We start from the raw sequence: 57,671 nt of genomic DNA, 5'->3' as shown, positions 1-57,671 counted from the left end.
TCAGCGCTACCTCTTCAGCCTGAGCCCGGACGACCAGCGCCATGCCATGAAGATGTCGGTCAGGGTGATCGACCACGAAGAGAAGCTGGACGGCGACACCAGCACCAGCCTGAGCCCGGCCGAGGCGAAGCGTTACGCCACCCGCGCCCTCAACCAGTTCTCCCTCTATTACGACCAGGAGCTCAAGGCGCGGGAGCAGCACAAGAGCAGCGATGGCATGGGCCTGCAACTGGGTCTTGACAACAACGACCTGAGCGCCTGGATTGCCGATGGCTCCTTTGATCAGGTGTGGCGTCGCCTCAACCAGATCCTGCCCGGCTACGGTTTCATCATCAAGGATACCCAGCAGTCCCTGGGCTGGATCGACGTCGAGTATGACGAACCGGGCAGCGACTTCTGGCAGAGCAAGGGGGGCGATCCCTTCAAGCTGGAGGAGGAGAAGTACCGCTTCCAGCTCGGCGAGATGGCGGGTGGCAAGACCTCCATCACCCTGTTCGACAAGGACAAGAAGCCGGTATCGTCCGGCGTCATCTCCCAGATGTACATCAGCCTGTCCGAGGCATTCGCCAAGGCCCAGGCCGATCAGGCAGCAGTACAATAACAGACAGGGGCCCGGCGCCCCTGTTTTGTTATGTGGATCCCCCGGCGTGACGCCGGGGAGGGCTACCCAGATTTGATTGCATCCATTCCCGAGCCGTGGGGGTGGCTGCTCTGTTTTATTCGTCCCACAACAGGAAGTGTTAAAAGCCATGAGTCTTGCAGATCAAGTATTGGCGGTGAATGACGATTTGCCGATCCGTACCGATAAACCTGTCCATTCAGGCAAGGTGCGCAGCGTCTACTGGTTGACCCCGGCGGACAGTGCCCGGCTCATCAGAGAGAAAGGCTATGACGTGCCGGCCGATGCGCCCCTGGCCATCATGGTGATCAGTGATCGCATCTCTGCCTTCGACTGCATCTGGCAGGGGGTGGAGGGCTTGAACGGCGTGCCGGGCAAGGGGGCTGCACTCAATGCCATCTCCAGCCACTGGTTCAAGCTGTTCAAGGAGAAGGGATTGGCGGACAGCCACATCCTGGACATTCCGCACCCCTTCGTCTGGATAGTGCAAAAAGCCCGCCCCGTGCTGATCGAGGCCATCGCCCGTCAATACATCACTGGGTCCATGTGGCGCGCCTATCAGGATGGCGAGCGGGAATTCTGCGGCATCCGTCTGCCCGAAGGCCTGCAAAAGGATCAGAAGCTGCCCGAGATCCTCATCACCCCCTCCACCAAGGGTGTGCTCAAGGGACTGGACGGCGTGCCGGAAGCGGACGACGTCAACGTCTCCCGCGCCGACATCGAGCGTCACCATCAGGCCTTTGGCTTTCGCTCCCCGGCGGACATCGACCGTTACGAGGTGCTGCTCAAGGAAGGCTTCGGCGTCATCAGCGAAGCCCTGGCCGAGCGGGATCAGCTGTTTGTCGACACCAAGTTCGAGTTTGGCTACGTCCAGGACGCCGCCGGCAACGAGAAGCTCATCTACATGGATGAAGTGGGCACCCCCGACAGCTCCCGCATCTGGGACGGCGCCGCCCTGCGCAATGGCGAGATCGTCGAGAAGTCCAAAGAGGGCTTCCGTCAGTGGCTGCTGAACCACTTCCCGGATCCGGACATACTGCTCAACAAGCGCCGCATGCCGGAACGCTTCGCCCTGGCCCGGGACAACAAGCTGCCCACCGAAGTGATGATGGACATCTCCCACACCTATGTGGGCATCGCTGAGACCATCATAGGTCAGCCGCTGGTGCGCAGCGCCCATCCCAAGCAGGAGATCATCGAGGTGTTGCGCGAGCAGTACGGGCTGATCGACTGAGACGGATCGCCTTTTTCGCCGCCAGGAAACAAACGTTTACCTGGCGGGGTTGCCTCGGGTACGAGGCGGCATACACGAGCGGGCCCCATTGCGGGGCCCGTTTTCATGTGTGTCATCTCGTCATCGGCGGATCCCGTCACACAAGTTGTTGCAGGCCTGGTCTCGCGAGCATCCCCACCATCTGGTGTAAGGGGGCAGGCGGAGCGGCAGCATACTGTTATCTGGCTGTCACAAAGGCCCGCTAAGGTAGCGGGCCATGTGTGGCACCGATAACGGATGATGAGATGAAACGAGTGTGGAGCCTGGCCCTGTTACTGGGCTGCGGGAGTGTGAGTGGCCTGGCCCTGGCCGATGTCCGAGTCTCGGTACCGGCGCCGTTCCAGCTGCTGGCGGTGCAGGAGGGCAGCTTGCTCGACGAGCATAGTGCCAGCGTCAGGGAGGGAGCAGCCCAGCTGCTGGTGCGTTACGACGGGGTGGAGGAGAGCCGCAACAGCAGCGACAACGATAGCCACCATGTTTCCGAGCCCCAGGTGGTGCGCTTCGATGCCAGCGGCGGCCCCCTGATCCTGACGCCGGCGGCGCTCCCCGCCGCCCTGCGCAGTGGTGAGCAGATGGCCGCCTTTGCCAGGGCGCCCAAACTGAGCCTGGCTGATGAGCAGGGCCGGCCGGTCGCGTTTGCCCAGGACGAGCTGGTCAGCCGGGGGCTACAGCTGGGGATCGACTGGCCCGATCGGCTGGCGGACTACAACCGGGATGGCGGCGTGGCGGCCCTGATGGTCGCCGCCGCGCCGACCCCGCGCCCGGCCCTGGCCGTCGAGGCCAGCGGCCTGGAGGCCCAGTTGCAACAGCTGTTCCTGCAGGCGGATCCCGCCTTGCGCAAGCGCTTCATCGGCTGGGCCGTGCCCCGGCTCTGATCTCCCCTGGCCGGGTCGCCGTCACCGCTCTCCCGCTTTCCTTGCCGGGTCGCTTGCAGTAAGGTGGGCACACTGCCGTGCCCACCCTTTTTGCATGAGGTCCCCATGTTCGAACTGCATCCCCGCCTGGCCGCCGATACCCGGGTGCTTGGCGATCTGCCCCTGTGCCGCGTCCTGCTCGCCAAGGAGAGCCAGTATCCCTGGCTCATCCTGGTGCCTCGGGTGGCCGGTTTGCGCGAGATCCATCATCTGGCCCCCTCTCAGCAGCAGCAACTGATGCAGGAGTCCTGCGCCGTCGCCGCCCTGATGGAGCAGGCGCTTAACCCCGACAAGATCAATGTGGCGGCACTGGGCAACCTGGTGCCCCAGCTGCATTTGCACCATGTGGCACGTTTCGTCGGTGACAAGGCCTGGCCGGGTCCCATCTGGGGGGCTCATCCTGTCATCCCCCATGGGCCGCAAGTTTTGGCGCGGGAGGCCGATACATGGCAGACGCGCCTTGGCACTGTCCCCGGGTTCACCCCGAACGATGCCGATGAGTGACGAAAGAGCGCGCTGGCTCCCAGCCCGATGACAAGGGCCCGCCACGCCGCTCCCTTTGTGTTATAGATAAGCCCATTTTCGCCGTTCAGGAAGAGCCCATGATAGTAACGAGAGCCGATGACGATACCGTGCTGACCACGGAAGATGTACTGCTGAGCCTGTGTAACTCGGTCACCAAGGTGCTGAGCGCGGCCAGCCAGAGCCAGGTGCGCTTCTCCGGCATGGTGCAGAAGATCAGCAAGACCTGCCTCAAGCCCGACATCGGCTGCTTCGTGCTGTTCGATGGCGGCTTCTCCGGTCTGGTGGTGATCAACTTCTCCGCCGCCGCCGCCATGGAACTCTACCAGAACTACATGCTGAGCATGGGGCTCTCCAAGGAGGATCTCGCCATCTCCCACACCTCGGACGAGGTGAGCAACGTGATGGGGGAGCTGATGAACCAGATCGTCGGCAGCTTCACCCACAAGGTAGGCCGCGAGTTGCAGACCCACATCACCCAGAACCAGCCCAAGATGCTGGCCCTGAACAAGCAGGTGATGCTGAGCGTCGATACCAACCTCGACAATCCGGAGTCGCGCCGGGTCACCTTCTTCACCGCCCGCAACAACATCTTCTATCTGGAGCTGGCGATGGACAAGACGGAGTTCATCCGGCTGCACGACGAGGGGCGGGATCAGGAGGAGCTGAGCCCGGACGAGTTGATCGCCCGCACCAAGCTGGCCCAGGCCCCGCAACCGGCGGCGACCGTCGCCAGCGCGAACGAGCACGACGATCTGCTCGATTCCCTCGGCATCTGAGCGCCGTCACGGCATTAAAAAGGAGGCCACCCCTGGGGTGGCCTCCTTGTTTTCAGCCGGCGCCACGCGCCATCAGAAGGTGTAGAGCAGGCCTGTGCTCAGGGAGCTGACGCTGCTGTCGTAGAAGGCGATGTCGGAGTCGGCCTTGGCGTAACCGGCGCTCACCACGGCGGAGAGGGGGGCGACCCCGAACAGTCGATGCCAGAAGAAGGAGCCGCCGATGGCGAACTCATTGGCATCGGCCCGGCGGCCAAAGATCGGCTGGACGGCGTCATAGTCGCGCTTGCCGAGGTAGAGGTTGCTCACCAGGGACCACTGGCTCTGCTTGAAGCCATAACTCAGCTGAACCCCCGTGCTGTCATAGCTCTCCGCCCGGCCATCGAGATCGGCCTGGCGGTAGACCAGGGAGGGTTCGAGCAGATGACCCGGGGCCGGTTGCCACAGGTAGCCCAGTTCGAAGGTATATTCCCGACCGTTGCGATCGAGCTGGCGGGCAACCTCGTGGCCATAGCGCTCGCCGCTGTGCTCGTTGTCGATGTCGATGTGGCGCACGGTGGCCTTGCCGTTGAAGTTCGAGCCCCAGATCTTGTCCCAGCTCAGGCGCAGGCCGCGAGAGCTGCGTTTCGTGGTCTCCCGATCGACACCGGTGGCGAAGGGATCCTGCCACTGCTTGTTGGGCAGGGCGCTGAACACATAGGCACCGGCGATGATGCCCTTGTCGCCCACCTGCTGGCGCACCCCCAGCTGCTGGGTGAAGTCGAAACGCACCGCATCCTGGATCAGGTTGCCGAGGTAGAGCTGAGTACGGGTGTCGGCGAAGGTGTAGCGCAGATCCGCATTGACGAGGGGGGTCAGGCCATCGGATCGCTCGGCCGCGCCCAGGCTGTCGATGCGGTCATGGCTGTCGTGGCCCTTGTAGAAGTTGGACTCGTAGCTGCTGGCGGTGACGCCGCCGAGCAGGAAGCCGGAGAAGCCGGACTGTTTCGGGATCTCGATGATCTCGGCATGAAGGGGGCCCGCGGCCAGCAGACCCAGGCCGAGTAACAGACTCTTGCGCATTGCTCACTCCTCAAACGAGTAGGATTCAAACAGGTTGACGGACGGCATTATAAGGCGGTGCTCCGCCGCTGTCTGCCTCAATGGCATCCCGGTCGCCCGGGGGGCAGGCGACACCTTGTCACCCGCCCGCCACCGGCGGGGCCCACCGCGCCTTGCTCCGTGCCAGTGAGGGCCAGCTCACAAAGGGGGAGGGCCGAACGCAATAAAACCAGAGGCGAGGCAAGTGTTCCGGGGCGGCTGCTGGTATTCTGGGGGGCACTTGTGGGGAGAAAACAACGAGATGAAGCAGATTAAATCCTGGGCCCAGTATTATGTGGATCTGATGACCAAGTTGGGGCTGGTGCGTTTCAGCATGTTCCTGGCCGCGGCCATCATAGTGTTGGCTGTCTCCATCCAGATGGGGGTGACCCTGTTTCTGCGCGGCACGGTCGATGTGGTCGATCTGGTGCGCTCCGTCTTCTTCGGCCTGCTGGTGACCCCCTGGGCCGTCTACTTTCTCTCCATCGTGGTGGATCAGCTGGAGGACTCCCGTCAGCGGCTGAGCCGCATGGTGCGCAAGCTGCAGGAGATGCGCGAGCGGGACATGGAGCTCAACAGCCAGTTGCAGGAGAACATCAGCCGCCTCAACGCCCAGATCGCCGAGACCAACCGGGCCGAGACCCTGCGCCAGCAGGCGATCGAGGATCTGGAGAACGAGGTGTTCCAGCGGGAGAAGGCCCAGCTGCACCTGGGGGAGCGCACCGCCCTGCTGCGCTCCTTCATCGACTGCTCGCCGGATCTGGTCTATTACCGCAACGAGGACGAGCAGTTCTCCGGCTGCAACACCGCCATGGAGCAGCTCACCGGCCGGGTCGAGGCGGAGCTCATCGGCCTCACCCCGTTCGACGTCTACAAGCAGGACATCGCCAACAAGGTGGTGGAGACGGATCGCCAGGTGTTTGCCAGCAACGAGCCCATGACCTATGAGCAGTGGCTCGAGTACCCGGATGGGCGCAAGGCCTACTTCGAGCTGCGCAAGGTGCCCTTCTTCGACCGCTTCGGCAAGCGGCTCGGCCTGCTCGGCTTTGGCCGCGACATCACCGAGCGCAAGCAGTACCAGGACAAGCTGGAGAAGGCGAGCCGGGACAAGACCACCTTCATCTCCACCATCAGCCACGAGCTGCGCACCCCCCTGAACGGCATAGTGGGCCTGAGCCGCATGCTGATGGACACCCAGCTCACCCCGGCCCAGCACAAGCAGCTCAACACCATCCACCTGAGCGCCGTGACGCTGGGCAACATCTTCAACGACATCATCGATCTCGACAAGTTCGACCGGCGCCGGCTGGAAATCGTGCCGACCCCCATGGACCTGCCCGCCTTCCTCGACGAGCTGGAGACGCTGTCGCGCATTCAGGCGGAACAGAAGGGACTCTATCTGCACTTCGATCGGGATGGAGAGATGCCGCAATTCGTGATGGCCGACGGCACCCGGCTGCGCCAGGTGTTGTGGAACCTGGTGGGCAATGCGGTCAAGTTCACCGACGAGGGGGGGGTGACCATCCGCTGCCTCGCCCACGAGGCCGAGACCCAGGGCAGGCTGGCCCTGCACTTCGAGGTGGAAGATACCGGCATCGGCATACCACGCGCCCAGCAGGAGAAGATCTTCGCCATGTACTATCAGGTGCAGGGCAAGCAGCACGCCACCGGCACCGGGATCGGCCTTGCCGTCTCGCGCCAGCTGGTGCAGGCCATGGGCGGCCAGCTCCATGTGGACAGCGATGTCGGCGAGGGCGCCTGCTTCACCGCCGAGCTGGAGGTGGCCTGCGTCGAGGCCGCTCCCGAGCCCGAGCTGCCCGACAGCGATCTGCGCCTCGACATCCTGCTGGTGGAAGATGTGGAGCTCAACGTCACCGTCGCCTGCGCCCTGCTCGGCAAGCTGGGGCACCAGGTCAGGGTGGCGCGCACCGGTGGCGAGGCCATCGCCATGGCCAACCCGGATGATTTTGATCTCATCTTGCTCGATATCCAGCTGCCGGACATGACGGGCTTCGACGTGGCGGCCCGGCTGCTGGAACGCTATGGGGAGAGCCTGCCCCCCATGGTGGCGCTGACGGCCAACGTCACCGGCGATCGCCACTATTACCTCGAGCGCGGCATGCAGGATGTGATCAACAAGCCGCTGCGCTCCCAGGCGGTGCGCGCCGTCATCGCCCACCTGTTCGCGGACCTGGCCGATGAGGAGGCCGACGCCGCCAGCGAGCAGGCCGAACAGAACGACTGGCTGGATCTGGGCTTTTTGACCGACTACGCGGACACGGTCGGCAAGGGGGTGCTGATCTCCAGCGTGGATCTGTTCGAGCAGATGATGCCGGACTACATGGCGGTGCTCGACTCGAACATGACGGCCCGGGACCAGGCCGGGGTGGTGGAGGAGGCGCACAAGATCAAGGGCGCCGCCGGCTCCATCGGTCTGCGTCGCCTGCAGCAGCTGGCCCAGTTGATCCAGAGTCCGGATCAGCCCGCCTGGTGGGAGAACGTGGAAGACTGGATTGAGTCGCTACGCCGTGCCTACCCGGGTGACATCGCCCGCCTGCGCGCCTGGTTGCAGGCATGAACCCCAAGCCATGACGGCGCACCCAAGCGAGGGAGCCCAGAGGAGTGAGCCCATGTACCAGACCCTGATCCCGCCCCTGCGCATCGTCTCCAGGGGGGAAGAGAGCCTGCTGGCGGCGACCGAGTTCGATCGGGCCCGGATCGTCCAGGCGGCCCCGGTGCGCCGCTTGCAACAAAAGACCCAGGTGTTCCCGCTGGATGTGAAAGCCTCGGTGCGCAGCCGGCTGACCCACTCCCTGGAGGTGCAGGAGACGGGGCGCCAGATCAGCCGCCGCATCCTGGGGCACTTGCCCGCCGAGGCGGTCTGCCCCTGGTCCTTCATCAATCTGGTGGAGATGGCCTGCCTGCTCCATGACGTGGGCAACCCTCCCTTCGGCCACTTCGGGGAGCAGGTGATGGGGCAGTGGCTCGGCGAGCAGCTCGATCCCCTGTTTGCCACTGCCGTGGGGACGGCGAGCGAGCAGTGGCCGCGGCTGCGGGCCGATCTGCTCGGCTTCGATGGCAATGCCCAGAGCCTGCGGCTGGTGCACAGCCTGCACGAGCTCAACCTCACCCTGGGCCAGCTGGCGGCCCTGTGCAAGTATCCCCAGCAGCAGGATCTCGCCGCGGGCCAGGCCCAGCACCACGGCTGGGCGGCCAAGGGGGGCATCTTCTTCAGCGAACAGCCCCTCTACGCCCAACTTAGCCAGCGCCTGGGCCTGGCGCCGGGCTGCCGCCATCCACTGGTCTATATCATGGAGGCGGCGGACGACATCTCCTACTGCATCGCGGATCTCGAGGACGCGGTGGATCGGCGGATCCTGAGCCAGAGCGAGCTGATCCAGGCCCTGGCCAGTGCCGACGAGGGGGAGTACATGCAGGCCCTGCTCGGGGAATCCAGAGAGGGCAGCGAGGGATTCTTCCCCCACTTTCGCCAGCGACTGACCGAGGATCTGGTGGCGCTGGCGGCCCGGACCTATCTGGCCGAGCATGACGCCATCTTGCAGGGCCGCTATCCCCAGGCTCTGCTCAGCGGCCAGGCGCCGGCGGCCAGGGTGCTGGACACCCTCAAGCGGGTGGCGCGCGAGCAGGTGTTCATGCGTCCCGAGGTGGAGGCCCTCGAACTGGAAGGTTACGCCGCCCTGCGGGGGGTGTTGTCGACCTACGCCTGTCTGCTGGCCCTGCCCGAGAAGCGCTTCTCCCGGCTGCTGGCGGGGGCGGGGGGAGCGGATCTCTTCTTCGCCCGTCGCCTGTTTCACCGCCTCTCCGCCCGCCATCTCAAGGCATACCGGTTGGCGGTGGCCAGCCCGGATGCCCGCTTCCTGTGCCACGCCGAGCAGGAGTGGTATTACCGGGTGCGCCTGCTGCTCGACTATGTCAGCGGCATGACGGACACCTATGTGCTGGAAGAGTACCGACTGCTGTCTGGGATCTAGGATGATCCCTTGCCGCCCTCCCCAAATGGGGGGCGGGTGGTGAGGGCTGGCTTGTATTGAATTCGGTGCTTTTTTACACTTCCGACACTTGTTCCACTTTTCACCCATAAGGAGACGAATATGCAACATTCAATGGTCAACGTTGCGACTCAACACGGCGCCTGCCGTGAGTCCGTTCGTACTCTTTTGCCGCGTGGAGTGAACAGGTAACCCTGTCACCATTTATCACCCGCGGTTCTTCCGCCGGGTGAATGTCTCCGCTCTTCGGGAGGGCCGCAAGGTTCAAACGGAGAGATCTTATGTCTATCGAACTGACCCTGCTGCGCGGTGCCGCGCGCCTGATCGCCTATCGTATTACCCGCATCGAGCAGCGCCGTACCCTGCTCAATCTGTCCCCGGCCCTGCTCAAGGATATCGGACTGGAAGGGCAGGCGGTGCAGGTCTCCCACCTGCGGGAGCGGGAATATCAGACCGGCTTTCGGCTTGGGACGCGAATAACCTGATGGGTGGGGGCCTGGCCCCCATACCATCACCCATTGCTTACTCTGGGCGGGCCGTTGGCCCGCCTTGCCGTTTCTTTTCCCGCAGCAACTTTCTCTCATGACGTTGTTTCGTCGTCCGACAAGTGAAAAGCGTGCCGTGTCGTGGTGGTCACACCGCCTTGTCGTTTGGCCCTTTGCAGTGATTTTCCCTCATGACGCGTCCCCGTCGTCCGATAAGTGAAATAAGTGAAAAAGCGCGCCGTTTCATGGCGGTCACACCGCAGCGCCAGTGTGATACGCTCGCATGCCGACACGGCCGGGAGGGCATGAAGCCTTCCCCCCACTCGCACCCGGGCGTGTGGTGACCGGCCCTCTCAATTCGGAGCCAAGAGGTTCCCTGCGGAACAAGGATGTTTATGAAAATTGCCGTCAAACTGTTGCTGGCCTTCGGCTTCGTCAACCTGCTGATCCTGCTCTCTGCCGTGCTCATCTCCCATCAGCAGCATCAGATCGCCGCCTCCGAGCAGGCGCTGATGCGCCAGGCCCTGCCTGCCTTGCAGCGGGACGAGGCGAGCCAGCAGGCCCTGGTAGCCACCGTCTCCTCCCTGCGGGGTTATCTGATCCTGGGGGCGGATCCCGCCCAGGGGGAGCGGCTCAAACAGGAGTGGCAGCAGGCCTGGCTGCGCATCGAGGGTCAGACCATGGCCCCCCCATTGGCCGAGGCGCTGTCCGCCTTCAAGGCGAGCCAGCAGCGGGTGTGGGATCTGGCCCACACGGATGACAACCTGCCCGCCCATACCCTGATGTTGCAGGAGGCCGGCCCCCTGGCGGAGGCGGCCCTGGATCAGCTGCAATCCTTCACCAACGAGGAGGTGGCGACCGAGGAGATCGGACTCTCTGGGGACAGACGCCGCCTGCTCAAGCAGGTGGGGGATGCCTACAACGGGCTCTCCAATGCCCTCTCCGCGCTGCGGGATTACCTCATCTCGGGGGAGGATGACTATCGCCAGAAATATCTCGACTATTACCAGTTCCACCGGCAACGGGTGCAGGAGATAGAGGGGCAGGCGACCCATTTCACCGAGGCGCAGCGGACGCTCTGGGGTCTGTTCGAGGAGATGTCGACCCCCTTCGGCGAACTGGTCGATCAGGTGATCGCGGCGCGCCGGGCCCCGGACTGGAACCGGGCCAATCATCTGATGGCCCATGAGGTGGAGCCCGAGTTGCTGCGCCTGGGCAGCCTGCTGGCGGATCAGGTCCGTCAGACCCATGCCGAGGTCGACGGCATGGGGGAGCAGATGGAGAGCGCCAGCCGCCGCATCCGCACCATGCTGATCGCCTCCACCCTGGGGGTGCTCCTGCTCAGTACCCTGGTGGCGCTCTGGCTCAGCCGCCATCTGACCGGCGACATCCAGCGGCTCGAGCGCCGCGCCAGCCTGGTGGCGTCCGGCCGTCTGCCGGCCGAGCCCTTGCCGATGCGGCGCGGGGACGAGCTGGGGCGGCTGACCGGCTCCCTCAACCAGATGTCGGCCCAGCTGCGCCAGCTGGTGGCCGATATTCAGGGGGCGGTCGCGCAAGTGGAGGGGGTCAGCGGCGAGGTGAGCGGCACCACTCGCACCCTGGTCTCGGACCTTGCCAGTCAGCATCTCAGGGTGGATGAGGTGGCATCGGCCATCGATCAGATCTCGGTGACCAGCCGGGAGGTGGCCGGCAACATCGCCCAGGCCGCCAGCGCCGCCACGGCGGCAGAGAGCCAGAGCCGGGCGGGGGAGCAGGCCCTCGGCCAGATGGTGGGCACCATGCAGGCCATCTCCACCATGATAGGGGAGGCCAATGGCGCCATGGCGCGCCTCAGCGCCCAGAGCGAGCAGGTGGGCCGCGTCACCGAGGTGATCGCCACCATCGCCGAGCAGACCAATCTGCTGGCGCTCAATGCCGCCATCGAGGCGGCGCGGGCCGGGGAGCAGGGGCGCGGCTTTGCCGTGGTGGCCGACGAGGTGCGTCAGCTGGCCAGCCGCACCAGCCAGTCCACCGCCGAGATAAGCCAGACCATCGCCAGCATACAGCAGCAGACCCGGCAGACGGTGGCGACCGTGAGCACGGGCACCCGGCTGGTGGAGGAGGGGCGCGGCGCGGTGGAGAGCGTCAGCCATACCCTGCAGGGGGCCATCGATCGGGTGCAGGCGCTGAGCGAACAGCTGGGGGCCATCGCCACCGCCACCGAGCAGCAGTCGCGCACCGCCCGTGAGGTGGCCGGCGCCGTGGAGGAGATAGCCGGGCTCAGCCATCAATCCAGCCACCATGGCCAGCAAGGGGAGGCGATCGTGACGCGCCTGGCCCAGGAGACGAGCCGCCTCAGCCAGGCGATCAGCCGCTTCACCCTGCAGTGAGCGGTGCCTTTGGGCGCCAAAAGAGCGCCCCGCAACCTGAGGTGGCGGGGCGCTTTATCTATGGGCGTCAGGCAAGGATCAATCCAGCCGGCGAAACGCCAAGTTATCGAAGCTGCTGCTGGTCTCCTGATTGAGCAGGTTGACCAGCAGGATCGCCCGTTTCGCGCCGTCCGGCTCCAGGTAGATGGCCTCGAATCCGGCCAGGGGGCCAGATTCGATAAGTACCTTGTCACCCTGACTCGGCAGGCAAGCATAGCTGGCTCTCGCCTCGTCGCTGTCATCCTTGCTCATCAGCTGGTACACCAGCTGGCTGCAGATGGGGGTCCACTCCCGTCCGAAGTGGATGATGCGACTGATGCCCCGGGTGGACTTGAGGGTCACCGGGGTCACCTCCTCGAGATCCACAAAGATAAACAGGTAGTTCGGGAACATGGGTTCGCGGACGGGGACGCGCTTGCCACGGCGCAGCTTCTCGACCTCCACCATGGGGTAATAGGATTCAATGCCCTGAGCCGCCAAATGGGCTCGGGCACGCGCCTCTTCCTTGGGCTTGCAGTAGGCCAGATACCATTGTTTCATGCTGATTGTTTCTTGTTGTCGTCGTGCTCAGGGCTATGATAGCGGCAGAGACGAAAAAGGCCACGCTGACGTGGCCTTTTTGCCTGGAGAGCCGCTTACCAGCCCTTGACCAGACCCTCTTTGAACAGGGTCATGCCTTTTTGATAGACCTCGTCGGTCTGGAATGCCTGCACGAACTGCTTGACCTTCTCGTCATCCTTGTTCTCTTCACGAGAGACGATCAGGTTGACGTAGGGGGACTCCTTGTCTTCGACGAACAGGCCGTTCTCGGTCGGGGTCAGCCCGATCTGACCGGCGAAGGTGTTGTTGATGATGGCCAGATCCACGTCTTCCAGGGAGCGGGGCAGCTGGGCGGCTTCCAGTTCGACGATCTTGAAGTTGCGCGGGTTGGTGGCGATGTCCAGCACGGTCGCCTCCAGGCCGGCGCCCTCTTTCAGGGTCAGCAGACCCTGCTTCTCCAGCAGGATCAGGGAGCGACCCAGGTTGGTAGGATCGTTGGGCACCGCTATCTGGGCGCCATCTTGCAGCTCGCTCAGGGCCTTGATCTTCTTGGAGTAACCGGCAATCGGGTAGACGAAGGTGTTGCCGACCGGCACCAGCTTGAAGCCGCGATCACGGATCTGGGCATCCAGGTAGGGTTTGTGCTGGAAGGCGTTGATGTCGATGCTGCCATCGTTCAGGGCCACGTTGGGGGTGACATAGTCGGAGAAGGTCACCACCTCGACGGTCAGGCCAAACTTGTCCTTGGCAACCTTGGCGGCGGTCTCAACCAGTTCGGTCTCGGGGCCGGCGATGGCGCCAATCTTCAGGGTCTTGCTCTCTTCCTTCTGGCCGCAGCCGACCAGTACCAAGCCAGCCAGCAGAGCCGCCGCGATGGATTTAATGGCTAATTTCATGAAAACCTCCTGTTAGAAATCGACGTTTAGCGATGATCGCATTTGTTGACCAGGCGCTCACCTGCGCTCTGGATGAGTTGAACCAGTACCACCAGAATGGCCACGGTCACCAGCATGACGGTGGGATCGAAACGCTGGTAGCCGTAACGGATCCCCACGTCTCCCAGGCCGCCCCCCCCGATGGCACCGGCCATGGCGGAGTAGTTGACCAGGGTCACCAGCGTGATGATGACGCTGTTGAGGATGCCGGGCAGGGCCTCTGGCAGCAGCACCTTGGTGATGATTTGCAGCGGCTTGGCGCCCATGGCCTTGGCGGCCTCGAGCAAGCCGTCCGGCACCTCCATCAGGGCCCCTTCCACCAGACGGGCGATGAAGGGAACGGCGCCTATGGTGAGCGGCACTATGGCGGCTATGGTGCCGATGCTGGTGCCGACGATGAGTCGGGTCAGCGGTATGATGGCGACCAGCAAAATGATGAAGGGCACGGAGCGACCTATGTTGACCACGACCCCCAGCAGGCGGTTGAGCACCGGATTGGCCAGGATCTGACCCGGTTTGGTCACGTAGAGGGCGACCCCCAGGGGCAGGCCGAGCAGGCAACCGAACAGGGCGGAGGCGGACACCATGATAAGGGTGTCGCCAAGGGCCGTGATGAGCAGATTAATCATGGCGTCGGACATGACCCGTTACCTCCAGCTGAATGGGATTGTTGAGCAAGGCGTGCGTCTGAGTGGCGCCAGGGGCCGTGAACAGCGGACTAGTCATGGCGTCGGACATAACCCATTACCTCCAGCTGTATGTGGTTGTCGATGAAGAACTGTTGCGTGGCCTCGCACTGGGCCTCGTCGCCGAACACCTCGGCCAGCAGGAAGCCGAACTTGACCCCCCCCGCGTATTCGATGTCCGCCGCCAGTATGCTGACGTCTATGTTGAAGCGGCGGCTCGCCTCCGAGATGAGCGGGCTGTCGACGCTGGCGCCGGTGAAGCCGAGCTTGAGCAGCGGATAGCTGTCGGGGACCCGGGTTGGGGTCATCCTGTCCTGATACTCCTGGGGCACGTCCAGGTGGATGGTGGAGTGGATGAAGTCGCGGGCCAGCTGGGTCTTGGCGTTGCTGAAGAACCAGGCCACTTCCCCCTGTTCGATCAGGCTGCCATCGCTGATGATGGCCACCTCGTCACAGATCCCCTTCACCACATCCATCTCGTGGGTGATCAGCAGTATGGTCAGCCCCAGCTTGACGTTGATCTCCTTGAGCAGGGTCAGGATGGAGCGGGTGGTCTGGGGGTCCAGGGCCGAGGTGGCCTCGTCACACAGCAGCACCTTGGGGGCCGGTGCCAGGGCGCGGGCGATGGCGACCCGCTGCTTCTGCCCGCCGGAGAGTTCGGACGGATAGGCATGGGCGCGGGCTTCGAGACCCACCAGGGCCAGCAGCTCCAGCACCCGGGCCTGGATGCGGGCCTTGTCCCATCCCGCCAGCTCCAGCGGGAAGGCGATGTTGGCGGAGACGGTGCGCGAAGAGAGCAGGTTGAAGTGCTGGAAGATCATGCCGATCTGGCGGCGGGCCTGGGTCAGCTCGCCATCGCCGAGGGCGGTCAGGTCTTGGCCATCGACCACCACCTGGCCGTCGGTGGGCCGCTCGAGCAGGTTGACGCAGCGAATGAGGGTGCTCTTGCCGGCGCCGGAGGCACCGATCACACCGAAGATTTTGCCTTGGGGTACATGCAGGCTCACATCACGCAGGGCGTGCACGGCGTCACTGCCTTTACCGTAGACTTTGTTGAGGGCATTCAACTTGATCATGGATTCTTCCGTGCCAAAGCCTTAAAGCACAGGGCGCTACAGGCGGGTAAGTTGGGCAGAGGTTACACTGGGTTTGCTCTGTCATCATGGTTGATGATGCTAAGATGTCTGGATGGCTATGTCAACGTGTGTTTTTACGTCTAGACGTCTAAAACCTGGATCTCCCTCGCCACGAACCGGCAATGAAAAAAACCGCTCCGAGGAGCGGTTCTGGTCATCCGGGCCGCGTCACGGGGCGCGTCCCCCTCGCCTCACTGGGTCTGGCTGTCCTGCGCCTGCGGGGCCTGCTCCTTGAGGAAGCTGATCCAGGGGGTGGCACGACCGCTGACCTGGCCATTCTGGGCGGCCTGGGTGAAGGCGGTGAGCGCCTCCTTGGGCCGGTTCTGCTCGAAGTAGGCCACCCCGGTCAGGAAGGTGAGGTCGGCTCGCTGCAGCGCGCTGGCATTGCCCGCCGGCTTGCCCGCCAGGGCCACCAGATCCTGATAGCGCTTGCTCTGGATCATCATGCGCGCCATCTTGAGCTGCAACTCGGCGTTGGGCGCCTGGCGGTAGGCCGTCATCAGGGTATCGATGGCCGGGTTGAGCTCCTTGGCCTGATGCCAGTAGTTGGCCAGGGTCTTGAGGTTGGCCACGCTGCGCTCCACCTTGCCCTCCTTCATGGCCTTCTCCAGCACGCGGGCGCCGCGGTGGGGAATGCCGGCGAAGGCGAGGTAGTTGGCCAGGCGCAGCAGCTCGGCCTGCTCGGTCAGCATGCCGAGCCGGTAGGCGCCCTCCAGGGCGGCCAGCGCCTTGGCATCATTGCCCGCCTGCATATACATGGCCGAGAGCTGGGTCCAGTACTTCTTCTTCTCCGGGAACATGCCCACCAGGGTGGTCAGTACCTCGGTCGCCGGCTTGTACTGTTTCAGCTCGTAGTGCGCCCCCATCTTGAGCAGATACCAGGACTCGGGGGCCTTGCCGGCGGAGAGACGGATGGCACTGTCTACCGCCGGAATGGCCTCCCGGTACTGCTTGAGCTGGACATGGGCGTTGGCCAGGGTGATGTAGGCATGGGGGGTGGGCTTGTCATCCTTGCCAAGGCTGGCGAACCACTGCTTCATGGTTGCCACCGATCCCTGGTAGTTGCCCTCGGCCATGTAGAGCTGGGCCAGGTTGTAGCGCACCTGCTGGGCCACGGGCTGGGGCAGGCCGCCGGTGGCAATGGCAGCGGCGAAATACTTGGTCGCCTTGCCATATTGCTCCTGCTGCGCCGCCAAAAAGCCCAGGGTTTGCAGTATCACCCCCTTGTCATAGACCTTCTCCCCGGCCCCCGAGAGGGCATCTTGCAACTTGGCATTGGCTTCGCCGTACTGCTTGGCGGCGATCAGCTCCTGGGCCTTGTTGACCGCGCGGTAGGCGCGGTCGGAGAGGGCGGGTTGTTCGGCGGCCCAACTGGCGGTGCTCATCAACACGGCCAGGGCGACCGGGGCCAATATCCCCTTGTGTAACTTGTTCATCGCCACCTTCCTTAGTTGACCGCGAATTCGATCTCTTGCCGCATGCGACTCGCTTGCGGCTTGCCATCGACCATGGCGGGTTTGAATGTCCACTTGGCCACCGTCTTGCGCGCCTCCTTGCCGAGGTCATAGCTGCGGGGCTGCTCCTTGACCACGCGCACGTTGCTGACGGTGCCCCGCTCGGTGACGGTGAACTCCAGCAATACCTTGCCCGAGGCCAGACCCGCGAGGGCGGCCTTGCGCGGCATCATGGGCTCGAAGGTGGCCAGGGGGATGGCGCCATTGTTGCCTCCCATGCCACCGCCGCCACCCCCTGTGCTGTAGGCGCCGAGGGCGTTGCCGCCGGCGATGTTGACCGGCAAGTCCAGCTTGGGCATGTCCATGGCCATGGTTTGCATCTGCGGCTTGTCCGGGCTCGACACCTCCATCTCGGGTGGGGGGGGCGGGCGCTTGGGCGGCGGTGGCTTGGGCAGTTCTCTCTGTTTCTCTTGCAGCGTCTCCTGGGGCTTGATGCGGATGAAGTCGACCATGCTGACGTCGTCTTGTTCCAGCAATTCCCGGCGCTCCTGGTTGACCAGCTTGTCCATTCCCCAGAACAGGCCGAATACCACCAGGAAGGCGGCTGCGAAGGATATCAGGTATCTCATTGGTGACCCCTGGCATCAGCCTTCTTTATTGGCGGCGATGGAGATGTTCTGCACCCCGGCCATGCGGATCTGATCCATGACTTCCACCACGATACCGGACCTGGATTCGGTATCGGCCTGGATCACCACGGCGCCCTCCGGGTTCTCGGCACGCAGCCGCTCGATGTTGGCACGCACGGCGCCCACCTCGACCTGGCGCTTGTCGACCCAGACCTGACCGTTCTCACGCACGGCCACCATGATGTTGCCCTTCTTGACCGTCTCGGCGGTGTTGGCGCTGGGGCGGTTGATCTCCACCCCGGCCTCCTTGACGAACGAGGTGGTGACGATGAAGAAGATCAGCATGATGAACACTATGTCCAGCATGGGGGTCATATCGATCGCCGCCTCGTCTGCGCTGCTCGCGCTGTGACGCTTTCTCATAGCAAAAACTCCTTGCTTGTACCGGGTGGCCGGGTCTGGCCCGGCCACCGCATCGTTCCCTGACTCAACCGTGCTTCAGGCTGTCTTCCAGCTTGTCCACCGCCAGCCTGCCCTTGTGCTCCAGCCGGCTGGCGAAGAACAGGCCGGAGAGGGAGGCCACCATGCCGGCCATGGTCGGAATGGTCGCCTTGGAGATGCCGGAGGCCATGGCCCGCGGCGATCCCGTCCCCGTGATGGCGAGGGTGTCAAACACCTGCACCATGCCAACCACTGTGCCTAGCAGCCCCATCAGCGGACAGAGGGCGATCAGCACCTTGATGATCGGCATCCCCTTGTCCACCGCCAGGGCAACCCGGGATACCAGCTCGCGCCGGATCTGCCTGGCAGACCAGGATTGATGGTCATGGCGGGCCAGCCAGGTCTGCTGGGTGCCCTTGGCCTGCTGCGGATAGACGGTCAGAAAATAGATCCAGCGCTCGAGCAACAGGGCCCACATCACCAGGGTGAGGAAGAAGATGGCGACCAGCACATCTCCCCCCATCCCCAGAAAGCGCCGGATGGATTCCACTTCCTCAATCAACCAGAACCACATGGAAGACTCCTTACGCTGCGGCTTTGGAGGCGTGCAGGCTTTCCTGATAACGGGCCACGAACCCGGCGCTCTGCTCTTCCAGCACCTGGATCAGGCGACGGCTCTGGGTCTGTACCACTGTGTAGAGGAACAGCATGGGCACGGCGACCACCAGGCCTTGCATGGTGGTGACCAGGGCTTCGGAGATGCCGCCGGCCATCAGCTTGGGATCGCCGGTACCGAACAGGGTGATGGCCTGGAAGGTGGCGATCATGCCGACCACGGTACCCAGCAGCCCCAGCAGGGGGGCGACCGAGGCGATCAGCTTGATGATGCCCACCCCCTTCTCCAGGGTCGGCACGTTGCGCAGTATCACCTCGTCGAGCTTGGACTCCAGATCCTCTATGTTGTCGCCCTTGTGGCCCTGATAGGCGGCCAGCATCTCACCCAGGGGATTGCCCTTGATGATGGCGTCTGACTTCATCTGCTTGCGCATGGCGCCGCCGAGGAGGGAGAGGCGGGCGCCGCAGAACAGGGCGATCAGCACCCCCACGGCCCCCAGGGCCAGGATGACGTAACCGACCACGCCGCCCTGATCGATCCGCTCGGCCAGGGTGGGGGACTGCACCAGCAGGGAGAGGATCACGCCGCGGGAGGGATCCACATAGATGGGCTCGAGCCCGGCGCCACCCTGCTCGAAGCCGGCGATGAGGGAGGTCATCTTGCCGTCGGGCTGACGGGAGAGCTCCTCGAACTTGCCGGTCTCGGGGACGAAGTTGAGGTACTTGCCATCGGCGACCGTGTTGAACTCGCCTATCTGGGTGACGGTCTGGTCGGCCTGGCTCCCCTCGCCATAGACGACGGTGGCCGGGATCCGGCTCACCTTGCCGGCGTCTATCATGCGGCTGAGGATGGTGGTCCAGAACGCCTCGAGATCACCGCTGGAGGGCAGCTCCTTGCTCTCGGCCAGCCTGGTGAGCAGCGGGCCCTGCTCCGGGTATTCGACCCGCAGCGGCGAGGCGTTGAAGATGCCCTTGAACTCGCCGGCGAACTGGCGCACCACCCCGAACATCTCCCCCATGTTGCCGGAGCGCTGGCGCAGGGTCTCGGTCAGCTCGGTCAGCTGCTTGTCGTTGGCGTCGAAGCTGGCCTTGAGCTGATCGCCCTTGGCGGTTTCGGCGGCCAAGTCGGCCTTGGCCTTGGCCAGCAGGTTGGCCTGCTCATTCTTGTCGGCCAGGAAGCGGGCCTCCCGCTCCTTGTTGAGCTGGGATTCGGTCAGGCTGTCGGCCTTGACCTGGCTCAGCAGGGCATTGAGATCCACCGGCTTCTCGGCGGCGGTGACCGGCAGGGTGAACAGGGTCGCGCCGGCTATCAGCGAGGCGATCGTGAGTCTGAGTCCTTTCATGATGCTTTCTCCGCAGTGTGAACCGGCAGCTTGATCAGGGCAGGGGGCGCCTGCTTCTTGGCGATGCGAAGGCCTTGTTCAACCGCACTGCGATACTCCTGGGGCAGGGTGTCCCACTGGCGGGTCTGCTTGTTCCACACCCCTGTCTCCATGCCGTCCGGGGATTGGTAGAGCAGGGCGATGCGACCGACCCGCAGGAATTCATAGGTCTTCTGGGCGCCATCCTTGTCCAGGCTGGCCTTGTAGGCTTCTATGGTGCGGCTGAAGCCCTCTTCTATCTGGTAGGCTTCGAGGATCTTGCGGTACTTCTCCGAGATGGTGACGTCGGCCCGGTTCATGAGATCGGTCAGGGCGGCGACCCTGTCTTCGCGCTCCACCTGCTGGAACGGCAGGTCCAGCGCCACGAACTGCTCGAGGGCGTCGATCATCTTGAGCATCAGCGGCACCACCTCGGTGCTGGTCTGATCTATCTGGGCTATCTGGCGCGCCATGGAGGCCAGCTCGCTGCTCTGGGATTCCACCATCTTGCCGACCTGCTCGTTGTAGGTGCGCAGGCTGTCGAGCTGTCGCAGGCTCGCCTTGTACTGGGCCAGGGCGGACTCCGCGCTGTCGGCGTAGTTGTCGATCTTCTGCTGGGACACTTTCGAGGCATTGTCGGTGGCGGCCTGGGCGTCTACCGCCTGACCGGCGGTGGCGGCACTCAGGTTGAAGCTGGTCAACAGAGCGGCCGATACCAGGCTGCCCAGGAGCGCTTTCTTCATTGTCATAGTCCTTGTTTTCATAGGATTACCCTATCTCCGTTACTTCCTTGGAATCTTGGGCAAAGCCGGCCCGGGGGCCGGCTTGTTGTCATGTCAGCAAAGGGATCAGAACTTCTGGGTGTAGTCGAGGTAGTAGATGCGACCGTCGATGCTGTAGACCTCTTCGTCGTAGGTGAAACCATCGCTCTCGAGGGAGGGGGTGCGATTGAACATGTTCTTCACCCCGGCCTGCAGCTTGCCGTTCCAGGGGGTATCCACGCCGACGTTCAGGTTCCAGGTGGTGTTGGAGGCGATGTGGCCCACTTCCTCACCCGTGTCGGCGATATAGTCCTGGCTCTGGGAGTCGATGTAGTTCGCGCTCAGATAGGTGTCCATGTTCCACCACTGGGGCACGTTCACGCCGATCCCGGTGTTGAAGCGCAGCTGCGGCATGCCGTTCTGGCCGATCTTGTCGATCTCGGGGCCGCCGGCGTACAGGCCTTCCTTGTACTCCAGGATGTAGGTGCCGCCGAAGTCGTAGCGCACGGTGGCGACATCCAGGTCGTAGTTGTAATCGAGCTTGAAGTCCAGACCGCTGGTGTTCAGATCCCCCAGGTTGACCATGGGAGAGATGACGTTGCGGATCTTGCCGTCGCTGCGACGCTCGACCAGGCTGGAGCCGCCGTTGTTCAGCTCGTCATAGATGATGGACTGGGTGGAGTTGAGCTGGATGACATCCTCGATCTTGATGATGTAGTAGTCCAGGGAGAGGTTCAGGTTGTCGAGGGGGCTGTAGCTGGCACCGAAGTTCCAGGTGTTGGCCGTCTCTTCCTTCAGATCCTCGTTGGAGGTGCGAGTGGTGTTGTACTGCTGGTTCGGGCAGTCGGCCGCCGAGATGCCGTTGTTCTGGCAGTAGACGTAATCCTTGGCCCAATCCGCGGAGAAGGAGTCTGCCGCGTAGAGATCCTGCAGGCTCGGGGCGCGGAAGGATTGGGACCAGGAGGTGCGGAACATCAGGTTGTCCAGGGGCTGATAGCGCAGGCTCGCCTTGGGCGAGAAGGCGCTGCCAAAGTCGCTGTACTTGTCATAACGACCGGCGATGCTCAGCTCGACCTCGTCCAGCACCGGGATCAGGGTCTCCAGGTAGACGGCGGTGACGTTGCGATCGCCGCCGGAGGAGTTGCCGGAGGAGCCTATGATGTTACCCGCCTCGGACTGGGCGTCATATTTGTCCGCATAGATCCAGTCGTTGTACTCGGCGCCGGCATACCAGCTGACCGGGCCTGCGGGCAGCTCGCCCATGTCCCACTGCACCCCGGCGTACCACTGGTAGAAGTCCATAGTGGAGCGGCGGCTGGTGTCGGCGGCCATGGCGGCCGTGGTGTCTGAATCAAACTCGCCATTGACGAACTTGCCATCGGCCACGGCCTGCTGGGCGGCGGAGGCCAGCACATAACCGGTGCCGTTCTCCTTGTTGTCGGTCTTGGAGTACATGTAACCGGCGTTCCACTGCATATCGCCTACGGCTTCGGTGGGCAGGGTGCCCTCAAAGGCCAGGTTCAGGCTGCCCGTGGTGTCCGTGACCAGGTTGTCGCGGGGGCCGACGTTGTTGAAGCGGTAGTAGACGTAGGCGGCTTCCCCCAGGCTCTGGGTGGCGGCGGCGTCCAGGCCGTTCTGGCTGTAGAAGTCGGCATTTTTCGGGTTGGCCGCATCCACGGTGAAGAAGCCGGCGGCCGGGGCGAAGCGACTGAAGCTCTCGACCCGGGAGGCGACCACCTGGGGCACGAAGTCGACGCTGTCGCTGATGTGGTAGCGGCCGTTGAGGTAGAGGGTGTCGCGGCTGCGGGAGGCGGTGGTGGCGGCCACCTTGCCGTAGTCATAGTTACAGCCGCCATCGAAGTTGGTGAAGGGCTCTTTGCAGGTGCCGTTGGCGTCGGTCACCCCGGCCAGGGGGCCGTAGCTCCACTGGGCATCGCCATTGCCATCGACGCCGGTGATCCCCTCGACGTTGCGGCCGTAGGCGCTCGGAGACTCCTTGCCCTGCTTGCTGAGATAGTCGCGATCCCGGGCGAAGATGATGTCTTTCTTGTCGTGCTCATAGACGGCCATCAGGGAGCCTTTCTCCCCTGTGATCCCGGCCATCACGGAACCGCTCTTCTCATCGCCCCCCTCTTCGCTCGGGCTGCCGAGGCGGCCCTGGAACTGCAACCCTTCATAGTCCTGCTTGAGGATGACGTTGATCACGCCGCCGATGGCATCGGAACCATAGATGGCGGAGCCGCCGTCCAGGTTGACTTCCACCCGCTCAACGGCGGCCATGGGAATGGTGTTGAGGTTGATGGCGGTGCCGCCCATGGTGGGGGAGCCGGCGACCCGCTTGCCGTTGAGCAGCACCAGGGTACGCTCGGAGCCCAGCCCGCGCAGGCCGACCGTGCCTTGCGACTGGAAGGAGCTGCCCGAGGCGGGGGAGACGCCACCGAAGGAGTTGTAGGAGGCTTGCTTGAGGTAGTCGGCCACCGTCTGCTGGCCGGACTGTTCTATCTTGGCCTTGCTGACGGAGACAACCGGGGTGGCGCCTTCGACGTCGACGCGGGAGATGCGTGAGCCGGTGACCTTGATTTTCTGCAGCTGTTCGACTTCCTGTCCCTCTTCTGCATGGGCAGAGGGGGCCGCCACTGCTGCGCTCGCCAACGCGAACGCGATGGCAGCAGAGATCCTGCTTTTCCTAAGCATCGCTTATATCCTTCCTGGTTGTTTATTGTTTGCTTCCTGAACCGCCCTCGTTGGAGCGGTGCGTAAGGCTTATCAAGTTTTGGCGGCGGGCGTCAATTGACCGCCCCTGGCTGGGGGAGTCAGGGTGGGAAGGGTGGGAATACCGAGTGAGTGGCGTTTTCTTGGTGAGATATTCTGGCTGAAAAACAAACCGCGAGTTAATGTTTTGTTAATTTCGCTTTATTCAAATTATCCGATTAATGTGGAACTTATTAGTATCGGCACGGTCTCTCTGTTTTTTATTCCATACTTTCCCTCTCTAACGACATTTTTATCTGCATCTCTGCCGTTCGCCCCTGGCCTTCGTCATGGCTGGTCTGATGAGCATGAATGGCCCCTTTTCTATATACCTGGAAATAACTGGGGGAGGTCTTCTATTAAGATGATGAAAAAAATCGTTTTTTTGTTAACTTCCTGACGAAATGCAAACAATGTTTTAATGGGTTTAATCATTTTTTAATGCTGGATTTTTATCTTGAATTGGGTTTTTCAGAAAAAAGAGTGCAGTGATTTACGCTGTGGCGACAGTTTGGCGGAGGAGGGCGGTTATGGACTTCGTTTTACTTGATTTTTGTTGCAGAGGTTTTACAGTGGCCGAGCGGATTGTTTGCCAAATAGTCAGTCAATCCAGCGAGTAATGCCAGGAAGGAGAGGCGAGTCACAGGAAATGACTGGCCACACAATAACAACAAGGACGAGGTTCAACCCACCATGCTGTCGTATTTCTTACGTCGGATGCTTTTGATCATCCCGACGTTTCTCGGTATCACGCTGCTGGTCTTCACCGTTACCCGTTTCGTGCCGGGTGGCCCGGTGGAACGCATGCTGCTGCAGGCGCAGGTCTCCCAAGGCGAGTCCGGACGCTCCAGTGGCAGCAAGGGCGCGCAGGCCCTCTCGGACGAGCAGATCGAGGAACTCAAGGCCTTCTACGGTCTCGACAAGCCCATGCTGATCGCCTACTGGGAGTGGCTGCAGAAGCTGGTGGTGCTGGATCTGGGGGAGTCGACCCGCTACTACGAGCCGGTGTGGGATCTCATCAAGGAGAGACTGCCGGTCACCGCCTTCTTCGGCCTGGCCACCTTCCTGCTGAGCTATCTGGTCTCCATCCCGCTCGGGGTGGCCAAGGCGCTCAAGCACAACAGCCGCTTCGACTCCCTCAGCTCCATGTTCATCTACATGGCCTATGCGCTGCCCGCCTACGTGGTGGGGATCTTCCTCATCACCGTCTTCGCGTTTCATCTGGAGTGGCTGCCCATGGGGGGCTTCCCCGGCGATGACTTCGAGTACATGGAGAGCAGCTGGGACCAGATACGCACCCTCTTCGCTCACGCCCTGCTGCCCCTCATCGCCTATGCCATCGGGGATTTCGCCATCCTCACCATGACCATGAAAAACAGCCTGATGGAGAACCTGTCGGCGGATTACGTGCGCACAGCGGTGGCCAAGGGGCTGCCGTTTCGCAAGGCGGTCACCGACCACGCCATGCGCAACAGCCTGATCCCCATCGCCAGCCATCTGGGCAGCGTGCTCACCGTCTTCTTCGGCGGATCCTTTCTCATCGAGACCATCTTCAACATCGACGGCATAGGCCTGCTCGGTTACGAGGCCATCGTCGAGCGGGACTACCCCACCGTCATGGGGATACTGGCCATCACCTCCATGCTGATGCTGGTGGGCAACATCGTCTCCGACATCTGCGTCGCCCTGGTCGATCCCCGCGTACGGTTTGGAGAGTAATCATGAGTCAGATCTCTATTACCATGCCGATGCTGATGTCACCCTATATCGTCTCCGATATCTGCGTTGCACCTTCTGTCGATCCCCGCGTGCGGTTTGGAGAGTGAACATGAACGCGAGCCTTCTTGTCATGCTGATGCGGGTGTCATGCCATATGGTCTCCGACATCTGCGTCGCCCTGGTCGATCCCCACGTGCGGTTTGGAGAGTAATCATGAGTCAGATCTCTATTGCCATGCCGATGCCGATGTCACCCGATATCGTCTCCGACATCTGCGTTGCCTTCGTGTATCCCCGCGTGCGGTTTGGAGAGTGAACATGAACCTCAATCCGGTCACACTGAAAAAACTCAAGCGCTTCAAGTCGATCAAGCGCGGTTACTACTCCTTCATCATCTTCGCAACCCTGGTGCTGCTGGCGCTGCTGGCGGAGCTGATTGTCAACAGCCGCGCCCTGATAGTGAGCCACGGGGGTCAGCTCTACTTCCCCACCTATGGTGACGTGATCCCGGGCCAGCAGTTCGGGCTCGACTACCAGTACGAGACCAACTATCGCCAGCTCAAGGCGAAGTTTGCCGAGGAAGGGAAGGGGGACTGGGTCTTGCTGCCCCCCGTGCCCTGGAACCCCTACGAGCAGGATTTCAAGCAAGACAGCTATCCTCCCTATGCCCCCAGCCTGGCCGAGCGTCACTTCCTCGGCACAGATACCAGCGGACGGGACGTGCTGGCGCGCCTCATCTACGGCTTTCGCATCGCCATCGGCTTTGCCTTCATCGTGCTGGTGGCGAGCTATGTCATCGGGGTCAGCATCGGCTGCATGATGGGCTTTCTCGGGGGGCGTTTCGATCTCATCTTGCAGCGCTTTATCGAGATCTGGTCCCAGGTGCCGTTTCTCTACGTCATCATGATCCTGGTGTCCCTGGCCAAGCCCAACTTCGGCCTGTTTGCCTTCATCAACGTGCTGTTTGGCTGGATGGGGATCACCTGGTACATGCGCACCCTCACCTACAAGGAGCGGGCGCGGGACTATGTGATGGCTGCGCGGGCCCAGGGGGCCAGCACCAAACGGATCATCTTCAACCACATACTGCCCAACACCCTGGTGATGATAGTGACCCTGGCGCCGTTCGCCGTGGTGGGCAACATCTCCACCCTGACGGCGCTGGATTACCTGGGCTTTGGCCTGGCGCCGCCCACCCCGAGCTGGGGGGAGCTGCTCTCCCAGGGGATCAACAACCTGGATGCCATCTGGATCGTCAGCTCAGTGGTGGCGGCGGTGAGCCTGGTGCTCATCATGGTCTCCTTCATCGGCGAGGCCATCCGCGAGGCGTTCGATCCGCGCAAGTTCACCCGTTATCAGTGACGGCGGCAGATGGCGCCTGGAACGAACCGATTGCGTATTTTCCCTTATCAATGAGACCCCAGTGCAGGGGCTAGACCAGGAAGTCAAACATGAACAATAAAATCAAATGGATAGGTGCTCTTTTTCTCATGGTGAACGGATCCTGGGTCTGGGCAGCCAGCTTGCCTGCGGATCTCAAGTGGGAGACCAATGACACGGATCCCACCTTCGCCTCCCCCCAGGCGCTGCCCGGCGGCACCCTCAACATGTTTGTGGACAGCTTTCCCCTGACGTTTCGCACCGTGGGGCCGGACTCCAATGGCGCGTTTCGCTCCTATATTCTGGATAACCAGCTGAGGCTCATCAGCTTCCATCCCAACACCGGCAACCCCATTCCGTCCCTGGCGACCCACTGGGCCATCGCGCCGGACAACCAGACCGTCTACTTCAAGCTGGATCCCCGTGCCAGGTGGTCGGACGGCAAGCCGGTCACCGCCGATGACTACACCTTCGGCTACGAGATGATGCGCTCCAAGCACATCAAGGGTCCCTGGTTCAACAACTACTACACCAATGAGGTGGTGGCGGTGGACAAGATTGACCCCCACACCATCCTGGTCAAGGCGGGCAACCCCAAGGCCAGGCTGGATCTGCTCAACACCACTGAGCTGTGGCCCCAGCCCAGGCACTTCTACAAGCTCGATGAAAACTGGGTGAAGAAGTACAACTGGGCCCTGGTGCCCACCACGGGCCCCTATGTGATGACGGATGTCAAGAAGGGCAAGTCGGTCACCTTCAGCAAGCAGAAGGCGTGGTGGGCCAGAGACGATCGCTACAACCAGCACAGGTTCAACGTGGACACCATCAAGGTGCAGGTGATCCGGGATCGCAACATCGCGTTTCGCCACTTCCTGAAGGGGGAGTTCGACACCTTCGAGATGCTACTGCCGAACTGGTGGCATGAGAAGGCGACTACCCAGGAGTACAAGCAGGGGCTGGTCAAGAAGGTGATGGCCATGACGGACACCAAACAGGGGGCCCAGGGGCTGCACCTCAACATCGCCAATCCCAAGCTGGCCGACCTCAATGTGCGCCTCGGCATCCAGCATGCCATCAACATCGACAAGATGATCAAGACGGTGCTCTACGGCGACTACCAGCGGGCCACCACCTTCGACTCCGGCTTCGGCCCCTTCACCGAGGTGGATCTCCCCGGCCGCGGCTACGAGATCAACAAGGCCCGTGACTACTTCGCCAAGGGGGGCTTCGATCAGGCGGGGCCGGATGGCATCTTGCGCAATGCCAGGGGCGATCGCCTCAGTCTGGCCATCACCTATGCCACCGCGGAGCACACCAAGCGTCTGACCGTGCTGAAAGAAGAGGCGAAGAAGGCGGGCCTGGATCTGGAGCTCAATCTGGTGGACGGCGCCACCGGCTTCAAGGTGATGCTGGAGAAGAAGCATGAGGCGGCCTGGCTCGGCTGGGGCGGCGGCGGTCTCTATCCCCAATACTGGGAGTTCTTCCACTCGGACAACGCCAACAAGTCCCAGACCAACAACTTCTTCAATGTGGCCGACCAGCAGCTCGATGGGCTGATCGACCGCTATGGCAGCGAGTTCGACATAGAGACGCGGGCCGCCCTCTCCCGCCAGATCCAGCAGCGCATCTATGATCTTGCCATCTTCGTGCCCGGTGCCCAGCTCAACTATGTGCGGGCCAGCGCCTGGCGTTACGTCATGCTGCCCGAGGTGCCCGCCACCAAGAACTCGCCGGATCTGCTCTATTGGCCCATGGACGGTTACCCTTATAGCAGCGGCGGCCTGCTCTGGCTCGATCCCAAGGTACGGGAGCGGACCGAGCAGGCCAGGGACGCGGGCGAGAGCCTGCCCTCGCAAGACATGGTCGACAAGACCCATGCACGCAGTTGAGAGGGGCAGCCAGATGGCGATAAGCAAGGCACCCATCCTGGAGGTACGTGACCTCGAGGTGGAGTTCAGTGTCGATGAGGGCCAGGTCAAGGTACTCGACGGGGTCAGCTTCCAGGTGGCCCCGGGCCAGACCCTGGGGATAGTCGGCGAATCCGGTTGCGGCAAGAGCGTCACCTCCCTCGCCATCATGGGGCTCCTGCCCCAGCCCCACGGCCGGGTGGTGGCGGGGGCCATCGACTTCCAGGGCGAGGCGCTGCTGGGCTTGAGCCCGGATCAGATGTACAAGGTGCGCGGCAACCGCATCTCCATGATCTTCCAGGAGCCGATGACGGCGCTCAACCCGGTCAAGACCATAGGCGCCCAACTGGTGGAGGTGTTTGCCCTGCACAGGCCCGAATACAGCAAGCGGGATCGCAAGGAGGCCGCCATTGCCATGCTGCGCAAGGTCGGCATGCCGGAGCCGGAGGCGCGCTTTGACGTCTATCCCCACAACCTCTCCGGCGGCATGCGCCAGCGGGTGATGATCGCCATGGCCCTCGCCTGCGAGCCCGATCTGCTCATCTGCGACGAGCCGACCACGGCGCTGGATGTCACCATCCAGGCCCAGATCCTGGCATTGATGAAGGAACTCCAGGCCCAGACCGGCATGGCCATCCTCTTCATTACCCACGATCTCGGCGTGGTGGCCGAGCTGTGCGACGAGGTGGTGGTGATGTACGCGGGGCGCGCGGTGGAGCGGGCCCAGGTGTTTGACCTGTTCGAGCGGCCCCATCATCCCTATACCCATGGCCTGATGCGCTCCATTCCCCGGCTCGAAGATGCGCCCAAGACCCTGCTCAACACCATCAAGGGGCAGGTGCCAAGCCTGTCCGAGATGCCGGCGGGCTGCCGCTTCTCCAACCGCTGCCCCCACGCCAGCGCGCGCTGCGTCGGCGAGGTGCCGCCGGTGGAGTTGCTGGCCAACCGGCATGCGGTGGCCTGCCATCACTGGAAGGAGATCTCTCTATGACGCCACTTCTGCAGATAAAGGGGCTCAAGCAGCACTTCTCCATGGGCGGCGGCCTGCTGCGAAAGAAGTACACCGTCTATGCGGTGGACGGCATCAGCTTCGATCTGAAACGGGGGGAGACCCTCGGCCTGGTGGGAGAGTCCGGTTGTGGCAAGTCCACCCTGGGGCGATCCCTGCTCAAGCTGTTCGAGCCGACCGCGGGACAGATAAGCTTCGAGGGGCGGGACATCACCCATCTCTCGCCCAGGGAGATGCGATCCCTGCGCCAGGAGATGCAGATCGTGTTTCAGGATCCCGCAGAATCCCTCAACAGCCGCCATACCGTGGGCCAGATCCTGGAGGAGCCCTTCATCATCCACGGCAAGGGCAGCCGCAGTGAGCGCCAGGCCTGGGTGCGAGAGCTGCTGGGCAAGGTGGGGCTGCCGGAGACGGCGGCGGATCGCTTCCCCCACGAGTTCTCCGGGGGCCAGCGCCAGCGCATCGGCATCGCCCGGGCCATTGCCCTCAAGCCCAAGCTGCTGGTGTGCGACGAGGCGGTGTCGGCGCTGGATGTCTCGGTGCAGTCCCAGATAGTGAACCTGCTGCTCACCCTGCAGCGGGAGATGGACTTGGCCATCATCTTCATCGCCCACGATCTCTCCGTGGTGAAGCACATCTCGGATCGGGTCGCCGTCATGTACCTGGGGCGCATCGTCGAGATGGCGCCGGCCCAGGAGCTCTATCTCAACCCGCGCCACCCCTATACCCAGGCGCTGATCTCGGCCATTCCTGTGCCGGATCCCCGCAGGCGCAGCCAGCGCATCCTGCTGACCGGCGATGTGCCGTCCCCCATCTCGCCCCCGTGCGGTTGCCACTTTCATCAGCGCTGCCCCTATGCGGTGGCGCGTTGCCGCAGCCAGTCGCCCCAGCTTGAGTCCTGTGGCGGCGCGCATCAGGTGGCCTGCCACTTCCCGCTGCCGCTGCAGGAGGCGCCGACTCAGGATCCTGTGCCGCTGGGAAAGGCGATCTGAGTGTCCGGGGCCCGAACAGGAGAGGGGCCGCAGAACCAGCAGATTAAAAAAATGGGGCCCGTGGGCCCCATCTTCATGGTTGGCGTTCAGGTTCGGCCTGAAGATGCCCGGCGCAACAAGGTGACGCTGGGTAGGCCTGGGCGGGGCGGCCTGCCGGGTGGCATGGCGGCTGTCGGTAAGACGGGTTGTGATTGTTTTGTTGGTTAATTACGACAGTATTGCCGCCGGGATCAGGCACCGTAACGGAAGTAGTACTGACGGGTTGACGGGGCATATGCGTCTTTCTCGACGCGCTCATTTTGCTTGCTGGATGCACCTTTCAGGTGGAACAGCACTGCCAGGTTCTCAAACATGATTCACCTCGTGATCGGTTGTTGTTCGGACTTTCTGTGACGGATGTCACAATGTGCATCCTAGCCACAAATGTGATGTGGATCAAACTTTGGAGTAATTAAACAACAAAATTCCTGGAAAAGGTTTTCTCATGCAATCTGGCTCATGGATACGTTTTCAACCCGGGCGGCGGGCGTACGGGGGGAGCAGGGGACAGTCGACAGGGCGGCTGGCAGGCCGTTTGCGGCGGGGTAAAGGGGGATGGGACGCTAAAAGCTGCCCCGCACTGGGCGGGGCAGGGAGCAGGGGAGGATCGCCGCCTTACTTGGCCGGGATCTGCTCGAGCACATGGACCAGCAGCTGCCAGAAACGCTCGACCGCGGGGATATGCACCTTCTCGCCCGGCGCGTGGGCGCCGCGAATGGTGGGTCCGAAGGAGACCATGTCCCACTCAGGGTAGGCGCTCTTGAACAGACCGCACTCGAGGCCGGCGTGGATCACCATGACGTTGGGCATCTCGCCAAACAGGGTCTGGTAGCTGCTTCGCACCAGGGCCATCACGGGGGAATCCACGTTCGGCGCCCAGCCCGGATAGGCGCCGGTGAATTCGCAGCTGGCGCCGGCCAGGCTGAACAGGGAGCGGGTCATCTGCTCCACGCTCTCGCGGCCGGAATCCTGCAAGGAGCGGATCAGGCACTGCACGTACACCTCACCGTCGAGTGTCTTGATGACGCCCAGGTTGGTGGAGGTCTCGGTCACGCCCGGGATGGCGTCGCTCATGCGCATCACTCCGTTCGGGCAGGCCATCAGGGCATCGAGCAGGCGGCGCTGCAGATCGTCGCTCATCAGCTGGGTCGGTGCATCCTGCTCCTGCAGCAGCACGGTCAGGTTCGCCTCGACGGCGGCCAGTTCGCTCCGATAGATGCCGGCATAGCGGTCGACCAGCGCCTTGAACTCATTCACGTTCGCCGCGGGCACCAGCAGGCTGGCGCGGGCCTCGCGGGGGATGGCGTTGCGCAGGGTGCCGCCGCTGAGAGCGCCAAGGCGCATCCCCAGGGGCTCGGCCGCCTTGAGCAGGCGCACCAGCAGCTTGTTGGCGTTGCCGCGGCCGCGGTGGATGTCCACCCCGGAGTGACCGCCACGCAGCCCCTTCACCTGCAGCTCAAAGCCGACCCCGTCGGTCGCGGCCACCCGCTCCAGGGGGAAGCGGATGTTGGCATCCACGCCACCGGCGCAGCCCATGTAGACCTCGCCATCCTCCTCGGAGTCGGTGTTGAGCAGGATCTCCCCCTCCAGCCAGCCCGCTTCCAGGCCGAAGGCGCCGGTCATGCCGGTCTCTTCGTCCGTGGTCAGCAGCACTTCCAGCGGGCCGTGCTTGAGGGTCTTGTCGGCCAGCACCGCCAGGCAGCCGGCCATGCCCATGCCGTTGTCGGCGCCGAGGGTGGTGCCGCGGGCGGTCACCCAGTCACCGTCGATATAGGCGTCGATGGGGTCTGTAGTAAAATCATGCTGGGTGTCCGCATTGGCCTGGGGCACCATGTCCATGTGGGCCTGAAGTACCACGCCCTTGCGATCTTCCATCCCCGGCGTGGCCGGTTTCTTGATGATGAGGTTGCCCACGGCATCCTGCTTGACGGCCAGGCCCTCTCCCTCGGCCCATGCGCGGATCCAGGCGCTCAGCCTGGCTTCATGTTTGGAGGGGTGGGGGATGGCGCAGATCTGTTCGAAGAAGTGCCAAATCAGCTTGGGAGATAGAGAACTCAGTTGTGCCACGTCAGACTCCTTACCAGCACGGGAAATGACCGGGCCCACTAGGGCCTGAGGAAAGAGGATAAAGATAATACAGTCAATTCCACAAAACTGTGAGCGGTCAGCACAAATCATGGCCCAGGCCCGGTTGTGCCAGGCGGCTACGCTGGCTCTCCCGCCGGGAGCAGTGATTCATTTTTTGTGATATGGCTCACAAAATGATTGAGTTTGACGGTGAGGCTGGTAGATTAGCCAGCCGTGGTATCCACCACCGTCAGGATGACGATCAGTGCCTCCAGGGAACCGAAGCAAAGCAAGTGCGCCTCCATGGAACCGAGTGTCAGCTTAAGGATTCAAGCCCGCATTAAGGTACGTAACTTGTTAAGCAATCAGGAGTTTATATGTCTGGCAGCAATGCAACCTATTGGTTTACCCCCTCCCTCTACACCCAGGGCTTCAGCTATCCGAATGCCTTCGTCTCTCGTCGCTAAGACGTGATGCGCCGGGGAGCTTGAACAAGCTCCCCGGTGAAAAAAACCTCAAGATCCTGCTTCATATCGTTTACTCTGCCTGGCCCGGCGATAGTCCCGGCCAGATCAGCGGTGGGCCATGGCGGCCTGTACCCTGATTGGCCCGATCCTGGCCGAAAGTGCCACTTCCAATGTGATATCCCGTCTATCCCGCCTCGCCAGCCAGGGAGGCTAATCGCTGGCCATCGTGTCGTGGCGACCCCTTCGGGGAGAAGTGGCTACTTCCTTCCTCTATCCGACCATAGCCTGGTGGCCAGCTTCCTCAGGCCTGCGGCCCCTCTTGTTCATCGGACTCACATCAAACTGTCATCGAGAGCATTTAGGATTTTGCTCTTCCCTTTCAAACAGATACCAAGGATGACCATGACACCTCATTTTTCCCACGCGCTCGTTGCCGCCGCCATACTGATGCTGCTGACGGGGTGCAATTCCGAGAACGACTCCTCTGCCCCAGCCTCTGTCCAGATGGAGTACCAGTACAGCACCAAGGCGGTCTATACCCCACAACAGTCGGCAGAAAGCTACGAAGCCGCCCCGGATGGCTTCACCCCCGTGTTCACCGAAATGGTCGCCCGTCATGGCTCCCGTTCGCTCTCCAGCCCGAAGTACGATGTCTTGACCAAGCTGGTCTGGGAGGCTGCCGCCGAAGAGGGGGCGCTGACGCCACTCGGCCAGAGCCTGGGTCACAAGGTCGATCTGGTGACGGCGGCAAATCAGGCATTGGGATATGGCTTGCTGACCCAGTTGGGCAAGGAAGAGCATGCCAATCTGGCTCTCCGGTTGGCCACTCGGTTACCCGGCCTGTTTGAGGAGGGAGAGCGCCACTGCATCAGGGTTGAGACCTCAGGCAAGGACAGGGCGAACGAGAGCGCTTTCTATTTCATGGAGAGCCTCAAGAGCCGGGTGAGCTATGTCGCGGATGATGCACAGTGCTATCTCAGCCAGCAAGATCCTTCCAAGATGGACAAGCAACTGGTCAACAAAGCCGAGCTCTACTTCCACAAGACGGAACCAGAAGGGGACTACGCTCGGTACTTGCCCGCCTACGAGGCCTATCAGGCCTTCATCGGTGATGAAGACGAGGGGATAGCCCCGGCCCCTGAGCTGGAAACGGCCCTCGACGCGCTGAAGCGGCTGGAAAATACCAAGTTGATGGCCCGCAGCATGCTGGAGCGCATCTACAGCCGCGCCTTTGTGGATCGGCTCGCCAGTGGTGTCGAATTTGTGGCCATCAATCCGGAAGATGGCGGCATGACCTATGTCCGTGATGAGGTGGATGCTGCCCTGATGCTTTACAACCTGTTCATCATTGGCCCGGGCATGGTCCGCGAGGCCGCCGCCCAGGGTGAGGAGGCGTGGGCGCTGGAGCAGTACCTGACCCCGGAAGAGTCCGCCTGGTTCTCTTATCTCTCTGACGCCGAAGACTTTTACGAGAAAGGTCCCAGTTTTGCGCATCAGGACACAGCCTATGCCATCGCCCAGTCCCTGCTCGATGGTATGTTCAACGAGGTGCAGACTCAGGTCGTGGATGCCCTCCGGCATCGTGATGCCACCTTGCGCTTTGCCCATGCCGAAACCATCATTCCCCTCGCCGCCCTGATGCAGCTGGAAGGGAGCCGCCAGGGTGCGACGCAGGGGAGCCTCTTTAGCCAGGACAACAATGAGTGGCGCGGTGGTTGGGTGTCTCCCTACAGTGCCAATATCCAGTGGGATGTGTTCCAGAATGCGCAGAAGCAGGTACTGGTGAAGATGCTCTACAACGAAAAAGAGGTGGCCTTCAAGGCCGGGTGCCAGCCCCTGAAGAGTGGGAGCTTCTTCTACGACTTCGAGGAGCTCAAGCGTTGCCATGCCTACCATGGCCAGTGATCTGCCGTGAGCCATGGGAGATCGAGGCGACATACCGCACAGACGCCCCGCCATGACTGGCGGGGCGTCTTGCTGGTTGGGGGCCTGATGCCAAGGTGGAACGGCTGCCTGCTCGAGTGATTAGCGCCCTGATCCCGCTTATCCCCGCCAGGCGGGTCCGGCAGGAGAGTTCCATCAAGGGCCGTCGTCGCTCGAATGGGGGCCGTGATCGGGCCGTCTCCCCCCTTGTTGCAGGCAAAAAGGCATACGTTTGCCAATCCCCTCGCGAATAAATGGTGCTATCATAGCCGCCCAATAGCCTGCCCATGCCCCATCGCGTGCGATGGTTCCCCATGGCGAGCCCGCTCCCGTCTCTCTCTGTTGCCTGTGTTCCGGCCCGGTCGCCACCCCGAGCGGGCGGCGTGCAAGCCAAATTCGGCGCAGGAGGCATGATGGGGGCCGCGCCTGGCAGGCAATGCATTTGATATGTTCGTCCGTTTTAAAAATCACTTGTCGAGATCGATAGCATGCCGAAAAAATTCTACGTGTCATGGGATAACCTGCAGCGGGAAGCCCGTCGTCTGGCTCGTCGTCAACTGCCCGTCAGCCAATGGAAAGGGATCATCGCCGTCAGCCGCGGTGGTCTGGTTCCGGCAGCCCTGATGGCCCGTGAACTGGGCATTCGCAACGTCGAGACCCTGTGCATCTCCAGCTATGACCACAACAACCAGCGCGAGCTGGTGGTGGTCAAGGGCGCGACCACGGCAGGGGATGGCGAGGGCTGGCTGGTGGTGGACGATCTGGTGGATACCGGTGGTACCGCCAAGGCCATCCGCGAGCTCTACCCCAAGGCCAAGTTCATCACCATCTTCGCCAAGCCGCTGGGGGAGCCGCTGGTGGACGACTTCGAAGTCGCCATCCCGCAGGATACCTGGATAGAACAGCCCTGGGACATGGCGCTGGAGTTCACCACGCCCATCTGCGAAGAGCAGTGATGTGCCGGGCTGCCAGGGCGCAGCCAGATGAAAACGGGGCTCCTTCGGGAGCCCCGTTTCGTTGTGGCCTCCCCCTGGGCTCAGTCCGGGGTGGTCTGCCGTGGCCAAACCTGGGTAAGATGGGCCATTGATGGATGGCCATGAGAAGAATGCGGTGAAGCCAAACGACGACATTAATCTGACCGAGCAGCTGTTTACCCGGGTCAAACAGGTGCTGGAAACCTCGCAGATATCCAACAGCAGCCCAGTGGATCCCCAGGGCGAGAACGAAGACTTTATCGACGGCGCCGCGGTGCGCAGCTGGTATCGTCTGCTGCGTCGCCCCTCCTGGGCCTGGCAGGGGGCGGATCCGGTCGAGGTGGAGCAGATCCTGGCCCGGATCGCCATGGGCAAGGGGGAGCGCAGCCACCCCGAGCTGCTCGATACCATCAAGGGCTATGTGCCGGGCAACTGGGTCTATGAGTGGAGCCAGCAGGCCGGCGGCTACTTCAAGCAGGGGCGCGCCCTGGCCGAGGCGGGTCAGCATACCGAGGCGATCGATACCCTGCTCAAGGCGGTGCGTTACTACTCCATTGCCAGCTATCCCCACCTCAAGCACGATGAGCTGGCGGATCAGGCCCAACTGCTTGGCAACCTGGCCTACCGGGAGGCGGGTCGCCTGTTCGAGGTGCCGCTCAAGGAGATCCAGGTGCCGTTTCGCGGCAAGCACATCCAGGGTTATCTCCATCTGCCGACCACGGACAAGCCCGTGCCCCTGGTGATGGTGAGCGGCGGCATCGACTCCCTCCAGCTCGATTACCTCAACTTCTACCGCAACCATCTGGCGCCCAATGGCATCGGCATGCTCTCCCTGGACATGCCCGGCATCGGCTATGCGGAGCACTGGCCCCTGGTGCAGGACACCAGCCGCCTGCACCAGGCGGTGTTGCAGTATCTGGCCGAGGTGGCCTGGGTCGATCACCAGCGCATCGCCATGGTGGGGTTTCGTCTCGCCGGCAATGTGGCGGCCCGTCTCGCCTTCATCGAGCCGTTCAAGTTGCGCACCGTGGTCTGCATCGGGGCCGGAGTCAACCAGTGCTTCACCGACCCGTCGCTTTTTGCCAAGTGTCCGCGCATGATGCGTGATAGTCTGGCAAACAGGCTCGGCGCCGATGCGGCCGACTGGGAGCTGATCCGCACCAAGAGTCAGGTCTTTTCCCTGAAAAAACAGGGGTTGATGAGCACGCGCACCCCTGTGCCCATCCTCAGCATCGGTCACAAGCGAGACTTTATTTGTCCCGAGCCCGACATCCGGGCCCTGGCGGCGGCCAGCCACAATGGCAAGGCGGTGGTGTTCGACAAGCAGCCACTGCGAGAGGTATACAACCAGGCACTTAACGAAACGGTAACCTGGCTGAAGCAACATCTATGTTCTTGAATACGTTCTTTTTACGCCATTCATATCTCGGTTGATGGATGGCACTGCCTGTTCAACACGGAGGTTAACATGTCAGAAAGAGTCACCTACAAACGTCTGCTGCGGCAATTTGCCGCCATCGGCCCCTATCTGCGCGAAGATCTGTGCGAGGAGGGGCGCTATTACTTCGACTGCCTGTCGGTCTGCGTCAGCGCCAAGGCGGCGCCGGACAAGCGGGAGTTCTGGGGCTGGTGGCTGGTGCTGGAGCAGGACGACCACCATTTCCGCTACCACTATCAGCTCGGTTTCTACAACGGCGAAGGCAGCTGGATAGACAAGCCCCTGCCCAAGAAGCACCAGGCCGAGGTGGAGCGCTCCCTGCAACACTTCTACCGCCTGATCAATACCAAGCTGACCCAGCTTGAGTGCCAGCTGGCGCCCGCCGAGCAGGTCACCTGCGAGTTATCGGTCACCGCCGCCTGAGCCGACTGCCCTGCCGGGGTTAATTGCCTTGCAGGGCAGCAGGGCCGTGGGTATAAAGGGAATCCTTACCTTTTTGCCTTGTCAATTCCATGGAAAACAAAACCATCGTCGTCAAGCTGGGCACCAGCGTACTCACCGGGGGCTCAGCCCAGCTCAATCGTGCCCACATGGTGGAACTGGTGCGCCAGTGCGCCGCGCTCCATCGCCAGGGCCACAGGGTGGTGCTGGTCAGCTCGGGCGCCATCGCCGCCGGTCGTGCCCACCTGGGCCATCCGCCCCTGGCCTCGACCCTGACCAACAAGCAGATGCTGGCGGCCGTGGGCCAGACCCAGCTGATCCGCATCTGGCAGGATCTGTTCAACCTCTATGATCTGCACGTCGGCCAGATGCTGCTGACCCGGGCCGATCTGGAGGACAGGGAGCGCTACCTCAATGCCCGTGATACCCTGCGCACCCTGCTCGACCACCGCATCATCCCCGTCATCAACGAGAATGACGCCGTCGCCACCGCCGAGATCAAGGTGGGGGACAATGACAATCTCTCCGCCCGCGCCGCCATCCTGGCCGATGCGGATCTGCTGATCCTGCTCACCGACCAGACCGGACTCTTCACCGCGGATCCGCGCACCAATCCCGACGCCCAGCTGATCGAGGAGGTGCAGACCATAGATGACACCCTGCGCAAGCTGGCCGGCGGCAGCGTCAGCGGTCTGGGCACCGGCGGCATGGCCACCAAGCTGCAGGCGGCCGATGTGGCACGCCGGGCCGGGGTCGAGGTGGTGATCGCCACCGGCCAGGTGCCGGAAGTGGTGGGTCGCCTGGCCAATGGCGAGCGGATCGGGACCCGCTTCCCGGCCCTGGCTTCGCCCCTGGAGGGACGCAAGAGCTGGATCCTGGCCGGTCCCCCCCCTCTGGGAGAGGTCCAGGTCGACCTGGGCGCCGTGGCCGCCATGCGCGACAAGGGCTCCAGCCTGCTGCCCAAGGGCATCACGGGAGTGAGCGGCATCTTCGTGCGTGGCGACGTGGTGCGGATCCTGGATCCCAGGGGGAGCGAGCTGGCCCGCGGCATCTGCCGCTACAACCACGATGAGCTGACGCGCCTGCGCGGGGTTCACTCGGATCAGATAGAGACACTGCTGGGCTACGGCTATGGCGCCGTGGCCATCCATCGCGACGACATGGTGCTGCTGTAATCGAGTCGGCGGGCCGAGCCCGCCCCTATGAAAGGATGAGAAATGAGTCTGGAGACATTGGGACAAGCGGCCCGCGGGGCCGCCTATCAGCTGGCCGCCACCGACACGGCCCAGAAGAATCGGGCGCTGCTGGCCATCGCCAGCGAGCTGGAAGCCCGTCAGGGCGCCATCCTGGCCGCCAACGCCAAGGACATAGCGGCGGGGCGTGAGGCCGGTCTGTCCGACGCCATGCTGGATCGCCTGCTGCTCAACCCCGCCCGGCTCGCCGGGATAGTGGCGGACGTGCGCAAGGTGGTCAGCCTGGACGATCCGGTCGGTGCCGAACTCGACAGCCGGGTGCTGGAGAACGGCCTGCGCCTCTCCCGGCGCCGGGTCCCCATCGGGGTGATAGGGGTCATCTATGAGGCGCGTCCCAATGTCACCATCGACATCGCCACCCTCTGCCTCAAGACGGGCAACGCCAGCATCTTGCGGGGCGGGCGCGAGACCTTCCACTCCAACCTGGAGCTGGTCAAGGTGATCCAGGCTGCCCTGGCCAGCGCCGGCCTGCCCATCGCGGCGGTGCAGTACATCGACAACCCGGACCGGGCCCTGGTGGGCGAGCTGCTGCGCCTGGATCGCTACGTGGACATGATCATCCCCCGCGGCGGCGCCGGGCTGCACAAGATGTGCAAGGAGAACAGCTCCATCCCCGTCATCATCGGCGGCTTTGGCATCAGCCATGTGTTCGTGGATGCGAGCGCGGATCTCGCCCGCTCCCTCGCCGTCATCGACAACGCCAAGGTGCAGCGCCCCTCCGCCTGCAACGCCCTCGATACCCTGCTGGTCCACGAGGGGATCGCCGCCGACTTGCTGCCGCAGCTGGTCGCGCGCATGAACGAGCAAGGGGTGACCCTGGTGGCCCATGGCAATGCCCTGGCCCACCTGACGGGGGCCAAGGGGCTGCGTGAGGCCGGGGCCGAGGATTTCGACACCGAATGGCTCGGCCTGACTCTGGGGGTCAAGCTGGTGGCGGATGTCCACGAGGCGCTGGCCCACATGCGCGAGCACAATGCCAGCCACTCGGACGCCATCCTCACCAATGATCTCTACAACGCCGAGTGCTTCGTCAACGGCGCCGGCTCGGCGGCCGTCTATGTCAATGCCTCGACCCGCTTCACCGATGGCGGCCAGTTTGGCCTGGGGGCCGAGGTGGCCGTCTCCACCCAGATGCTCCATGCCCGGGGCCCCATGGGGCTGACCGAGCTGACCAGCTACAAGTGGGTGGGACAGGCGGACTATCTCTCCCGTCCCTGAGCCCTTGCGCCCAGCAAAATGCCGACCCCGGGGTCGGCATTTTTTCGTTTCAGGCCCGGGCGTCAGCGCACGATCAGCACGGGGCAGGGGGCGTGGCGCACCACGGATTCGGCGACGCTGCCCACCAGCAGGTGGCTGAGGCCGGAGCGGCCATGGCTGCCCATCACCACCAGATCTACCTTGTCCTCCTTGGCCTGGGCGACGATCTCGTCGGCGGCGCGGCCGAAGCGCACCGTGAAGCCGGCGGCGATCGGCAGGGTGTCGATCAGCTGTTGCAGCTGCTCCCTGGCCTGGCGCTCCATTTCATGGGTGATCTCCAGGGCGGTCATGTGCAGGATCTTGTAGCTGTCAAACCCGTGCAGTTGGTCGACCACATGGACCAGTTTGAGGCTGGCGTCGTGGCTCTTGGCCATGAAGACGGCATAGTCCAGCACCGGTTGGGACATCTGGGAGAAATCGACGGGGCAGAGCAGGGTACGGATAGACATAAATGGCTCCTTTCGCGGTCAGACTGGAGGGGTAACGCGAGGTAATGGGTTACCAATGAATCTTATCTACCCTTATACCAGCTTGCCGGGCAATAACCTGTGATGGACTCGAAAATTTGATGAAAAGGCTGCCCTGGTGGACCAGGATCAGAAAATTACATGGAAAATCGGCGCATAATCAGAGCCATAGAAAGAGAACAGAGGTAATGGAATGGGAATGATGAAGTTGACTCTGCTGCTCTGCTGCTCTGCTGCTCTGCTGCTCTGCTGCGGCCTGTTCTCCCTGACGGCGCGGGGAGAGACGCTGCCGGTCTATTGCGATGACTGGCCGGGTTTTTGCCAGCAGGACGGGCGCGGCCTCTATCTGGATCTGGCGCGCCACATCTACCAGCCCCTCGGCTATCGGATCAAGCCCCAGATCATGCCCTACAAACGGGCGCTGGCCATGGTGAGCAAGGGGGGGCAGGGGATGACCATGGGGGTCTACCTCAACGAGGTGGAAGGCGTGCGCTGGCCTCACTACCCGGACGGCGCCGATGATGTCACCGTCTTCATGCTCGACAAGTGGCAGGCAGGCTGGCAGGGGGAGCAGAGCCTGGCCGAGCAGCGGGTGCTCTGGCAGCGCGGCTGGGCCTTCGACAAGTATATCGGGGTCTCCATGCACTGGTATGAGGTCAACAGCCATCAGGATGCCATGGCGCTGCTGCAGAAGGAGCGTTACCGCTACTATCTGAGCGCCGGCGTGCTCCATGCCGATGAGTCACTGCCGCCCAACATGAGCCGGGTATTCCTGCGCTGGCTGCCCACCTATCCCATCTTCGCCAGGGACGAGCCCGGTCTCAGGTTGCAGCAGCAGTGGGATCTGGGCATGGCCCGCCTCATCAACAGCGGCGAGCTGACCCGCCTCTACCGGGAGAACAAGCTGCTCGACCACTACCATGACTTCCTGCGCAGCCTCAAGCAGAAGCGGGAGAGCGAGTCTGCCCGATAACTGGCGAGCCTGCGCTCACGCAGAAGGCGGGGGCTGGCCGCACCTGTTCAGCTCAGCTGTTGCCAGCGGATCATGACGCTGCTGCCTCTGCGCTATGGGCCTTGGCGAGGCGATCATCCTGTTGATGAATGACATTGACGCAGGCGGCGCCTGTTCAGCTCTGCTGTCGCCAGCGGATCATGACGCTGCTGCCTCTGCGCTATGGGCCTTGGCGAGGCGATCATATTGATGAATGACATTGACGCTGGCGGCGTCTGTTCAGCTCTGCTTTTGCCAGCGGATCATGACGCTGCTGCCTCTGCTCTATGAGCCTTGGCGAGGCGATCATATTGATGAATGACATTGACGCTGGCCGCGCCTGTTCAGCTCTGCTGTCGCCTGCGGATCATGACGCTGCTGCTTCTGCGCTATGGGCCTTGGCGAGGCGATCATCCTGTTGATGAATGACGTTGACGCTGGCCACGCCTGTTCAGCTTTGCGTTCACCTGCGGATCATGACGCTGCGGCCCCTGCTCTATGAGCCTTGGCGAGGCGATCATAGAGGATGACGTTGACGCTGGCGGCGAGATTCATGCAGCCAGTGGTTGGCACATAGACCACCCGCTTGACCCCGGCGAACAGCGCCGGATCCAGGGTGCCATCCTCGGGGCCGAAGATGTAAAAGGCCCGGGCCGGGTGGACGAAGTCAGGCAGCGGGGTCGCTCCCTCGATGAGGTCCACCAGCACGGGCTCTCCCCCCTGTGGCACCAGGGCGAGCAGATCGTCCACCCCGAGCAGGGGGATCTTCTCCGCCATCTGCTTGGTGTCGGTGGCGAAGCGGCGCGCCAGCTCGAAGCGGCTGCCGGTGTAGCACACCTCGTCGGCGCCATAGCAGCCCGCTGCCCTCAGCACGGCCCCCACATTGGTCGGTGACTTGGGGTTGACCAGGCCGATGCCGACATAGTCGCCCTGGGGCTCATCGGCCGACGGGGCCCTGCGTTTGCTGATCTCTTGGTTCATCTCGCTCTCCTGGTTGGGGCGCCATTATAAGGGGGTCGGCCCCCTAGTGCTCGCCCTAGTGATCACCATAGTGTTCGCGAGAGTGCTCGCCTCCCTTGCCCTGGCTGGGGGCAGCTGCACCGAATTGGTGAGCGGGGGCGGCGCCCCTGCCCCCTCTGGCGTGGCCCGGAGGCCGCCCCGGCGCCCTCGACGTGCTGGCAAGATACTTGCATTGCCCTTGATCAGATCACCATTATCGATGACAGGACACAGGCGTCCGTCCCCTTTGCCGGGGCGGACGCCTTTTTCATTGCCGGCAGGCAGGAGGAAGGATGAAGACCACATGTGCATACTGCGGCGTCGGCTGTGGCATCAGCATCACGCGCCAGGCGGGGGAGTGGCAGCTGGCCGGGGACGACAGCCATCCCGCCAATGGCGGCGCACTCTGCGTCAAGGGGGCCAGCCTGCTGGAGAGCCTGGCCTTCCCCGAGCGCCTGCTCTATCCCCGCCATCAGGGGCGGCGCATCGACTGGGATCAGGCCCTCGATCTGATGGCGGAGCGGTTTGGCAAGGTGCTGGCGGAGTCCGGACCCGAGGCCATCGGTATCTACCTCTCGGGCCAGCTCACCACGGAGGACTATTACGTCGCCAACAAGCTGATGAAGGGCTATCTGGGCAGCGCCAACGTGGATACCAACTCCCGGCTCTGCATGTCGTCGGCCGTGGTGGCCCAGCAGCGCGCCTTCGGCGAGGATCTGGTGCCGGCCTGCTATGAGGATCTGGGGCTGGCGGATCTCATCATCATCACGGGGGCCAACACGGCCTGGACCCACCCCGTGCTGTTTCGCCGCATCCAGCAGGCCCGCAGCCGCCGGCCCGATCTCAAGCTGGTGGTGATGGATCCCCGCCGCACCATGACGGCGGAGCAGGCCGATCTGCACCTGCCCCTGCGTCCGGGCAGCGACGTGGCGCTGTGGAACGGCCTGTGCCGCTACCTGGTCGATCAGGGGCTCTGGGACAAGGAGTATGTGGCAGCCCACGTCAGCGGCATGGCGCAGCTGACCGAGACCCTGGCCGATCCCGCCTGGACGCCGGAGGCGGTGGCCCTGTGCTGCGACCTGCCCCTGACCGATCTGCTCGGCTTCTATTGCCTGTTCGCCCGCCATCCCCGCACCCTCAGCCTCTACTGCCAGGGCATCAACCAGTCCAACCAGGGGAGCGACAAGGCCAATGCCATCATCAATGCCCACCTGCTGACCGGGCGGATCGGCAAACCCGGGGCCTCCCCCTTCTCCCTCACCGGCCAGCCCAATGCCATGGGCGGGCGCGAGGTGGGGGGGCTGGCGACCCAGCTGGCCGCCCACATGGGCTTTGGCGAGGCCGAGCGCGATCGCCTGCGGCGTTTCTGGGGCAGCCCGCGCATGGTGACGGGCCCGGGCCTGAAGGCGGTCGAGCTGTTCGAGGCGGTGCATAGCGGGCAGATCCGCGCCCTCTGGGTGCTGGGGAGCAACCCGGCCGCCTCCCTGCCCGACGGGGACAGGGTGCGTGAGGCCCTGGCGCGCTGCGAGTTTCTGGTGGTCTCGGATCTGACCGCCCTGACCGACACGGCCCGCCATGCCAGCCTGCTGCTGCCCGCCCTCGGCTGGGGCGAGAAGAGCGGCACCGTCACCAACTCGGAGCGCTGCATCAGCCGTCAGCGCGCCTTCCTGGCGCCCCCCGGCGAGGCGCGGCCCGACTGGTGGGCCCTGGCCAGCCTGGGTCGGCGGCTCGGCTTCGAGGAGGCGTTCGCCTTCCCGGACGAACACGCCATCTTCAGCGAGCACGCCGCCCTCTCTGGCTTCGAGAACCGGGGGACGCGCCGGTTTGACATCTCGGGACTGGCCCGCCTCAGCCCCGCCGAGTTCGAGGAGCTGGCCCCCATCCGCTGGCCGGTCAACGAGGCGCACCCCTATGGCTGCGATCGCCTGTTTGGCGATGGCCGCTTCGCCACGGTCGACGGCAAGGCCCGCCTGCTGCCTTTGAGCCAGCGGGACCCCGAGCTGGCCCCCCTGGCGAGCGGGGAGGGGACGCCCCTGCTGCTCAATTCGGGGCGGCTGCGAGATCAGTGGCACACCATGACCCGCAGCGGCCATGTGCCCCGCCTGCTGGAGGCCGAACCCTGGCCCAGGGTGCTGGTGGGCCCGGCTAGCCTGCTGAGCCAGGGGCTGGCGGTGGGGGATCTGGTCCGCCTGGAGAACGATCGCGGCCAGGTGCGGGCCTTGGTGGGGCTGGACGAGGGGCTGCGGGAGGGGGAGGCCTTCCTGCCCATGCACTGGACCGACAGCCAGTGCAGCCAGGGGGCGGTCAACCGCCTGCTGGCGCCGGTCACGGATCCTCTCTCGGGCCAGCCCATGTTCAAGCAGGCCAGGGTGCAGATGGCCGGCCAACCGACCCGCTGGCAGGGGATCTGGCTCGGGGAGGGGGCGCCGGCCGAGCGGGGAGACTGGTGGGCGCGTCGCCCCCTGGCCGAGGGGGAGTGCTGGCTGCTGGCCTCCTGGTCCGAAGAGATGGGTGCCTGCTGGCAGCGGCTGGCCCGCTCGGGTCACTGGCTGCGCCTGCCCCTCAAGGGGGGCTGGCTCGCCATCTCCCTGGCCCAGGGCCGGATCCAGAGCCTGCTGCTGGTGACCGAACGCTGGCCGGCCCTGAGGGTGGAGCTGCTGGCGAGCCTGCTCAGCCTGCCCCTGCAGGCGGGGGGGCTCAGCCAGACCCTGAGCGACGCCTTCGCTGGGGATTCCCGCCTCGTCTGCTCCTGCTTTCGGGTGACGGAGGCGCGCATCGTCAGCGCCATCCGCGAGCAGGGGGTGAACGAGCTGGCCGGGCTGCAGGGGCTGCTCAAGTGCGGCAGCAACTGCGGCACCTGCCTGCCAGAGATTGACAAACTATTGATACAGCATCGCTTTCTGGAGTCCGCATGATGAAACATGAACCGATCATCCAGGGAAGGCCCTGGCACCCGGAGGGGAATGGACAAGGAAACCAGGGCAGCGCATCTTTCGGTGCAGCCAAGCGGGAGGGAGAGGCCATGCAACAGTCCCATATCAGCCTGGTGGGGGCGGGCCCCGGCCCCCTCGAACTGCTCACCCTGCGGGCACTGCGGCGCATCGAGGCGGCCGAGGCCGTGGTGTACGACCGCCTGGTGGGGGCCGAGATCCTCGCCCGCATTCCGGTCGGCGCGGCCCGGTTCGACGTCGGCAAACGCTGCGGTGAACCCAGCCCGAGCCAGCAGGAGATCAACGCCCTGTTGCTGGCCCTGGCCCGCACCGGCAAGCGGGTGGTGCGGCTCAAGGGGGGGGATCCTCTCATCTTCGGCCGGGGGGGAGAGGAGGCCCTGCACCTGGCCCGTCATGGCTTCGAAGCGGAGCTGGTGCCCGGCATCACGGCCGCTCTGGGTTGCGCCGCCAGCAGCGCCATTCCCCTGACCCAGCGCGGGCTGGCCCGCTCGGTGACCCTGCTGACCGGCCACCTGCAGGGGGGAGAGCAGTTCGGGGGCTGGGGCGCCCTGGTGGCGGCTGGCCACACCCTGGTCTGCTACATGGGGCTGGAGCAGGCGGGCAGGATCGAGGCCGGCTTGCGAGGCGCGGGGGCCGACGGCGCCCTGCCCGTGGCCCTGATAGTGGCGGGGTGCAGCGAGCGGGAGCGGGTGGTGCGCTGCCGGCTCGACGGCCTGAGCCGGGCGGCGCAGGCCCTGGCGGGGGAGACCCCGGTGCTGATCATCCTGGGCCAGGTGGTGGCGCTGCGCGATGAACTCAAGGGACTGCTCGGCGCCCTGGAGAGCCGGGTCGCCTGATAGCTTTCCGGGCTCGGCGATGGCATGGAGGGGGCAGCCTGGGCTGCCCCCTTTTACGTCGATCCTGGGGCGGGAGCAACGGAGGGCGTCCGGGTCTACCCCTTCTACCTAGAGATGGATAAATAGGGGGTAGATTCAAACACTTGGCCTCCAAGTTGCGTCGGTTCCATCCTGTTCGACGGAATGAACTGACGAGAGGAAAGGGCATGTCACATCCAGTCGGTGGCCAGGAGCGCCGCCACTCCATCTTGCTGATCCATGCCGATGACAGGGTGCAGGCCAACCGGCTGGGGGCCCTGGTCAGCCATTATGGTCACAGCCCCCGCATCCTGGACGAGGCGGGTCTGCTGGCGGGCAAGTTGCAGGGGGATGGCCTCCTGATCAGCTGCCGCCGTTTCAGCGCCGAGATCCGGCTGGCCATGGCCCAGGGGCTGCATCTGCCGCGGGTGCTGTTCTGCGATCGGCTGACGGCGCAGCAGCAGGCGGATCTGCTGAACCAGGGCGCCCTCATGGTGCCCCACGGCTGCGGCGAGCGGGAACCGGTCGAGCAGTGGCTGCGACTGGCCCGGGCCCAGCTGGCCATGGTGCAGCAGCAACAGCAGGCCCAGGATGCCCTGCGGCTCAAGCTGGAGGAGCGGCGGCTGATCGAGCAGGCCAAGGGGCGCCTGATGCGCCACCAGGGGCTGGATGAGGAGGCCGCCTACCAGGCGATGCGCAGCGCGGCCATGGCCCAGAATCACAGCCTGGCCGAGCTGGCCCGCCGCCTGTTGCAGGCCCTGCCCGGCTAAGGGCCCAATCAGGAGGAAGGGCCCCTATCAGCAGGAGTTGGGTGGCCATTTTGGTGCAGTTGCGCCGCGCTGGCGCAGTCCGTGGGGGGGATGGGCCCTGACGGGGCCGCCGACAGGGGGTTTGCCAACCTGGCACACATCCTGAATAACCTGAAGAGAAGAGCAATAACAGGCAGGCGCCGCCAGTGCGGCAAGCCGCCGGGCCCCCAGGGGCCGACCACCATCAACATTGGGCAATGTGGCCCCATCGACCAGACGGTCGATGGGGCTTTTTTTTGGCTACACGGCGAAGGCGGGGCGCAACGGCGCGCTCCCTCCCGACCCGGACAAGGATGTAACGAGGTGAACATGACGCCGAAGATGATTTGGAAAGGGGCGCTGCTGGCCATGCCGGCCCTGGCGGCCCTGGCGGCCCTGGCGGCCACGGAGCAGGGCGCGACCGGCCTTGGCCCCATAGGGGCGCCGGAGAAAGAAGAGCTCAGGCTGGGCTTCATCAAGCTGACCGACATGGCTCCCCTGGCGGTGGCCTATGAGCAGGGCTACTTCGAGGACGAGGGGCTCTACGTCACCCTGGAGGCTCAGGCCAACTGGAAGGTGCTGCTGGACAGAGTCATCGACGGCGAGCTGGACGGTGCCCAGATGCTGGCGGGCCAGCCCCTGGGGGCCCATGTGGGCATCGGCACCCGGGCCGAGCTGGTGACCGCCTTCTCCATGGATCTCAATGGCAACGGCATCACGGTCGCCAACGCCGTGTGGCAGGCCATGCTGCCGCACCTGCCCAAGCAGGCCGACGGCCAGGTGGCGCGTCCCGTCTCCGCCAGCAGCCTCAAGCCGGTGCTGGATCACTATCGCCAGGGGGGCAAGCCCTTCAACTTCGCCATGGTCTTCCCGGTCTCGACCCACAACTACGAGCTGCGCTACTGGCTGGCCGCCGGTGGCATACACCCTGGCTACTACGCCCCCCTCAAGGGGGATGACTCGGGCCAGCGCCAGGGGGAGGTGATGCTGTCGGTCACGCCGCCGCCCCAGATGCCCGCCACCCTGGAGGCGGGCACCATCATGGGCTACAGCGTGGGGGAGCCCTGGAACCAGCAGGCGATCGCCAAGGGGATAGGGGTGCCCGTCATCACGGACTACGAGATCTGGCGCAACAACCCGGAGAAGGTGTTCGGGGTCAGCAAGGGGTGGGCCGAGCGCCATCCCAACACCCATGCCCGCCTGGTCAAGGCCCTGATCCGCGCCGCCCACTGGCTCGACGCCAACGACAACGGCAACCGGCTGGCGGCCGCCAAGCTGCTGGCCCGCCCCGACTACGTGGGGGCCGACGAGCAGGTGATCGCCGCCTCCATGACCGGCACCTTCGAGTACAACAAGGGGGATGTGCGCAGCGTGCCCGACTTCAACGTCTTCTTCCGCCATCACGCCACCTACCCCTACTACTCGGACGCCATCTGGTTCCTGACCCAGATGCGGCGCTGGGGCCAGATCCCCGAGGCCAAGCCGGACGCCTGGTTCGAACAGGTGGCCAAGGCGGTCTATCGCCCCGAGGTCTACCGCCAGGCGGCCTTGGCCCTCATCGAGGAGGGCAGGCTCAAGGCAGGGGATTTCCCCGATTTTGCCAGCGAGAGCGGCTTTCGCGGCCCCCAGCAGGGCTTTATCGATGGCGTCGCCTATGACGGACGCCACCCCAACGACTATCTGAACCGTCTTGCCATCGGCCTCAAGGGCGATGAGCAGGTGCAATGAACCCGGGATAGGGAGAGGCAATGATGAAAACGACCGCGACTGGGCGCCTGTTGGCGCCCTGCATGGGGATACTGCTGTTCCTGCTCTTCTGGCAACTGGGGGCGAGCCAGGTCAATACCAGCCTGGGCACCCTGCCGGGGCCGGGGGCCACCGCCAGCCAGCTGTGGCAACTGACCGAGGAGCACCTGGCCGAGCGGGAGCGCGAAGCCGCCTTCCTGGCGCGCCAGGAAGCGCGCAACGCCGAGCGGCTTGCCGCAGACCCGGAGGCCAGCGTCAAGGTGCGGGCCTACCCGGGGCGCGCCACCTTCTTCGATCAGATAGGCACCAGCCTGCTGACGGTGGCCGCCGGTTTTGGCCTGGCGACCCTGCTGGCCATCCCGATCGGGGTGCTGCTCGGCATGAACCAGGCCCTCTATCGCCTCGCCAACCCGGTGATCCAGCTGCTCAAGCCGGTCTCCCCCCTGGCCTGGCTGCCCCTGATCACCATGGTGGTGAGCGCCGTCTACGTGAGCCCGGACCCCTGGCTGGCGAAATCCTTCGTCAACTCGGCCCTGACCGTGACCCTCTGCTCCCTCTGGCCGACCCTGCTCAACACGGCGGTCGGGGTGAGCTCGGTGGACCCGGACTTGCGCAACGTGAGCCGGGTTCTGCGGCTGCCCTTCCTGACCCACATAGTGCGCATCGTGCTGCCAAGCGCCCTGCCCATGATCTTCACCGGCATGCGCCTCTCCCTGGGGGTGGCCTGGATGGTGCTGATCGCCGCCGAGATGCTGGCCCAGAACCCGGGGCTCGGCAAGTTCGTCTGGGACGAGTTCCAGAGCGGTAGCTCCGCCTCCCTGGCCCGGATCATGGTGGCCGTGGTGACCATAGGCCTCATCGGTTTTGCCCTGGATCGCCTCATGCTGGCACTGCAACAGTGGCTGTCCTGGGACAAGCGGCAGCAGCTACGTTAATCGCCCGGATGGGCAAGGAGTCGTGATGAAAACCTATCTGGATTTGAGTGACGTCGGCATGGCGTTCGACACGGAACAGGGGCGCTTCGAGGCGCTGGTGGGGGTGAACCTGAAGATAGACAAGGGGGAGTTCGTCTCCCTCATCGGCCACTCCGGCTGTGGCAAGAGCACTGTACTCAACCTGGTGGCCGGGCTGCTGGAGCCGAGCCAGGGGGGCATCATCCTCGATGGCCGCGAGGTGGACGGCCCGGGCCCGGAGCGGGCCATGGTGTTCCAGAACCATGCCCTGCTGCCCTGGCTCAGCGTCCACCAGAACGTCGAGCTGGCGGTCAAGCGCCGGGTGACGGGGCGCGAGGAGGTGGCCGAGCAGGTGGACTACTTCCTCTCCCTGGTGCAGATGGACCACGCCAGCCACAAGCTGCCCCACGAACTGTCGGGGGGCATGAAGCAGCGGGTCGGCATCGCCCGGGCGCTGTCGCTCTCCCCCAAGGTGCTGCTGATGGATGAGCCGTTTGGCGCCCTGGATGCCCTGACCCGGGCCCACCTGCAGGATGCCCTGATGGCCATCCAGGCCGAGCTTGGCAACACCGTCATCATGATCACCCACGACGTGGACGAGGCGGTGCTGCTCTCGGATCGCATCGTCATGATGACCAATGGCCCGGCGGCCACCATAGGGGAAGTCCTCGATGTCCGCCTGGCCAGGCCCAGGGACAGGGTGGCCCTGGCGGACGACCCCGCCTACCACAGGCTGCGCCAGCAGGTGCTGCATTTCCTCTACGAGAAGCAGCGCAAGGTGACCCCCCTCAAGGCGGCCGGTCAGGTGCGCAGCAAGCTGCGGGCCTGAGTCCCACCGAATTCAAGGAAGAGAGATATGGCGAACAAAGAGACACTACGGGTGGTCGGCAACGGCCTGGATGGTGAGACGGGCCACCAGGTCAGCGGCCAAGCCCATTTAGTTGAGAAGCGGCAGCTGCTGGTGGTCGGCAACGGCATGGTGGGTCACCACTTTATCGAGCAGCTGGTGGCGGCAGGCGGTCTGGCGCACTTTGAGGTGACAGTGCTGGGGGCCGAGCCCGATCCGGCCTATGACAGGGTCCATCTGTCCGAGGTGTTTGGCGGCAAGGCGCCCCAGGCCCTGCGCCTGGCGGATCCCGCCTGGTATGAAGAGCACGGCATTGCGCTGCGGCTGGGGGCCGAGGTGGAGGCGCTGGACAGAGAGAGCCGCACCCTGACCCTGACCAGCGGTGAGCGCCTCGGCTACGACCGCCTGGTGCTGGCCACGGGATCCGTGCCCTTCGTGCCCCCCATCCCGGGCAACGAGCGGGCGGGCTGCTACGTCTACCGCACCCTGGGGGATCTGGATGCCATCCGCGACGCTTGCACCCAGGCCCGCAGTGGCGTGGTGATAGGGGGCGGCCTGCTGGGGCTGGAGGCGGCCAACGCCCTGCGCCTGCTCGGTCTCGAGACCAGGGTGGTGGAGTTTGCCCCGCGCCTGATGCCGGTGCAGCTCGACGAGAGCGGCGGCGCCCTGCTGCGGGAGAAGATTGGCGCCCTCGGCGTCGAGGCGCTGGTGGAGAAGGCCACGGAGTGCATCGAGGATGGCGAGCAGGCTCGCCATCGCCTGCGCTTCAAGGATGGCAGCCACCTGGAGACGGACGTGATCCTCTTCTCGGCGGGGATCCGCCCCGCCGATGCCCTGGCCCGCCAATCCGGGCTGAGTGTCGGCGAGCGCGGCGGCATCTGCATCGATGACGACTGCCAGAGCTCGGATCCCGCCATCCTGGCCATCGGCGAGTGCGCCCTCTGGCAGGGGCGAATCTTTGGCCTGGTGGCCCCCGGCTACCAGATGGCCCGGGCCGCGGTGGCGACCCTGTGCGGCGGCGAGACCCGCTTCGCCGGGGCCGACATGTCCACCAAGCTCAAGCTGATGGGGGTGGACGTGGGGGCCATCGGCGACGGCCATGGCAGCACCGAGGGAGCCCAGGAGCTGCTGCTGCTCGACCGGGTCAACGGCATCTACAAGAAGCTGGTGACCGACGGCGAGGGCAAGCGGCTGCTCGGCGCCATCCTGGTGGGGGATGGGGCCGATTATGATCGGCTGCTCCAGTACTACCAGAACGCCCTGCCCTTGCCCGAGCCCGCCCTCTCGCTGCTGGTGGCGGAGGGGACCCAGAGCGCGGCCCCCATGGTGCTGCCGGACAGCGCCCTCATCTGCTCCTGCCACAACGTCACCAAGGGGGCCGTGGTGGCGGCGGTGCGGGCAGGCAACCAGGATGTGGCCGCCATCAAGTCCTGCACCAAGGCGGGGACCGGCTGCGGCGGCTGCAGCAACCTGCTCAAGCAGGTGGTGGACGAGGCCCTGGCCGAGATGGGGGTGGAGGCGGATCACAGCCTGTGCGAGCACTTCGCCTACAGCCGCCAGCAGCTCTATCACCTGGCCCGGGTCGAGGAGATCCGCACCTTCGACGAGCTCAGGGACAGGCATGGTCAGGGGCTGGGGTGCGACATCTGCAAGCCGACGGTCGCCTCCATCCTGGCGTCGCTCTGGAACGAGCATGTGCTGGAGAAGCCGCACCGGGGCTTGCAGGACACCAATGATGCCTTCCTCGCCAACCTGCAAAAGGACGGCACCTACTCTGTGGTGCCGCGCATCCCCGGTGGGGAGATCACCCCGGACGGCCTCATCACCATAGGGGAGGTGGCGCGCAAGTACGGGCTCTACACCAAGATCACCGGCGGCCAGCGCATCGACCTGTTTGGCGCTCGTGTCGATCAGTTGCCGGACATCTGGGGCGAGCTCATCGCGGCGGGCTTCGAAACCGGCCAGGCCTATGGCAAGTCGGTGCGCACCGTGAAGTCCTGTGTCGGCTCCACCTGGTGCCGCTACGGGGTGCAGGACTCCATGACCCTGACCCAGACCCTGGAGCACCGCTACAAGGGGCTGCGGGCGCCCCACAAGCTGAAGTTCGCTGTCTCCGGTTGCACCCGGGAGTGCGCCGAGGCTCAGAGCAAGGACATAGGGGTCATCGCCACCGAGCGCGGCTGGAACCTCTATGTGTGCGGCAACGGCGGCATGCGGCCCCGTCACGCCGACCTGTTCGCCAGCGACCTCGACGAGCAGACCCTGATCCGCTACATAGACCGGCTGCTGATGTTCTACGTGCGCACCGGCGACAGGCTGCAGCGCACCTCGGTCTGGATGGAGAACATGGAAGGGGGGCTGGCCTATCTCAAGGAAGTGATCCTGGAGGACAGCCTGGGGCTGGGGGCCGAGCTGGAAGCCCAGATGGCGGCCATCGTCGGCACCTGGCAGTGCGAGTGGAAGAGCACATTGGCCGATCCGGACAAGGTGGCGCTGTTCAAGGCCTTCCTGGATGAGGCGCCCGCCGCCACCCCCCCCAGACGGGAGGAGCGCGGCCAGTGGGTGCCCGCCATGGCGCCCCGCGAGGACGCGCCAGTCCCCTTCACCCCGGAGATCGCCATCAAGGAGTTGATATGACACAGCCATCCACCTGGTTACCCCTCTGCCCCCTGGCCAGCCTGCTGCCCGGTCAGGGCCGCAGTGCCCGGATAGGGGAGCGCCAGCTGGCGGTCTTCCTGCTCGGGGAGAGGGTCTATGTGCTCGACGACAGGGATCCCGCCTCCGGTGTGACCCTGCTCTCCCGGGGCATCCTCGGGGACATAGGGGGGGAGCCCGTGGTCGCCTCCCCTCTCTACAAGCAGCGTTATGCCCTGGCCGATGGTCGCTGTCTCGACGATCCGGCGCTCGAGGTGCGCAGCTGGCCCGCCCGGCTGGAGGGAGAGTCGGTCTGGGTCCAGCTGGCGTGAGCCTCTGACCCTGGCGAGATCAGACACCGGGCCCGTCCCGGTGTTTTTTTGTGCGTTGCTCGACACTTCTGCCGTCGCGCCCTGGGATAAAAACGTTTTCCCGCTAGATTGGACAAGGAATGTATTAGACAAAAGGCTAGGTATGGATGTTTGTCTATGACGGAACGTGAACAAGAGATCCTCGCCCTGCTGCGCCAGGACCCCATGATCCCCCAGCAGACGCTGGCAAACCGGCTCGGCATCAGCCGCTCGGCCCTGGCGAGCCATGTCTCCAGCCTGATCCGGCAGGGGGTCGTCATGGGGCGCGGTTATGTGCTGCGCGAAGGCCCCTACGCCCTGGTGATCGGCGGCGCCAACATGGATATCTGCGGTCAGAGCCGGGGGGCCCTGCGCATGGGGGATTCCAACCCGGGGGCGGTGCGCACCTCCCCCGGTGGGGTGGGGCGCAACATCGCCGAGAACCTGGCGCGGCTCGGTACCGACACCCGGCTGCTGACCGCGGTGGGCAACGATCAGCACGGTCATCGGCTGCTGGAGGCGAGCCAGCAGGCCGGGGTGGACGTGCGCCAGGTGCTGGTGCTGGACGGGCAGGCCACCTCCTGTTACCTCAGCCTGCACGATGACAGCGGCGAGATGCGCTGCGCCGTCAACGACATGGCCATCATAGACGAGCTCACCCCGGCCCGGCTCGCCCCCCTCGGCGGCTTTCTCGGCGCGGCCGGGCTCTGGGTGCTGGACACCAACCTCGCCAGCCACACCCTGGACTGGCTGTTCGAGCGCCAGGGGGAGCACTGCATCTTCGTCGACACCGTTTCGGTCGCCAAGGTGGAGAAGATCCGCCCCTGGCTGCACCGCATCCATACCCTCAAGCCCAATCGCAGCGAGGCGGAGCGGCTGTGCGGCTTTGCCATAGCCGGACCCGAGACCTGGCCCATGGCGGCGGCCTGGTTCCACCGCGCCGGGGTGGCGCGGCTGTTCCTGAGCCTCGGCGATCAGGGGATCTTTTACAGCGACGGGGAGCGCCAGGGCCATCTGCCCGTGCTCGGCAGCCCGGTCGTCAACGTGACCGGCGCAGGGGACGCCTTCATGGCAGGGCTGGCCCACGCCTGGTGGCAGGGGCTGGACATGTCCGAGACCACCCGCTTCGCCCTCGGCTGCGCCGCCTTCACCGCCAACTGTTCCGATACCGTCTCTCCCGGCCTCTCCAAGGCCGCCGTCGAACGCATGCTGGAGGAGTACCCATGCTGAACCCTTACCTCGATATCCAGCCGGAGGTGGCCGCCGCCCTGGCCGCCGGCAAGCCGGTGGTGGCCCTGGAGTCCACCATCATCTCCCATGGCATGCCCTACCCCCAGAACGTGGCGACGGCGCGCCAGGTGGAGCAGGCGGTGCGAGACAACGGCGCCGTGCCGGCCACCATCGCCATCCTGGATGGTCGCCTCAAGGTGGGGCTGAGGGAGGAGGATCTGGAGACCCTGGGCCGGGCCGGACACGCCGCCATCAAGTGCAGCCGCCGGGACATCCCCTTCGTGCTGGCCAGCAAGGGGCTGGGGGCGACCACGGTTGCCTCCACCATGATAGTGGCCGCCATGGCGGGGATCCGGGTGTTCGCCACCGGCGGCATCGGCGGCGTGCACCGGGGTGCCCAGCAGAGCTTCGACATCTCCGCCGACTTGCAGGAGCTGGCCCGGACCCCGGTGGCCGTGGTCTGCGCCGGCGCCAAATCCATCCTCGACATCGGCCTGACCCTGGAGTACCTGGAGACCCAGGGGGTGCCGGTCATCGGCTACCAGACCGATGAGCTGCCCGCCTTCTACACCCGCGAGAGCGGCTTCCAGGTGGATTACCGCCAGGATACCCCGGCGGCCATCGCCAGGGCGCTGCGCATCAAGTGGGAGCTGGGACTGGCCGGTGGCGCCGTGGTGGCCAACCCCATCCCGGCCCGGTTTGCCATGCCCAGGGCCGACATAGACGCCGCCATTGCCCAGGCGCTGAAGGAGGCGGATGAGCAGGGGGTCAAGGGCAAGGCATCCACCCCCTTCCTGTTGGCCCGGGTGTGCGAGCTGACCGGTGGCGACTCCCTGGCGGCCAATATCCAACTGGTGTTGAACAACGCCGTGCTGGGGGCACGCATCGCCGCCAGTCTGTAACGGGTAGTCCGGGGCGGTGACTCCCTGGCGGTTAATATCCAGCTGGTGTTGAACAACGCCGTGCTGGGGGCGCACATTGCCGCCAGCCTGTAACGGCTCGCGGTGAATGCAGAAGAGGGCCTGTTGGCCCTCTTTTCATTGTCTGCCGGTTACTGTCTGGGCCGCTGTCTGGTTATTGCAGCACCAGGCGGCCGTTGAGGGGCTGCACCGGTCTGTTGTTGGGGTGGTGCATCACCGCCTTGAAGGCGTCGATCTGGGCCTGGCTCACCTGCACCGGCTGCTTCATCACCAGCCAGCGCACCCCTTCCGAGCAGGGCGGCGTGGTGAGGGAGCCGCTGAAACGGTAGTAGTCGCGGTTGGCGGGCAGCAGTGATTCTGCCGAGATGGGCGCCTCGAGACCGTGGATCTCCCCTGTCTTGGCGGGCAAGGCTTGCCAGGCCTGGCTCAGGGCCGGGTTGGCCTGGCCCGGCTCGAACATCACGGCGATCACCGCCAGCTCCCCCTTGTCGTTGGCATGGACCAGATGCCCCTCCAGGGGGTAGGACCTGCCTTCGATGAGGTTCTCGCTGGGGGCGTGGAAGTGGAACTGCTTGAGCTCGAAGGGCATGCCGTCGAGTTGCAGGGTGCTGCCGGGGGCATAGTTGACCTGCACCGTGTGGCCGTTGTTGACCAGCGTCTTGCCGCCCGCCAGATAGTGGAACTGCAGGGGTGCCAGCTCGGCCTCGACCAGGTCTGTCAGGTTGACCGGCGACTGGTTGCTGCCATCGCACTGGCCAAACTCCGGGGTCAGCCTGGCCCATTGCGCCGGGCCGGCCTCGCCACCGTATTCCCAGTGCGGGGATGCGGCGAAGGCGACGGGGCAGAGCAGCAGGGTGCAGGCCAGCAGGGAGGTTTTCATCATACATCCTTATCTTGATTGAAAAGCACGACCATTTGCCTCCTTGAATAGATGAAGGAAGGTGAAATGGCATCATGTTGAATAGGGGCAGGGGCTCAGGCCGAATGTTTATTATGTTCCCGATTGCCGAGAATATTAATGTTGCATATTACATGGTGCTAATTATCGGCTCCGGGTCATTGCATATTGAACAATCCCTCGATGCAATGATAGCAATCTAATTAATGGGCGCTTGTTGCTGATGAATTAGTGCGTATTTTCCTCATTGATACGCAACCGGTCTTATCTTTTACTCCCGCAATTAGCCCAGTCTTTGTTTTCTATCTTGTTGTTTTTGATTGTCTTTCTGTGGATCGCTGAGTGTTGCCGGAATAAAGGTGTGTCATATTCAGAACGGGGTGAGGTCGAATTTATTAGCAGGGTGACGGGAGAGATAAAATAAACAAGTCAGGGGTGAATCATAAGTAAATAACCGGTGAGCCATAGGTGAATCATGAGTGAATATTGTCACTGGCCTTGCTCGGGATGGCCGCTGCGAGCGGGTGGATAAAGCAAGTCTGCGCCGCCCTGTGGGGGAACCTGCGCGCCTCGCCGGGCAAGGGCGCGCTTCCCAATATGACGCATCCGCAGCCACGGGTGTCGGATGCGTCATATTAGCGGCAGTCACCGGGAGCCTTAACCATCCCCTCATATGAGCGAGGCGTGGCGCGGCTTCTGAGGTATGATCGCCATCCTTGACCAGCTAATACCCAACAGACTATCCCCATGTTTAACCACGAACTAATCCTCAACCACATCGA

At 63.9% G+C, this 57,671-nt stretch carries 48 protein-coding genes (1 of these 48 running past the window's edge); 31 read left to right on the top strand and 17 right to left on the bottom strand.

Annotation, left to right across the window (positions count from 1 at the left end; genetic code table 11):
- The 5 genes from bamC to ACLHZ1_RS07005 form a co-directional block, all read left to right on the top strand.
- A protein-coding gene (gene bamC, locus ACLHZ1_RS07025) for an outer membrane protein assembly factor BamC (protein WP_427261516.1) crosses the window boundary here: on the top strand, positions 1-601 show its 3' portion. The gene continues 521 nt to the left of window position 1, outside the view; the window shows 601 of its 1,122 coding nt (coding positions 522-1,122); the start codon falls outside the window, past its left edge; it ends in the stop codon at positions 599-601.
- A gap of 148 nt (positions 602-749) precedes the next feature.
- Positions 750-1,853, top strand: a complete 1,104-nt coding sequence (locus tag ACLHZ1_RS07020; protein WP_427261515.1) for a phosphoribosylaminoimidazolesuccinocarboxamide synthase — start codon at positions 750-752, stop codon at positions 1,851-1,853.
- 284 nt (positions 1,854-2,137) lie between these two features.
- Complete coding sequence (locus ACLHZ1_RS07015) at positions 2,138-2,767, top strand: DUF2057 domain-containing protein (protein ID WP_427261514.1); 630 nt, start codon at positions 2,138-2,140, stop codon at positions 2,765-2,767.
- A gap of 105 nt (positions 2,768-2,872) precedes the next feature.
- Positions 2,873-3,310 carry an HIT domain-containing protein gene (locus ACLHZ1_RS07010; protein ID WP_427261513.1) on the top strand — a complete coding sequence of 146 codons (438 nt, stop codon included), beginning with the start codon at positions 2,873-2,875 and terminating at the stop codon, positions 3,308-3,310.
- A 98-nt stretch (positions 3,311-3,408) separates the two neighbouring features.
- Entirely contained in the window at positions 3,409-4,107 is a 699-nt protein-coding gene (locus ACLHZ1_RS07005; RefSeq protein ID WP_427261512.1) for a DUF3334 family protein, read from the top strand.
- Positions 4,108-4,179: 72 nt separating this feature from the next.
- Here the strand turns inward: ACLHZ1_RS07005 and ACLHZ1_RS07000 are convergent, their stop codons facing one another.
- Entirely contained in the window at positions 4,180-5,166 is a 987-nt protein-coding gene (locus tag ACLHZ1_RS07000; RefSeq protein ID WP_427261511.1) for a DUF2860 family protein, read from the bottom strand.
- Positions 5,167-5,446: 280 nt separating this feature from the next.
- Between ACLHZ1_RS07000 and arcB the strand changes: the two genes are divergently transcribed.
- From arcB to ACLHZ1_RS06980, 4 genes are all read left to right on the top strand, one after another.
- Positions 5,447-7,762, top strand: a complete 2,316-nt coding sequence (arcB, locus tag ACLHZ1_RS06995) for an aerobic respiration two-component sensor histidine kinase ArcB (RefSeq protein WP_427261510.1) — start codon at positions 5,447-5,449, stop codon at positions 7,760-7,762.
- Between the two features lie 52 nt (positions 7,763-7,814).
- Positions 7,815-9,176, top strand: a complete 1,362-nt coding sequence (gene dgt / locus ACLHZ1_RS06990; RefSeq protein WP_427261509.1) for a dGTPase — start codon at positions 7,815-7,817, stop codon at positions 9,174-9,176.
- Positions 9,177-9,475: 299 nt separating this feature from the next.
- On the top strand, positions 9,476-9,679 hold the full coding sequence (locus ACLHZ1_RS06985; protein WP_041998408.1) for a DUF1127 domain-containing protein: 204 nt from the start codon (positions 9,476-9,478) through the stop codon (positions 9,677-9,679).
- Between the two features lie 395 nt (positions 9,680-10,074).
- A complete protein-coding gene (locus ACLHZ1_RS06980; protein WP_427261508.1) occupies positions 10,075-12,048 on the top strand; it encodes a HAMP domain-containing methyl-accepting chemotaxis protein in 1,974 nt (657 codons plus the stop codon).
- A 78-nt stretch (positions 12,049-12,126) separates the two neighbouring features.
- On the opposite strand, the gene rfaH is transcribed toward ACLHZ1_RS06980, so the two are convergent.
- The 11 genes from rfaH to ACLHZ1_RS06925 form a co-directional block, all read right to left on the bottom strand.
- On the bottom strand, positions 12,127-12,627 hold the full coding sequence (rfaH, locus tag ACLHZ1_RS06975; RefSeq protein ID WP_427261507.1) for a transcription/translation regulatory transformer protein RfaH: 501 nt from the start codon (positions 12,625-12,627) through the stop codon (positions 12,127-12,129).
- Positions 12,628-12,722: 95 nt separating this feature from the next.
- Entirely contained in the window at positions 12,723-13,523 is an 801-nt protein-coding gene (gene metQ, locus ACLHZ1_RS06970; RefSeq protein WP_427261506.1) for a methionine ABC transporter substrate-binding lipoprotein MetQ, read from the bottom strand.
- Positions 13,524-13,549: 26 nt separating this feature from the next.
- Positions 13,550-14,203, bottom strand: a complete 654-nt coding sequence (locus ACLHZ1_RS06965) for a methionine ABC transporter permease (RefSeq protein WP_427261505.1) — start codon at positions 14,201-14,203, stop codon at positions 13,550-13,552.
- Positions 14,204-14,280: 77 nt separating this feature from the next.
- The gene (metN, locus tag ACLHZ1_RS06960; protein WP_408797294.1) at positions 14,281-15,324 is read right to left on the bottom strand and encodes a methionine ABC transporter ATP-binding protein MetN; all 1,044 of its coding nucleotides are present in this window, start codon (positions 15,322-15,324) and stop codon (positions 14,281-14,283) included.
- A gap of 251 nt (positions 15,325-15,575) precedes the next feature.
- The gene (locus ACLHZ1_RS06955) at positions 15,576-16,820 is read right to left on the bottom strand and encodes a tetratricopeptide repeat protein (RefSeq protein WP_427261504.1); all 1,245 of its coding nucleotides are present in this window, start codon (positions 16,818-16,820) and stop codon (positions 15,576-15,578) included.
- A gap of 11 nt (positions 16,821-16,831) precedes the next feature.
- Positions 16,832-17,467, bottom strand: coding sequence for an energy transducer TonB (locus ACLHZ1_RS06950; RefSeq protein ID WP_427261503.1), 636 nt, complete (start codon positions 17,465-17,467; stop codon positions 16,832-16,834).
- 15 nt (positions 17,468-17,482) lie between these two features.
- Complete coding sequence (locus tag ACLHZ1_RS06945) at positions 17,483-17,890, bottom strand: ExbD/TolR family protein (RefSeq protein WP_041998428.1); 408 nt, start codon at positions 17,888-17,890, stop codon at positions 17,483-17,485.
- A gap of 64 nt (positions 17,891-17,954) precedes the next feature.
- Positions 17,955-18,482, bottom strand: coding sequence for a MotA/TolQ/ExbB proton channel family protein (locus ACLHZ1_RS06940; RefSeq protein ID WP_427261502.1), 528 nt, complete (start codon positions 18,480-18,482; stop codon positions 17,955-17,957).
- A 10-nt stretch (positions 18,483-18,492) separates the two neighbouring features.
- On the bottom strand, positions 18,493-19,866 hold the full coding sequence (locus ACLHZ1_RS06935; protein ID WP_427261501.1) for a MotA/TolQ/ExbB proton channel family protein: 1,374 nt from the start codon (positions 19,864-19,866) through the stop codon (positions 18,493-18,495).
- Positions 19,863-20,627 (bottom strand): DUF3450 domain-containing protein, encoded by a 765-nt coding sequence (locus ACLHZ1_RS06930; protein WP_408797287.1) that lies wholly within the window; start codon positions 20,625-20,627, stop codon positions 19,863-19,865. Before ACLHZ1_RS06930 ends, ACLHZ1_RS06935 begins: the two co-directional genes overlap by 4 nt.
- Before the next feature lie 105 nt (positions 20,628-20,732).
- Positions 20,733-23,339, bottom strand: coding sequence for a TonB-dependent receptor plug domain-containing protein (locus ACLHZ1_RS06925; RefSeq protein WP_427261500.1), 2,607 nt, complete (start codon positions 23,337-23,339; stop codon positions 20,733-20,735).
- Positions 23,340-24,089: 750 nt separating this feature from the next.
- On the opposite strand from ACLHZ1_RS06925, the gene ACLHZ1_RS06920 reads away from it, so the two are divergent.
- The 5 genes from ACLHZ1_RS06920 (at position 24,090) to ACLHZ1_RS06900 (ending at position 30,402) form a co-directional block, all read left to right on the top strand.
- Positions 24,090-25,115, top strand: a complete 1,026-nt coding sequence (locus ACLHZ1_RS06920) for an ABC transporter permease subunit (protein WP_427261499.1) — start codon at positions 24,090-24,092, stop codon at positions 25,113-25,115.
- 317 nt (positions 25,116-25,432) lie between these two features.
- Entirely contained in the window at positions 25,433-26,476 is a 1,044-nt protein-coding gene (locus ACLHZ1_RS06915) for an ABC transporter permease (RefSeq protein WP_427261498.1), read from the top strand.
- A gap of 89 nt (positions 26,477-26,565) precedes the next feature.
- Positions 26,566-28,383, top strand: a complete 1,818-nt coding sequence (locus tag ACLHZ1_RS06910; RefSeq protein WP_427261497.1) for an extracellular solute-binding protein — start codon at positions 26,566-26,568, stop codon at positions 28,381-28,383.
- Between the two features lie 13 nt (positions 28,384-28,396).
- Positions 28,397-29,392 (top strand): ABC transporter ATP-binding protein, encoded by a 996-nt coding sequence (locus ACLHZ1_RS06905; protein WP_427261496.1) that lies wholly within the window; start codon positions 28,397-28,399, stop codon positions 29,390-29,392.
- Positions 29,389-30,402 carry an ABC transporter ATP-binding protein gene (locus ACLHZ1_RS06900; protein ID WP_427261495.1) on the top strand — a complete coding sequence of 338 codons (1,014 nt, stop codon included), beginning with the start codon at positions 29,389-29,391 and terminating at the stop codon, positions 30,400-30,402. Before ACLHZ1_RS06905 ends, ACLHZ1_RS06900 begins: the two co-directional genes overlap by 4 nt.
- 230 nt (positions 30,403-30,632) lie before the next feature.
- Here ACLHZ1_RS06900 and ACLHZ1_RS06895 read toward each other — a convergent pair whose 3' ends face one another.
- Both ACLHZ1_RS06895 and ACLHZ1_RS06890 read right to left on the bottom strand, forming a co-directional pair.
- Positions 30,633-30,755 carry a hypothetical protein gene (locus tag ACLHZ1_RS06895; protein WP_427261494.1) on the bottom strand — a complete coding sequence of 41 codons (123 nt, stop codon included), beginning with the start codon at positions 30,753-30,755 and terminating at the stop codon, positions 30,633-30,635.
- 301 nt (positions 30,756-31,056) lie between these two features.
- A complete protein-coding gene (locus ACLHZ1_RS06890) occupies positions 31,057-32,508 on the bottom strand; it encodes an aminoacyl-histidine dipeptidase (RefSeq protein ID WP_427261493.1) in 1,452 nt (483 codons plus the stop codon).
- Between the two features lie 869 nt (positions 32,509-33,377).
- Here ACLHZ1_RS06890 and ACLHZ1_RS06885 point away from each other — a divergent pair.
- The 6 genes from ACLHZ1_RS06885 (at position 33,378) to ACLHZ1_RS06860 (ending at position 40,222) form a co-directional block, all read left to right on the top strand.
- On the top strand, positions 33,378-34,880 hold the full coding sequence (locus ACLHZ1_RS06885; RefSeq protein WP_427261492.1) for a histidine-type phosphatase: 1,503 nt from the start codon (positions 33,378-33,380) through the stop codon (positions 34,878-34,880).
- Between the two features lie 506 nt (positions 34,881-35,386).
- The gene (gpt, locus tag ACLHZ1_RS06880; RefSeq protein ID WP_427261491.1) at positions 35,387-35,854 is read left to right on the top strand and encodes a xanthine phosphoribosyltransferase; all 468 of its coding nucleotides are present in this window, start codon (positions 35,387-35,389) and stop codon (positions 35,852-35,854) included.
- Positions 35,855-36,008: 154 nt separating this feature from the next.
- Positions 36,009-37,271, top strand: coding sequence for an esterase FrsA (gene frsA, locus ACLHZ1_RS06875; RefSeq protein WP_427261490.1), 1,263 nt, complete (start codon positions 36,009-36,011; stop codon positions 37,269-37,271).
- Positions 37,272-37,340: 69 nt separating this feature from the next.
- A complete protein-coding gene (gene crl / locus ACLHZ1_RS06870; protein WP_427261489.1) occupies positions 37,341-37,733 on the top strand; it encodes a sigma factor-binding protein Crl in 393 nt (130 codons plus the stop codon).
- An 89-nt stretch (positions 37,734-37,822) separates the two neighbouring features.
- Positions 37,823-38,926, top strand: a complete 1,104-nt coding sequence (gene proB, locus ACLHZ1_RS06865) for a glutamate 5-kinase (RefSeq protein WP_427261488.1) — start codon at positions 37,823-37,825, stop codon at positions 38,924-38,926.
- A gap of 42 nt (positions 38,927-38,968) precedes the next feature.
- Complete coding sequence (locus ACLHZ1_RS06860) at positions 38,969-40,222, top strand: glutamate-5-semialdehyde dehydrogenase (protein WP_427261487.1); 1,254 nt, start codon at positions 38,969-38,971, stop codon at positions 40,220-40,222.
- Positions 40,223-40,284: 62 nt separating this feature from the next.
- Here ACLHZ1_RS06860 and ACLHZ1_RS06855 read toward each other — a convergent pair whose 3' ends face one another.
- Complete coding sequence (locus ACLHZ1_RS06855; protein WP_427261486.1) at positions 40,285-40,710, bottom strand: universal stress protein; 426 nt, start codon at positions 40,708-40,710, stop codon at positions 40,285-40,287.
- 217 nt (positions 40,711-40,927) lie between these two features.
- Here ACLHZ1_RS06855 and ACLHZ1_RS06850 point away from each other — a divergent pair, with 217 nt between their 5' ends.
- Positions 40,928-41,701, top strand: a complete 774-nt coding sequence (locus ACLHZ1_RS06850; protein WP_427261485.1) for a substrate-binding periplasmic protein — start codon at positions 40,928-40,930, stop codon at positions 41,699-41,701.
- 492 nt (positions 41,702-42,193) lie between these two features.
- Here the strand turns inward: ACLHZ1_RS06850 and ACLHZ1_RS06845 are convergent, their stop codons facing one another.
- Positions 42,194-42,700, bottom strand: a complete 507-nt coding sequence (locus ACLHZ1_RS06845) for an RNA methyltransferase (RefSeq protein ID WP_427261484.1) — start codon at positions 42,698-42,700, stop codon at positions 42,194-42,196.
- 311 nt (positions 42,701-43,011) lie between these two features.
- Here ACLHZ1_RS06845 and ACLHZ1_RS06840 point away from each other — a divergent pair, with 311 nt between their 5' ends.
- The 10 genes from ACLHZ1_RS06840 to ACLHZ1_RS06795 all read left to right on the top strand — a co-directional run bounded on the left by ACLHZ1_RS06840 (position 43,012) and on the right by ACLHZ1_RS06795 (position 55,973).
- A complete protein-coding gene (locus ACLHZ1_RS06840; RefSeq protein ID WP_427261483.1) occupies positions 43,012-45,633 on the top strand; it encodes a molybdopterin-dependent oxidoreductase in 2,622 nt (873 codons plus the stop codon).
- A 107-nt stretch (positions 45,634-45,740) separates the two neighbouring features.
- Entirely contained in the window at positions 45,741-46,505 is a 765-nt protein-coding gene (gene cobA, locus ACLHZ1_RS06835; protein ID WP_427261482.1) for a uroporphyrinogen-III C-methyltransferase, read from the top strand.
- A gap of 206 nt (positions 46,506-46,711) precedes the next feature.
- Positions 46,712-47,293 carry an ANTAR domain-containing response regulator gene (locus tag ACLHZ1_RS06830; RefSeq protein ID WP_427261481.1) on the top strand — a complete coding sequence of 194 codons (582 nt, stop codon included), beginning with the start codon at positions 46,712-46,714 and terminating at the stop codon, positions 47,291-47,293.
- 348 nt (positions 47,294-47,641) lie between these two features.
- Positions 47,642-49,039, top strand: coding sequence for a CmpA/NrtA family ABC transporter substrate-binding protein (locus tag ACLHZ1_RS06825; protein WP_427261480.1), 1,398 nt, complete (start codon positions 47,642-47,644; stop codon positions 49,037-49,039).
- Positions 49,040-49,059: 20 nt separating this feature from the next.
- A complete protein-coding gene (locus ACLHZ1_RS06820; protein WP_427261479.1) occupies positions 49,060-49,992 on the top strand; it encodes an ABC transporter permease in 933 nt (310 codons plus the stop codon).
- Positions 49,993-50,017: 25 nt separating this feature from the next.
- Positions 50,018-50,839, top strand: coding sequence for an ABC transporter ATP-binding protein (locus ACLHZ1_RS06815; protein ID WP_408794848.1), 822 nt, complete (start codon positions 50,018-50,020; stop codon positions 50,837-50,839).
- A gap of 27 nt (positions 50,840-50,866) precedes the next feature.
- Positions 50,867-53,494, top strand: a complete 2,628-nt coding sequence (gene nirB / locus ACLHZ1_RS06810) for a nitrite reductase large subunit NirB (RefSeq protein WP_427261478.1) — start codon at positions 50,867-50,869, stop codon at positions 53,492-53,494.
- The gene (gene nirD, locus ACLHZ1_RS06805) at positions 53,491-53,823 is read left to right on the top strand and encodes a nitrite reductase small subunit NirD (RefSeq protein WP_427261477.1); all 333 of its coding nucleotides are present in this window, start codon (positions 53,491-53,493) and stop codon (positions 53,821-53,823) included. Before nirB ends, nirD begins: the two co-directional genes overlap by 4 nt.
- 156 nt (positions 53,824-53,979) lie before the next feature.
- On the top strand, positions 53,980-55,071 hold the full coding sequence (locus tag ACLHZ1_RS06800; protein ID WP_427261476.1) for a PfkB family carbohydrate kinase: 1,092 nt from the start codon (positions 53,980-53,982) through the stop codon (positions 55,069-55,071).
- Complete coding sequence (locus tag ACLHZ1_RS06795; protein ID WP_427261475.1) at positions 55,065-55,973, top strand: pseudouridine-5'-phosphate glycosidase; 909 nt, start codon at positions 55,065-55,067, stop codon at positions 55,971-55,973. The genes ACLHZ1_RS06800 and ACLHZ1_RS06795 overlap by 7 nt, the downstream gene beginning before the upstream one ends.
- A 172-nt stretch (positions 55,974-56,145) precedes the next feature.
- Here ACLHZ1_RS06795 and ACLHZ1_RS06790 read toward each other — a convergent pair whose 3' ends face one another.
- Positions 56,146-56,871: a carbonic anhydrase gene (locus ACLHZ1_RS06790; protein ID WP_427261474.1), complete on the bottom strand. Its 726-nt coding sequence runs from the start codon at positions 56,869-56,871 to the stop codon at positions 56,146-56,148.
- Positions 56,872-57,671: the final 800 nt, after the last annotated feature.

It is taken from the genome of Aeromonas sobria (genome assembly GCF_050266975.1).
In the GTDB taxonomy this organism is placed as follows: Bacteria; Pseudomonadota; Gammaproteobacteria; order Enterobacterales; family Aeromonadaceae; genus Aeromonas; species Aeromonas sobria_B.
Note: the sequence above shows the minus strand (reverse complement) of the source record. Positions and strands in the feature narration are given on the sequence as shown.

Bases quoted from the DNA above. Each gene is read 5' to 3' on its own strand.
- ACLHZ1_RS07020 (WP_427261515.1), top strand. From the start codon at position 750: ATGAGTCTTGCAGATCAAGTATTGGCGGTGAATGACGATTTGCCGATC.
- ACLHZ1_RS07015 (WP_427261514.1), top strand. From the start codon at position 2,138: ATGAAACGAGTGTGGAGCCTGGCCCTGTTACTGGGCTGCGGGAGTGTG.
- ACLHZ1_RS07010 (WP_427261513.1), top strand. From the start codon at position 2,873: ATGTTCGAACTGCATCCCCGCCTGGCCGCCGATACCCGGGTGCTTGGC.
- ACLHZ1_RS07005 (WP_427261512.1), top strand. From the start codon at position 3,409: ATGATAGTAACGAGAGCCGATGACGATACCGTGCTGACCACGGAAGAT.
- ACLHZ1_RS07000 (WP_427261511.1), bottom strand. From the start codon at position 5,166: ATGCGCAAGAGTCTGTTACTCGGCCTGGGTCTGCTGGCCGCGGGCCCC.
- arcB (WP_427261510.1), top strand. From the start codon at position 5,447: ATGAAGCAGATTAAATCCTGGGCCCAGTATTATGTGGATCTGATGACC.
- dgt (WP_427261509.1), top strand. From the start codon at position 7,815: ATGTACCAGACCCTGATCCCGCCCCTGCGCATCGTCTCCAGGGGGGAA.
- ACLHZ1_RS06985 (WP_041998408.1), top strand. From the start codon at position 9,476: ATGTCTATCGAACTGACCCTGCTGCGCGGTGCCGCGCGCCTGATCGCC.
- ACLHZ1_RS06980 (WP_427261508.1), top strand. From the start codon at position 10,075: ATGAAAATTGCCGTCAAACTGTTGCTGGCCTTCGGCTTCGTCAACCTG.
- rfaH (WP_427261507.1), bottom strand. From the start codon at position 12,627: ATGAAACAATGGTATCTGGCCTACTGCAAGCCCAAGGAAGAGGCGCGT.
- metQ (WP_427261506.1), bottom strand. From the start codon at position 13,523: ATGAAATTAGCCATTAAATCCATCGCGGCGGCTCTGCTGGCTGGCTTG.
- ACLHZ1_RS06965 (WP_427261505.1), bottom strand. From the start codon at position 14,203: ATGTCCGACGCCATGATTAATCTGCTCATCACGGCCCTTGGCGACACC.
- metN (WP_408797294.1), bottom strand. From the start codon at position 15,324: ATGATCAAGTTGAATGCCCTCAACAAAGTCTACGGTAAAGGCAGTGAC.
- ACLHZ1_RS06955 (WP_427261504.1), bottom strand. From the start codon at position 16,820: ATGAACAAGTTACACAAGGGGATATTGGCCCCGGTCGCCCTGGCCGTG.
- ACLHZ1_RS06950 (WP_427261503.1), bottom strand. From the start codon at position 17,467: ATGAGATACCTGATATCCTTCGCAGCCGCCTTCCTGGTGGTATTCGGC.
- ACLHZ1_RS06945 (WP_041998428.1), bottom strand. From the start codon at position 17,890: ATGAGAAAGCGTCACAGCGCGAGCAGCGCAGACGAGGCGGCGATCGAT.
- ACLHZ1_RS06940 (WP_427261502.1), bottom strand. From the start codon at position 18,482: ATGTGGTTCTGGTTGATTGAGGAAGTGGAATCCATCCGGCGCTTTCTG.
- ACLHZ1_RS06935 (WP_427261501.1), bottom strand. From the start codon at position 19,866: ATGAAAGGACTCAGACTCACGATCGCCTCGCTGATAGCCGGCGCGACC.
- ACLHZ1_RS06930 (WP_408797287.1), bottom strand. From the start codon at position 20,627: ATGAAGAAAGCGCTCCTGGGCAGCCTGGTATCGGCCGCTCTGTTGACC.
- ACLHZ1_RS06925 (WP_427261500.1), bottom strand. From the start codon at position 23,339: ATGCTTAGGAAAAGCAGGATCTCTGCTGCCATCGCGTTCGCGTTGGCG.
- ACLHZ1_RS06920 (WP_427261499.1), top strand. From the start codon at position 24,090: ATGCTGTCGTATTTCTTACGTCGGATGCTTTTGATCATCCCGACGTTT.
- ACLHZ1_RS06915 (WP_427261498.1), top strand. From the start codon at position 25,433: ATGAACCTCAATCCGGTCACACTGAAAAAACTCAAGCGCTTCAAGTCG.
- ACLHZ1_RS06910 (WP_427261497.1), top strand. From the start codon at position 26,566: ATGAACAATAAAATCAAATGGATAGGTGCTCTTTTTCTCATGGTGAAC.
- ACLHZ1_RS06905 (WP_427261496.1), top strand. From the start codon at position 28,397: ATGGCGATAAGCAAGGCACCCATCCTGGAGGTACGTGACCTCGAGGTG.
- ACLHZ1_RS06900 (WP_427261495.1), top strand. From the start codon at position 29,389: ATGACGCCACTTCTGCAGATAAAGGGGCTCAAGCAGCACTTCTCCATG.
- ACLHZ1_RS06895 (WP_427261494.1), bottom strand. From the start codon at position 30,755: ATGTTTGAGAACCTGGCAGTGCTGTTCCACCTGAAAGGTGCATCCAGC.
- ACLHZ1_RS06885 (WP_427261492.1), top strand. From the start codon at position 33,378: ATGACACCTCATTTTTCCCACGCGCTCGTTGCCGCCGCCATACTGATG.
- gpt (WP_427261491.1), top strand. From the start codon at position 35,387: ATGCCGAAAAAATTCTACGTGTCATGGGATAACCTGCAGCGGGAAGCC.
- crl (WP_427261489.1), top strand. From the start codon at position 37,341: ATGTCAGAAAGAGTCACCTACAAACGTCTGCTGCGGCAATTTGCCGCC.
- proB (WP_427261488.1), top strand. From the start codon at position 37,823: ATGGAAAACAAAACCATCGTCGTCAAGCTGGGCACCAGCGTACTCACC.
- ACLHZ1_RS06860 (WP_427261487.1), top strand. From the start codon at position 38,969: ATGAGTCTGGAGACATTGGGACAAGCGGCCCGCGGGGCCGCCTATCAG.
- ACLHZ1_RS06855 (WP_427261486.1), bottom strand. From the start codon at position 40,710: ATGTCTATCCGTACCCTGCTCTGCCCCGTCGATTTCTCCCAGATGTCC.
- ACLHZ1_RS06850 (WP_427261485.1), top strand. From the start codon at position 40,928: ATGATGAAGTTGACTCTGCTGCTCTGCTGCTCTGCTGCTCTGCTGCTC.
- ACLHZ1_RS06845 (WP_427261484.1), bottom strand. From the start codon at position 42,700: ATGAACCAAGAGATCAGCAAACGCAGGGCCCCGTCGGCCGATGAGCCC.
- ACLHZ1_RS06840 (WP_427261483.1), top strand. From the start codon at position 43,012: ATGAAGACCACATGTGCATACTGCGGCGTCGGCTGTGGCATCAGCATC.
- cobA (WP_427261482.1), top strand. From the start codon at position 45,741: ATGCAACAGTCCCATATCAGCCTGGTGGGGGCGGGCCCCGGCCCCCTC.
- ACLHZ1_RS06830 (WP_427261481.1), top strand. From the start codon at position 46,712: ATGTCACATCCAGTCGGTGGCCAGGAGCGCCGCCACTCCATCTTGCTG.
- ACLHZ1_RS06825 (WP_427261480.1), top strand. From the start codon at position 47,642: ATGACGCCGAAGATGATTTGGAAAGGGGCGCTGCTGGCCATGCCGGCC.
- ACLHZ1_RS06820 (WP_427261479.1), top strand. From the start codon at position 49,060: ATGATGAAAACGACCGCGACTGGGCGCCTGTTGGCGCCCTGCATGGGG.
- ACLHZ1_RS06815 (WP_408794848.1), top strand. From the start codon at position 50,018: ATGAAAACCTATCTGGATTTGAGTGACGTCGGCATGGCGTTCGACACG.
- nirB (WP_427261478.1), top strand. From the start codon at position 50,867: ATGGCGAACAAAGAGACACTACGGGTGGTCGGCAACGGCCTGGATGGT.
- nirD (WP_427261477.1), top strand. From the start codon at position 53,491: ATGACACAGCCATCCACCTGGTTACCCCTCTGCCCCCTGGCCAGCCTG.
- ACLHZ1_RS06800 (WP_427261476.1), top strand. From the start codon at position 53,980: ATGACGGAACGTGAACAAGAGATCCTCGCCCTGCTGCGCCAGGACCCC.
- ACLHZ1_RS06795 (WP_427261475.1), top strand. From the start codon at position 55,065: ATGCTGAACCCTTACCTCGATATCCAGCCGGAGGTGGCCGCCGCCCTG.
- ACLHZ1_RS06790 (WP_427261474.1), bottom strand. From the start codon at position 56,871: ATGAAAACCTCCCTGCTGGCCTGCACCCTGCTGCTCTGCCCCGTCGCC.